The sequence below is a fragment of the Streptomyces sp. NPDC023481 genome, assembly GCF_055560195.1.
The window spans coordinates 313,480-370,687 of sequence record NZ_JBVHJE010000002.1 but is presented as its reverse complement, the minus strand read 5'-3'; the positions used below and the strand labels follow the sequence as shown (position 1 = coordinate 370,687).

The window sequence follows — 57,208 nt, the reverse complement described above, 5'->3', positions numbered from 1 at the left end:
GGGGAGTCCGGGAAGTGCTGCGTCTCCAGGGCGATCCCGGCGCCGGGGGAGAACGGGCCGGACAGGTGGTCGGCGGTGTACAGCTGGAGGCCCGGCTCGGTCGTCGCCACCGTCAGGGTCCGCCCGGACGCGGAGTCGTACAGCTCGGCCACCTCCTCGGCCGCCCCGGTCGGCCCCTTGTCGAGCACGAAGTTGTGGTCGTAACCGGAGCCGACCTTCCGGGCCGTACGGAAATCGAAGCGGGACCCCGTGACGTCCGCCTGCTCCCCGGTGGGGATGAGGTCCGCGTCCACCGGCGTGTACCGGGACGCGGCCAGCCGCAGCGCGTGGCCGCCGGCCGGGCCGGAACCGCTCAGGTTCCAGTACGTGTGGTTCGTCAGGTTCACGACCGTCGGCGCGTCGGTGACCGCCTCGTACGCGATCCGCAGCGCGCCGGACTCCCCGAGCGTGTAGGTGACCGTCACCGCGAGCCGGCCCGGGAAGCCCTCCTCGCCGTGCGGGCTCACCCGGCTCAGCCGCACCCCGTGCGCGACGGGCGTCACCTCCCACACCCGCTTGTCGAAACCGCGCTCGCCGCCGTGCAGCGAGTTCGGGCCGTTGTTCCGCGCCAGCGCGTACGTCCGGTCGTCCAGCGTGAACCGGCCGCCCGCGATCCGGTTCGCGTACCGGCCGACCACGGCACCCAGATACGGCTCCGGATGCGCCAGATAGCCGTCGAGACCGGAGAAGCCCAGCACCACGTCCGTCGTCCGTCCGGCCCCGTCCGGGACCTCGACCGACTGCACGATCCCGCCGTACGACAACACCCGCACCCGCGCGCCGCCGCGCTCCAGCGTCCACCGGTGCACCGGGGTGCCGTCGGGAAGTGTGCCGAAAGGTTCGTTCATGTGGGAAACACTAGGTCACGGCCGGCTCGCCGTGATCCTGCGGTACGCGATCTCCGCCAGCCGCGCCTGACCGTCGGTGCTGGGGTGGAACCAGTCCCAGTGGCTGAGCTGGTCCGTGCCGAACCGGTAGTCGTACACCGCGTTGTCGTCGAAGCGGCAGCGGTGGTCCCTGGCGCAGACCTCCCTCAGCACCTCGTTGTACTCCACCACCCGCTGCTGCACGCTGTCCCGGCGCACCATCGCCGCACGGGACAGATCGTCCGCGTCGGCCAGCATCGAGGGACAGATGCCCAGCTTCCACACCTGCTTGCCCAGCGGGTTCGTCCGGCCCTCGGACCACAGCCGCTTCAGGTTCGGCACACTCGCCACGTACACCTGCGCCTTCGGCAGCGACGCGCGCAGGGTGCCCATCGCCTCCTCGAAGTCCGCGCGGAAGTCGGCCACCGAGGTCATCGCCGACGCCGAGGACCGGCAGGCGTCGTTCGCGCCCACCATCACCGTCACCAGCTGCGGTCCGTGGGCGGCCGCCTGCTCCATCTGCTCCGGCAGGTCGGCCATCCGGGCACCGGTCACCGCGTAGTTCCAGCTGTGCTCCGCCGCCCCCGGCACACCCAGCAACCGCACCGCCAGGCTGTCCACCCTGGCGTCCGCGCCCGTCGCCCACGACACCTGCGGGCAGTCCGACAGCACCGTGCACGCGTCGAAGCCGCGCGTGATGGAGTCGCCCACCGCGGCGATCGAGTCGGGGCTGCGGTCCCACGCGGGTGGCCGGACCGCACGCGCCTTGGTGCCCTTCGGGGCCGGCCCGTGTCCGTCGCCGCCGGCACAGCCGGCCGCGCCCAGCACCACGGCCGCCACGACGGCGAGGCCGGCCCGCACCCGGTGGGTTCGCTTCCGCATCCCTGGTTCCCCTCGCTCGACGGTCGGCACTTCCCTCCCATGACAACGCGCGGGGGTTCCCGGCCCCGCCTCCGGGAACGACGCACCCCCGTACAAGCGTCCCCCTGGGTGAATGGCGGCGGTTTCCTGGCGCCGGGACCGACGGTACGTCACACTCCTTGCGCCGCCGCAGGGTAGCCTCGCCATCAACGCGGCCGTCGTGCCACTGCCGCCCAGCCAGTCCGCAAGATGTCCCGCTCTGCCCGGAGGTTCCGGTGACGACACGTGGAGTTCTGTACGTGCACTCCGCGCCGCGCGCGCTGTGCCCGCACGTCGAGTGGGCCGTCGCCGGGGTGCTCGGCACGCGCGTCAACCTCGACTGGATCCGGCAGCCCGCGGCCCCCGGCACCTGGCGCTCGGAGTTCTCCTGGCAGGCCGAGGCCGGCACCGCCTCCAAGCTCGCCTCCGCGCTGCGCGGCTGGCACCTGCTGCGCTTCGAGGTCACCGCCGAGCCCTGCACCACCGCCGAGGGCGAGCGCTACAGCTGCACCCCCGACCTCGGTATCTTCCACGCCGTCACCGGTATCCACGGCGACATCCTGATCCCCGAGGACCGGCTGCGCGCCGCCCTGACACGCGCTCAGCGGGGTGAGACCGAGCTGGAAGCGGAGATCGCCAAGCTCCTGGGCAAGCCCTGGGACGACGAACTGGAACCGTTCCGCTACGCCGGCGAGGGCGCCCCGGTCCGCTGGCTGCACCAGGTGGTCTGACCTCACCACCTCCCCACCCGAACGGCCGAAGGGCCCCTCACCTGCCGGTGAGGGGCCCTTCGGCGCGTTCTCAGATCGTCCGGAACGCCAGCACCACGTTGTGCCCGCCGAACCCGAACGAGTCGTTCAGCGCGGCGATACGACCCTCGGGCAGGGCCCGCGCCGCACCGACGACGACGTCCGCGTTGACCTCGGGGTCGAGGTTCTCCACGTTGATGGTCGGCGGCGCCATGCGGTTCACCAGCGCCAGGATCGACGCGACGGTCTCGACACCGCCGGCACCGCCGAGCAGGTGACCGGTCATCGACTTGGTCGCGGAGATCGCCATGTGGTCGACGTCGTCGCCGAACACCTTGCGCAGCGCCTTGACCTCGGCGACGTCGCCCTGCGGCGTGGACGTGGCGTGCGCGTTCACGTGCACGACGTCGGCCGGCTTCAGGTCGGTGTTGTCCAGCAGGTTCTGCAGCGCGTGCGCGATGCCGTTGCCGGACGGCTCCGGCTGCGTGATGTGGTGGGCGTCGGCGGAGATGCCCTGCCCGACCGCCTCCACGTAGATCCGGGCGCCGCGGGCCTTGGCGTGCTCCTCGGACTCCAGGATGACCACGCCGGCGCCCTCGCCGAGGACGAAACCGTCCCGGCCGGCGTCGTAGGGACGCGAGGCGCCCTGCGGATCGTCGTTGTTCTTGGACATCGCCATCATGTTGCCGAACGCGGCGATCGGCAGTGGGTGGATGGCGGCCTCGGTGCCACCGGCCACGACCACGTCCGCACGGCCGGTGCGGATCATCTCGATCGCGTACCCGATGGCCTCCGCGCCCGAGGCGCAGGCCGAGACGGGGGTGTGCACACCGGCGCGGGCACCCAGCTCGATCCCGACGTTGGCCGCCGGGGAGTTGGGCATCAGCATCGGCACGGTGTGCGGGGAGACGCGGCGTACGCCCTTCTCCCTCAGGACGTCGTACTGGTCCAGGAGCGTCGTCACGCCACCGATGCCGGAGGCGATGACCGCACCGAGGCGGTCGGGGTTGACGGACGCGTCCTCGCCGGCCCTGGCGGTGAAACCGGCGTCCTTCCAGGCCTCCTGAGCGGCGATCAGCGCGAACTGCGCGGACCGGTCCAGCTTGCGGGCCTGCGGGCGGGGCAGGATCTCGCCCGGCTCGACGGCGATCTGCGCGGCGATACGGACGGGCAGCTGAGCCGCCCACTCCTGCTCCAGGGGGCCGACACCGGACGTGCCGGCGAGCAGGGCCTCCCAGGTCGAGGCTGCGTCGCCACCCAGCGGTGTGGTTGCGCCGATACCGGTGACGACCACGGTGCGATTGGTCGGGCTCACGGGAATTCTTTCTCCAACGGATACGGGAGGACTACCCCCGCGTCAGCGGGGATTACGGCGCCACCGCCGGGTGGCGGGGCCTTGCAGCCTGCGGCCTAGGGGGTGGCTCAGGCCTGGTGCTTGAGGATGTAGTCGGTCGCGTCGCCGACGGTCTTGAGGTTCTTGACGTCCTCGTCCGGGATCTTCACGTCGAAGCGCTCCTCGGCGGCGACGACGACCTCGACCATGGACAGCGAGTCGACGTCCAGGTCGTCGGTGAAGGACTTGTCCAGCTGGACGTCCTCAACCGGGATGCCGGCGATCTCGTTCACGATTTCGGCGAGACCGGCGACGATCTCTTCCTGAGTGGCGGCCATGTCAGGCGCTCCTTCTTAGATGTTCCAGACGGTTTGTGGCAGTTGTCCCCCTGCCGGACCGGATGATCCGGCACGGAGTGCCTAGGGGAGGGTAACGACCGTGGCGGCGTAGACGAGACCCGCCCCGAATCCGATGACGAGCGCGGTGTCACCGCTCTTGGCCTCCCCGGTCGCCAGGAGCCGCTCCATCGCGAGCGGGATCGAGGCGGCCGAGGTGTTGCCGGTGGTGCGGATGTCACGGGCGACCGTGACGTGCTCCGGCAGCTTCAGTGTCTTCGCCATCGAGTCGATGATCCGCACATTGGCCTGGTGCGGGATGAAGACGTCCAGGTCGTCCGCGGTGATTCCGGCCGCGTCCAGCGCCTGCTGGGCGACCTTCGCCATCTCGAACACGGCCCAGCGGAACACCGCCTGGCCCTCCTGCGTGATCGCGGGGAACTTGACGTTGCCCTCGCTGTCCAGGGGCAGCTCCGAGACGTCACCGATGCGGAACCGGTCCCACGGGACGGTCTGCTTGATGGTCTCGGACTTGTCGCCCTCGGAGCCCCACACGGTCGGGCCGATCGCCGGCTCCTGCGAGGGGCCCACGACGACCGCGCCGGCGCCGTCACCGAACAGGAAGGCCGTGGCCCGGTCCTCCAGGTCGGTCAGGTCGCTCAGCCGCTCCACGCCGATCACCAGCACGTGGTCGGCGGAACCTTCCACCACCATGCCCTTGGCGAGCGTCAGGCCGTAGCCGAAGCCCGCGCAGCCGGCCGAGATGTCGAAGGCGGCGGCCTTGTCCGTGCCCAGCCGGGCGGCGATCTCCGTGGCGACGGCCGGGGTCTGGCTGAAGTGCGAGACGGTCGAGACGACCACCGCGCCGATCTGCTCGGCGTCGATGCCGGCGTCCGCGATCGCCTTCCCGGAGGCCTCGATCGCCATCGCGGCCACGGTCTCCTCGGGACCGGCCCAGTGCCGGGTCTCGATGCCGGACCGCGAGCGGATCCACTCGTCGGACGAGTCGATCTTCTCCAGGATCACCTCGTTGGGCACCACCCGGACCGGCCGGTAGCCGCCGACGCCGAGGATGCGCGCATACGGGGCGCCCTTGCCGGGCTTGATCTTCGCCATGTACGGGCTCCTTAGGCGCCGGCGTGCTCTGCGCACAGAGCCCGGGCCGCGTCGAGGTCGTCGGGGGTCTTCAGCGCCAGCGTGGCGACGCCGGGCAGGGCACGCTTGGCCAGGCCGGTCAGCGTGCCGCCCGGGCACACCTCCACGAGCGCGGTCACGCCCAGCTCCTTGAACGTCTCCATGCACAGGTCCCAGCGCACCGGGTTGGCGACCTGGCCGACCAGTCGCTCCAGCACCTCGGCGCCGGACGCGACGGTCCGGCCGTCCTTGTTGGAGACGTACGCCACCTTGGGGTCGGCCGGTGCCAGCTTCGCGGCGGCCGCGGCCAGGGTGTCCACCGCGGGTGCCATGTGGGCGGTGTGGAAGGCACCGGCCACCTTCAGCGGGACGACCTTGCGGACGCCCTCCGGCTTGTCCTCGGCCAGCGCGGCCAGCTGCTCCAGCGTGCCGGCGGCGACGATCTGGCCCGCGCCGTTGATGTTCGCCGGGGTCAGGCCCAGCTTCTCCAGGTGCGGCAGGGTCACCTCGGGGTCCCCGCCGAGCAGCGCCGCCATACCGGTCTCGGTGACCGCGGCGGCGTCGGCCATGGCCAGACCCCGCGTGCGGACCAGGCCGAGGGCGGCCGTGTGGTCCAGCACACCGGCGAAGGCGGCGGCGGTGATCTCACCCACACTGTGGCCCGCGACCGCGCCGGGGGCGATCTCGGACGTGTCACCCAGTGCCGCGGCGGACAGCAGGCCGGCGGCGACGAGCAGCGGCTGGGCCACCGCGGTGTCACGGATGGCGTCGGCATCGGCCTGGGTGCCGTAGTGGACGAGGTCCAGTCCGATGGCGTCCGACCAGGCGGCGACGCGGTCCGCGGCACCGGGCAGTTCGAGCCAGGGGGTCAGGAAGCCGGGCGTCTGAGCGCCCTGGCCGGGAGCGACGAGTACGAGCACTCTCACACTCTCTCTTGGGGACGGGCACGGCCGCCCGTGAGGACAGGGACGAAGAACACGGAGGGCTTTTGTGGGCCCCCGACAAAACCCTATGCCTGGGGTTCACCATCGGCCAGACGCCCCAGGATGAGCGCGATCCGCAGTGTGAACGCGGATCGTACATCCGAGGGCGACCATCCGGTGACATCAGTCACACGTCGGAGCCGGTAGCGCACGGTGTTCGGGTGAACGAAGAGCATCCTCGCCGCGCCTTCCAGACTGCTCGCCTGCTCCAGATAGACACTCAGGGTTTCCAGGAGCGCGGAGCCGGCCTCCTCCAGCGGTCTGTAGATCTCCTCCACCAGCTGCTCGCGGGCGCCCGGATCGCCCGCGATCGCCCGCTCCGGCAGCAGATCGTCCGCGAGCACCGGCCGCGGCGCGTCCTGCCACGCCAGACAGGCCTTCAGACCCGCGGCGGCGGCCTGCGCGGACCGGGTGGCGGCCAGCAGATCGGGTACGACCGGTCCCGCGACCACCGGCCCGGCGGCGAACGGCCCGATCAGCGACTTGGCGACGGCGAGCGGGTTGGCGCTGCCCCCGGCGATGACGACCAGCCGGTCCCCGAGCACCCCCGTGAGCACCTGGAGCTTGGCGTGGCGCGCGGCCCGCCGGATCGCCTCGACCGTCAGCTCGCTGTCCCCGTCGGGCGCGGTCCCGAGCACCACGCACACGTGCTCGGGGGAGTTCCAGCCCAGCGCGGCGGCCCGGCTGACGGCGCCCTCGTCCGCCTCGCCGCTCAGCACGGCGTTCACCACCAGCGACTCCAGCCGCGCGTCCCAGGCACCGCGTGCCTCGGCGGCCTGGGCGTACACCTGGGCGGTGGCGAAGGCGATCTCCCGGGCGTACACCAGCAGCGCCTCGCGCAGCACGCCCTCGTCGCCGGGCGCGGCCACCTCGTCGATGGCGCTCTCCATCACCTCGATGGTGGTGCGCACCATCTCCACGGTCTGCCGCAGCGTGATGGCCCGGGTCAGCTCGCGCGGCGCCGTCCCGAAGACGTCCGTGGAGATCGCCTGGGGCGCGTCCGGCCGCCGGAACCACTCGGTGAAGGCCGCGATGCCGGCCTGGGCGACGAGACCGATCCAGGAGCGGTTCTCCGGGGGCATGGCCCGGTACCACGGCAGGGACTCGTCCATGCGCGCGATCGCCTGCGCGGCGAGCCGCCCCGAGGACTTCTCCAGTCGCTTCAGGGTCGCGGCGTGCGCGTGGACGGCGTGGGCTGTGGGATCACCGCGGTGGGATTCGGGTTCGGGCACGGGGACAAGACTGCCTTATCGGGCCCGGCCCGTGTGCCGCCGGGGTTGTGCTCGACCCGTCGGACGGCTGCCGCCCTCGCCGGATCCCGGGTGCCCGGCCGGGCTACCGTGGTGCCCGTGATCGATGTACGGCGCTCCCGTGAGCGCTACCGCGGAGGGGACCCGGAGGCCGGGATCGAGACCCGGCACGCCTTCTCCTTCGGCCCGCACTTCGACCCGGACAACCTCCGCTTCGGCGCGGTGATCGCCTGCAACGAGGAGCGGCTCGCGCCCGGCGCCGGCTTCGGCGAACACCCGCACAGCCACACCGAGATCGTCACGTGGGTCGTCGAGGGCGAGCTGACCCACCGCGACTCCACGGGCCACGAGAGCAGGGTCCGCCCCGGGGACGTCCAGCACCTGAGCGCGGCGGCGGGCGTACGGCACGTGGAACGCAACGACGGTGACGTGCCGCTGACCTTCGTCCAGATGTGGCTGGCGCCCCGCGAGCCCGGCGGCGACCCCTCGTACGACCTCGTCCCGGGCATCGCCGACTCCACGCCCTACGCGGTGCCGGCGGCCGGCGCGATGCTGCACGTACGGCGCCTGGGGCCCGGCGAGCGGACGGCGCTCCCGGACGCGGACCACGTGTACCTGCACGTCGTACGGGGCGGGATCCGGCTGGCGGGGGAGGAGCTGGGCCCCGGGGACGCGGCCAGGATCACCGGGGCGGAGGGCCTGGAGGCGGTGGCGGCGGCGCCGGCGGAGCTGCTGCTGTGGGAGATGACGGCGTGACCGCGGCCCCTCCGGGACGTGCGTGACCGCGTCCCCTCCGGGAGGTGCGGGACCGCGGCCCGCCAGGACGCCTGGTCAGCCGCGCAGTTCCGCGAGCACCGCGTCCGTGAGGACCGGCCACGCCTCGATCGCCCAGGGCCCGAACGCCCGGTCCGTCAGGGCGACGCCCGCCGCCCCGGCATCCGGGTCGACCCACAGGAACGTACCGGACTGCCCGAAGTGCCCGAACGTGCGAGGTGACGACGAACTCCCCGTCCAGTGCGGGGACTTGCCGTCGCGGATCTCGAAGCCCAGCCCCCAGTCGTTCGGGTTCTGGTGCCCGTACCCCGGCAGCACGCCCTTCGTCCCCGGGTACTGCACCGTCATCGCCGCCGCCACCGTCCGCGCGTCCAGCAGCCTCGGCGCCTGCACCTCGCCCGCGAACCGCAGCAGGTCCGCCACGGTCGACACCCCGTCCTTCGCCGGGGACCCCTCCAGCGACGTCGACGCCATGCCCAGCGGCTCCAGCACCGCCTGCCGCAGGTACTCCGCGAACGGGATGTCCGTCGCCTTGGCGATGTGCTCCCCGAGCTGCTCGAACCCGGCGTTCGAGTACAGCCGCCGCTCCCCGGGCGCGGCCGTCACCCGGTGCTCGTCGAAGGCCAGCCCGGAGGTGTGCGCGAGCAGGTGCCGGACCGTCGACCCGGGCGGACCGGCCGGCTCGTCCAGCTCGATCGCCCCCTCCTCGTACGCGACGAGCGCCGCGTAGGCCGCGAGCGGCTTGGTGACGGAGGCGAGCGGGAAGCGGTGCCCGTCGGGGCCGTGCGTCCCGAGGACGGTCCCGTCGGCTCGTACGACACCCGCGGCCGCGGTGGGGACGGGCCAGTTCTCGATCAGCGTCAGGCTCTGCAACGACATGCGCCCGAGCCTATGCGGCTCACAGCAGCAGCCGCATCGACGGGTCCGGATCCCGCGTGAAGCCCAGGGAGGCGTACAGCGGCTCGGCCTCCGGCGAGGCGTTGAGCAGCACATGTCCGGCGCCCCGCGCGCGGAACCAGGCCAGCAGCTCCTCCATGCACGCGCGCGCGTACCCCCGCCGCCGGGCGTCCGGGTCGGTCGCCACGCTGAAGACGTGCCCGACCCGCCCCCGCGGGTTCCCGGCCCTGCCGATGCGGTACTCCACCGTCCCCGCCGCCAGCGCGGCCAGCGTTCCCGGCCGGCCGGGAGGCGCCACGACGAACGCGGCGAAGTCCCCGTCGTGTGCCGCGAGCCGCTCCCGCAGCGTCGGCAGCGACTCCGCGTGCCACCCGGTCGGCCCGGCACCGCCCGCGCTCCACAGCGCATCGATCATCACCTGGCGCAGCCGCAGCACCTCGGCGGCGTCCCCGGGCCCGGCCCGGCGTGCGAGACTCATGCACGGCACGCTAGCCGCCGGCTTCCGGCCCGGTCGCGCGGATTTCCCGGCGGACCGGCTTGCCTGGAGTGCACTCCAGGGTCATAGCGTGGGGCCATGACGGTGTTGCAGACCACGCCGGCGGCCGCCGAGCCCGCCACCCCCACCGACATCTGCGCCTCCCCGCCCCGGCGCCACCCCCGCCCCGAGGGGCAGGACCGCTACACGATCAGCGAGGTCGTCGCGGTCACCGGCCTGACCGCGCACACGCTGCGCTGGTACGAGCGGATCGGGCTGATGCCGCACATCGACCGCTCGCACACCGGCCAGCGCCGCTACAGCAACCGCGACCTGGACTGGCTGTCCTTCGTGACCAAGCTCCGGCTGACCGGCATGCCGGTGGCCGACATGGTCCGGTACGCGGAACTGGTCCGGCAGGGCGACCACACCTTCGCGGAGCGCCGGCAGCTGCTGGAGTCGACCCGCAGGGACGTCGTGGCCCGGATCGCGGAACTCCACGACACCCTCGGCGTCCTGGACATGAAGATCAGCCACTACGCGGGCGAGCGGTAGCTACAGCTCGGCCAGCAGCTCGGCCTTCTTCGACGAGAACTCCTCGTCGGTGACCAGGCCCGCCTGGTGCAGTTCCCCGAGGTGCCGGATCCGTTCGGCGATGTCCGCGGGGTCGCGCCGGGACACGGCCGGTGCCACCGGCACCGGCCCGCGCGAGCGGACCGCCGCCAGGACCGCCGCGGCGAACGGCAGCGACTCGTGCACCGGCCCGTAGCCCAGGCCGAACACCACCGACGCCGGGTCCTGGTCCGGCTGCGTGGACCGCGCCGAGCCCGCGTCACGGGGCAGCAGCCGCAGATGCCCCTCGAAGATCTCCGGCGACCGCCACTCCACCCCGCACAGCGAGGCCACCGGAAAGCTCTGGTCGCCGGCCTTCCACTTCGCCGAGGACGCCCCCGTCCAGGACCAGCGGAACTGCACGGCCGTCCCGTCGAAGGACGCCTTCCCGTCGTACGCCTTGAAGTGCAGCGGTGCCTCGGGCGCCGCCACCAGGTGCCGCTCGGCCGGCCCCGACTCGGTCAGCAGCCCCTTCAGCTCGTCCGCGTAGTACTCGGCGAGGGTCTCCCGCTCGGCCGGCAGCACCAGCCGGTAGGGGTCCGCGCCCTCCTTCAGCTGGCCGTCGGCCGCCTCCATCAGCGGGTCGGCGCCGGGACGCGGCTCCAGCCGCAGGACCACCGTGCCGCGCTTGCCCGGGGCGAGGGTCACCCCCTCGACCGCCGACAGCGGGATCCGGCGCTCGCCGAGCGCCTGGAACAGCTTCGGTGTCCGAATCCCCCGTTCGTAACGGATGAGCACGGAGTCGGACTCGAACTCCCAGACGGCATGAAAACCCGCCAGTACGTCACCCATGCGGCTCATCGTATGCGGCACGTGCTCCTCCGTCGCCACCCGCGCAGACCGCACTTCCTGCTGTTTCTACGCGCGTCCGGCCGTCGTCGCGCCGGACAGACCGGACCGGCACGCATCGTTCTCCCGTGCGCACGTCACCTCGTCGTACGCGCCCACGCCGATGTCGGCGAGGTTGCGCAGGCTGTCCGTGCCGGGCTGGAAGTAACCGCTGTGGCCCTGGGCGTCCCGGGCCGACAGCACCCGCGCCCCGAACGCCGACGACACCGGGTCGGCGCCGTGGCCGAGGCCGCCCAGCTCCAGGTACGGGACGTCCTGCACCCAGTCGCTGGCGTCCCGCATGGCCCACACCCGGGCCGTGGTGCCCAGCCGGGCGGCCTTGGTGACGCGCATGCCGGGGCTCGCCGCCACGGCTATGTCGGCGACCCGGCGGGGCATGCCGCGCGCGGCGACCCCGCAGACCACCGAGCCGTAGCTGTGACAGAACATCGACACCGGGGCCCGGCCGGGCAGGGCGCCCAGCAGCGCGTTCAGCCGTACGGCGCCCTCCTCGGCGCGCGCACCGGTGGCCGCGTCCACCCCGAGCCCGTCGGGTGAGGTGTAGTCGGCCCAGGCGATCACCGCCGTACGGGCCGTGGGGTCGGCCGTGCGTTCGGCCGCGTACAGGGCCTCGGCCATGCCGACCGGGGCGCTGTACCTGCGGTACGTCCGCTGGAAGGTGAGCAGATCGGTGTCGACCCCGGGGACGACGACCGAGATCCGGTCGGCCTGGTCCAGGTCGCCGAACACCTCGGCGACCCGGCCCGAACCCTCGGGGTCGAAGGCCAGGATGTGCCGGTCCGGGTCCAGCAGGGACGCGTAGCGCTCCCGGCGGCGGGCCGCGTCCTGGTGGCCTGCCGAGCTGAGCCGGCTGTCGTGCATGCGCTGGCGCTCGACCTCGCGGGCCTGGGCCAGCGCGATGCGGTTGGCCTGGTAGCGCAGGGAGACGGGGGCGCCGTTCATGTTGCCGACCGCGAGCGGGTAGCGGTGGGCGAGACGGTTGCGCTCGTGCGGGGTGAGCGAGGCGAAGAAGCGGGCGAGACGGGCCGGGGCGGCCTCGGGGTCCGGCAGGCGCAGACCGTGGACGCTGCCGTGCTCCCACTCGTTGAGCGAGGCCTGCAGCGCCGTCGCCTCACGGTGGGTGCGCAGGGCGGTCCAACCGGTGGTCGCGAGCATCACGAACACGACGCTCAGCGCCAGCAGTGCGCGCCAGACGTTCAAGGGCGGGGAGGTGTCGAAGGAAGTCACTGGGAGGACACACTAGGAGAACGAGACGGTCTCGCGGTAACCGAGTGACAGGGATCACGTTTCGGGAGTAACCGAACACGGAGTCGTTGATCTCCCGGCGATCCGACCGCCTCAGCCGGTGCGCCAGTGTCCCGTGAGGGCCGAACCCACCTGGTCGAGGTAGGTCGCGGTGAGCGTGCGGATGGACTCCAGGCCGAAGTCCTCGCTCATGCACCACCGCCGTTCGCTGACCCGGATCACCCCGCCGAAGACGGCCACCGCCAGCCGGGGCCGCGGGTCGGCGTCCACGTCGACGCCCTCCCGCTCGGCCAGCACCCGCGCGATGGTCTCCTCCGTCGCCTCCGACCGGCGCAGATGGGCCGCGAGCAGCGCGGGCGTGGACTCGATCGTCCGGTACATGCGCAGATACAGCTCGACCGGCACGACCGACTCGACGGTCTCCCGGATCGTGTCCCAGCCCTCCAGGAACGCCTGCCGCAGCGCCTGCATCGGCGCCTCGTGCGGCGGACGCGCACGGACGGCCGCCACGAAGGCCGCCTCCGTCATCTTCTGCACCGCGAAGGCCGCGTCCTCCTTGCCCGCGAAGTAGCGGAAGAAGGTGCGCTGCGAGACGTCGACGGCCTCGGCGATCTCGTCGATGGTGGTCCGCTCGTACCCCTGGCTGGTGAACAGTTCGAGAGCGGCCCGCAGCAGGGACTCCCGAGTGCGCCGCTTCTTGCGCTCCCGCAGCGTCTCCATGGCCTCTCTCCCTGTGTACGTCCGTCCCGCCGGCCCCAGAAGACTATGCGCCGGTGTCGTGTCAGTGACCGACTAGTGAATCCGATTGGCAAGTGTCAGTGGCTGTCACTAACCTGAGTGTATGACTAGTCAGACCACCGTCGACGCGACGGGACCGGGGGACAGCGCACCGGCGGCACCCTCGGGGCCCCGGCCGGCCGGGGCCCTGCGCGGCCACCCGTGGCTCACCCTCATCACCGTCGCCGTAGGGGTCATGATGGTGGCCCTCGACGGCACCATCGTGGCCATCGCCAACCCGGCCATCCGCGACGACCTGAACGCGTCCTTCGCCGACGTGCAGTGGGTCTCGAACGCCTACTTCCTCGCCCTCGCGGTCACCCTGATCACCGCGGGCAAGCTCGGCGACCGCTTCGGCCACCGGCAGACCTTCCTCATCGGCGTCACCGGCTTCGCCGCCGCCTCCGGCGCCATCGGGCTGTCCGGCAGCATCACCGAGGTCATCGTCTTCCGGGTCTTCCAGGGCCTGTTCGGCGCGCTGCTGATGCCGGCCGCGCTCGGCGTGCTGCGGGCCACCTTCCCGGCCGAGAAGCTGAACATGGCGATCGGCGTGTGGGGGATGGTGATCGGCGCGTCCACCGCGGGCGGCCCGATCCTCGGCGGCGTCCTCGTCGAACACGTCAACTGGCAGTCGGTGTTCTTCATCAACGTGCCGGTCGGTGCCCTCGCCCTGCTCCTCGGCACACTGATCCTGCTCGACCACCGCGCCGAGAACGCCCCGCGCTCCTTCGACCTGCCCGGCATCGCCCTGCTGTCCGGCGCGATGTTCTGCCTGGTCTGGGCACTCATCAAGGCCCCGACCTGGGGCTGGGGCGACGGCACGACCTGGCTGTTCATCGCCGGCTCCGTGGTGCTCTTCGCCCTCTTCGCCTTCTGGGAGACGAAGGTCGCCGAACCGCTGATCCCGCTGGGCCTGTTCCGCTCGGTGGCCCTGTCGGCCGGTGTCGTCCTGATGGTCCTCATGGCCATCGCCTTCATGGGCGGCCTGTTCTTCGTCACCTTCTACCTCCAGAAGGTCCACGGGATGAGCCCGGTCAAGGCCGGTGCGCACCTGCTGCCGCTCACCGGCATGATGATCATCGGTTCGCCGCTCGCCGGCGCCGCGATCACCCGGCTCGGCCCGCGCGTCCCGCTGGCCTTCGGCATGGCGGTGACCGCGGGCGCCCTGCTCGGCATGTCGACGCTGAAGGTCGACACCGGCAGCGGGGTGATGTCCCTCTGGTTCGCCCTGATGGGCCTCGGCCTCGCCCCGGTCATGGTCGGCGCGACCGAGGTCATCGTCGGCAACGCCCCGCTGGAACTGTCGGGCGTGGCGGGCGGCCTCCAGCAGGCGGCCATGCAGATCGGCAGCAGCCTCGGTACGGCGGTGCTCGGCGCGGTGATGGCCTCCAAGGTGGACAGCGAACTGCCGGGCAGGTGGGCCGGCGCGGGGCTGCCGAAGCTGACCCCCGACCAGCTGGACAAGGCCTCCGAGGCGGTCCAGGTCGGCGTGGCCCCGGTGGCCAAGGGCATGCCGGCGCCGGTCGTCGCGAAGGTCACCGCGGTCGCCCACGACACCTTCATCTCCGGGATGAGCCTCGCGTCCCTGGTCGCGGCGGGCGTCGCGCTGGCCGCCGTCCTCGTCGCGCTGCTCACCAAGCGGGGCACGAACGCGGAGGCGGGCGCGGGCGTGGGCCACATCTGAGCGGATTTCCCCTATCAGGGTGACTCCGCTAAAGATCCCTCGCCCTCGGCACGCGCCGCAGGTCACAGTGGGTCAAGTCCTCCGCAGGGCATGGGAGGACCGGCGGGCTGCGGCGCGCGCTGCGGAGGGGGCGGCGCGCGCCTTGCCTGCGGCGCTTCGGCGGCTCTTCGGGTGCGGGTGCGTGGACGGCCGGTCGCGCAGTTCCCCGCGCCCCTTGGGGGTAGCGGTGTGTTCTTTCGCGGGCGTAGCTCTTCGGGCAGGGGCGCGGGCGTCTCCAGGGGGCGGAGGAGGTCCGGCGGCTTGCGGCGCCTGCCTTACGCCGGGGGCGCTTGGGCTGCTGCTCGGGTGCGGGTGCGTGGGGGCCGGTCGCGCAGTTCCCCGCGCCCCTTGGGGGGTGTGCGGCCGCAGATGCTCTCCGCGGGCGTGGCCCCCTGGGGGTCAGCGGTGTTGTTCCTCCCGGGTCGCCGACAAGCGGGCCACCTCCGCGCGCAGCAGGCGGACCTCCTCGGCCAGGGCAGCGATCGCCTCCGTCTGGCGGCGTTCCTCCACGTCGTCCTTCTCGAAGCGCGAGATGAACCACGCGGCGATGTTCGCGGTCACCACACCGAGCAGCGCGATCCCGGACAGCATCAGGCCGACCGCGATCATCCGCCCGAGTCCGGTGGTCGGCGCGTGGTCGCCGTACCCGACGGTCGTCATCGTCGTGAACGACCACCACACCGCGTCACCCAGCGTCCGGATGTTCCCGTGCGGCGACTGGCGTTCCACGGACAGCACCGCCAGCGACCCGAACATCAGCAGACCGATCACGGCCCCGACGACATAGGTGGTCAGCCGGATCTGCGGAGCCATCCGCGCCCGCCGGCCCACCAGCATCAGCGTGGACACCAGCCGTAGCAGCCGCAGGGGTTGCAGCAGCGGCAGGACCACCGCGCACAGGTCGGGCCAGTGCCGGCGGACGAATTCCTTCCGGCGCGGGGCGAGGACCAGCCGGACCAGGTAGTCGACGGCGAACGCCCCCCACACCACCCACTCCACCAGGGTGCACACGGCCGTCAGGGAGTAACCGGCGGAGTCGTCCACGATCGGCACGGCGTACGCGACGGCGAACGCCACCGCGAGCCCCAACAACGGCCGCTGCGAATACCGCTCCCACCTGGCCTGCGCCGACAGTTGCTCCATGCCGTCATCGTAAAGAGACAGTAAGCACCCGCGCCCCCGAAGGGGCGCGGGGAACTGCGCGACAAGCCGCCACGGACCGGCACCCGGCACCGGACCGGCAGCCCCGCCCGGCAGCCGGAACGGCCCGGGCCCGGCGCAGCGGCTACGCGTCGCCGCCCGCCACCCCCGGATCCGCCGCCGAGACGTCCAGCAGCCGGTACCGGTCGATGGCCTGCTTCAGCGCCGAACGGTCGACCTTGCCCTCGCGGGCCAGCTCGGTCAGCACCGCGACGACGATCGACTGGGCGTCGATGTGGAAGAAGCGGCGCGCGGCGCCCCGGGTGTCGGCGAAGCCGAAGCCGTCGGCGCCGAGGGACTGGTACGTGCCGGGCACCCAGCGCGCGATCTGGTCCGGAACCGATCGCATCCAGTCGGACACGGCCACGAACGGGCCCTCGGCGCCGCTCAGCTTGCGCGTCACGTAGGGCACCCGCTGCTCCTCCTCCGGATGCAGCAGGTTGTGCTCCTCGCACTCCACGGCCTCGCGGCGCAGCTCGTTCCAGGAGGTCGCGGACCACACGTCCGCCCTGACGTTCCACTCCTCGGCAAGGATCCGCTGGGCCTCCAGGGCCCACGGGACCGCCACGCCCGACGCCATGATCTGGGCCGGGACCGAGCCGGCCGTGCCCTCGCTCAGCTTGTGGACGCCCTTGACGATGCCCTCGACGTCCACGTTCGCCGGCTCGGCCGGGTGCTGGATGGGCTCGTTGTAGACGGTCAGGTAGTAGAAGACGTCCTCGCCGTGCGGGTGCTCGGGCGAGCTGCCGTACATCCGGCGCAGCCCGTCCTGCACGATGTGCGCGATCTCGTAGCCGTACGCCGGGTCGTAGGCGACGCACGCCGGGTTGGTGGAGGCGAGCAGCTGGGAGTGGCCGTCCGCGTGCTGCAGACCCTCACCGGTCAGGGTCGTACGACCCGCGGTCGCGCCCAGGACGAAACCGCGCGCAAGCTGGTCCGCCATCTGCCAGAACTGGTCACCGGTGCGCTGGAAACCGAACATCGAGTAGAAGACGTACACCGGGATCAGCGGCTCGCCGTGCGTGGCGTAGGCCGAGCCCGCGGCGATCAGCGAGGCCGTGCAGCCCGCCTCGGAGATGCCGTCGTGCAGCATCTGGCCGGTCGGCGACTCCTTGTAGGCGAGCAGCAGATCGCGGTCCACCGCCTCGTACTGCTGGCCGAGCGGGTTGTAGATCTTCGCACTCGGGAAGAAGGAGTCCATGCCGAACGTGCGGTACTCGTCCGGCGCGATCAGCACGAACCGCTTGCCGATCTCCTTGTCCCGCATGAGGTCCTTGAGGAGGCGCACAAAGGCCATGGTCGTCGCGATGGACTGCTGGCCCGAGCCCTTCTTCACGGTCGCGTACGCCTTGTCGTCGGGCAGCGCGAGCGGCTGGGAGCGGACGACGCGGGTGGGGACGTAACCGCCGAGGCCCTTGCGGCGGTCGTGCATGTACTGGATCTCCTCCGAGCGGCGGCCCGGGTGGTAGTACGGCGGCAGGCCGGACTCCAGCTCCTTGTCGGAGATCGGCAGGTGCAGCCGGTCGCGGAAGCGCTTGAGGTCGTCGACCGTCAGCTTCTTCATCTGGTGCGTGGCGTTGCGGCCCTCGAAGTTCGGGCCCAGCGTCCAGCCCTTGATCGTCTTGGCCAGGATGACCGTCGGCTGGCCCTTGTGCTCCTTGGCCGCCTTGAAGGCCGCGAAGATCTTGCGGTGGTCGTGGCCGCCGCGGCCCAGGTGCAGGATCTGGGCGTCGGTCATGTTCTCGACCATCGCGCGCAGCCGGTGGTCGTCGCCGAAGAAGTGCTCGCGGATGTAGGCGCCGGTCTCGGTGGCGTACGTCTGGAACTGGCCGTCCGGCGTGATGTTCATCTTGTTGACCAGGATGCCGTCCCGGTCCTGCGCGAGCAGCGGGTCCCAGGTGCGGTCCCAGATCAGCTTGATCACGTTCCAGCCGGCGCCCCGGAAGACCGACTCCAGCTCCTGGATGATCTTGCCGTTGCCGCGCACCGGGCCGTCCAGGCGCTGGAGGTTGCAGTTGACCACGAAGGTCAGGTTGTCCAGGCCCTCCCGGGCGGCGATGGACAGCTGGCCGAGCGACTCCGGCTCGTCCATCTCGCCGTCGCCGAGGAACGCCCACACGTGGGACTTGGAGGTGTCCGCGATCCCGCGCGCCTGCATGTAGCGGTTCATCCGCGCCTGGTAGATCGCGCCGAGCGGGCCGAGGCCCATGGAGACCGTCGGGAACTCCCAGAAGTCCGGCATCGAGCGCGGGTGCGGGTAGCTGGACAGGCCGTTGGGGTACTTCGACTTCTCCTGGCGGAAGCCGTCCAGCTGCTCCTCGGAGAGCCGGTCGAGCAGGTACGCGCGCGCGTAGATGCCGGGGGAGGCGTGGCCCTGGAAGAAGACCTGGTCGCCGCCGTCGCCCTCGTCCTTGCCGCGGAAGAAGTGGTTGAAGCCGACGTCGTAGAGCGAGGCGGAGGAGGCGAAGGTGGCGATGTGGCCGCCCACGCCGATGCCGGGGCGCTGGGCCCGCGAGACCATCACGGCCGCGTTCCAGCGGGTCGCGTTCAGGATCCTGCGCTCGATCTCCTCGTTGCCCGGGAAGAACGGCTCGCTCTTGGTGGGGATCGTGTTGACGTAGTCCGTGCTGCGCATCTCGGGCACGGCGACCCGCTTCTCGCGGGCCCGCTCGATCAGGCGCAGCATGAGATAGCGGGCCCGCTCCCGCCCGCGCTCGTCCACGGCGGCGTCGAGGGAGTCGAGCCACTCCCGGGTTTCCTCGGGATCGAAGTCAGGAACCTGACTCGGAAGGCCGCCAATGATGATCGGGTTGCGATCGGATCCGGAAGCCACGCTGTTCCTTACCTGTCAGAGGGCCAGTTTCTGCCTGCCTACACCGTTCCCCATCGTGTACCTCGGGAAGGCGTACGTCACCCGCACCGTCGTCCGCATCGGTCAACGCATCGGTCAAAACGCAACGATACGCCCGGGGTGTGACGTGCTTGGCAAAGATGTTCGAGCGACGTAACACTGGATGATTCCGAACCGTATAAACCGGGCACATCGGTGTGATGTGGGTTCCGCGGAAACGGGATACGGTGCCAGGGGTCGCACCGACAGGGGCGGGATCGTCACCGTTTCGGCGGTCCCGGAGGCCGGGTACTTGCGCGATCCGCCCCGCCCGTGTGGACTACGGCCAATGCTTCGCGCACGCGCGTGGCTGAGATACTCACCAAGACATGATCAGGAGGCACCCCGTGAGCGCGACCGCGGACCACGCGGAGGAGCGGACGAACCCTGCCGCCAGGCTGGGGTTCCAGCCCGGGCAGGTGGTCCAGGAGATCGGCTACGACGACGACGTCGATCAGGAGCTCCGCGAGGCCATCGAGGAAACCATCGCAGGCGACCTCATGGACGAGGACTACGACGACGTGGCCGACGCCGTTGTGCTGTGGTTCCGTGACGACGACGGCGACCTGACGGATGCGCTGGTGGATGCCACCACGTACATCGAAGAGGGCGGCGCGATCCTGCTCCTGACGCCGAAGACCGGCCGTTCGGGGTACGTGGAACCGAGCGACATCCAGGACGCCGCCACGACGGCCGGCCTGACCGCCTCGAAGAGCGTCAGCGTCGGCAAGGACTGGAGCGGCAGCCGGCTGGCGACGCCGAAGGCGGCCAAGTCCAAGAAGTGACCGTCTTAGTCCTCCGGGCGGGCCGAGCAGGCTCGGCCCGCCCGGAGCCCCCGGTGCCCGCTGCGTAGGGTGGACCCCGAGCGTCCGTACGCTCCCACCCGAACAGCCCACCGAAGGGATACGACGATGGCGATCCAGGTCGGCGACAAGGCGCCCGACTTCGAGCTGAAGGACAACCACGGCCGGACCGTGAGGCTCTCCGACCTCCGCGGCGAGAAGAACGTGGTCCTTCTCTTCTACCCCTTCGCTTTCACCGGTGTGTGCACCGGCGAGCTGTGCGAGCTGCGCGACAACCTCCCGAGGTTCGCCGACCGCGACACCCAGCTGCTCGCCGTCTCCAACGACTCCATCCACACCCTGCGCGTCTTCGCCGAGCAGGAGGGCCTCGAATACCCCCTGCTGAGCGATTTCTGGCCGCACGGCAACGTCTCGCGCGCGTACGGCGTCTTCGACGAGGACAAGGGCTGCGCCGTCCGGGGCACCTTCATCATCGACAAGGAGGGCGTCGTGCGGTGGACCGTCGTCAACGGCCTGCCGGACGCCCGCGACCTCGAGGACTACGTGAAGGCGCTCGACACCCTGTGAGCCGGCCCGCGGGCCGACACCTGTGAATCTTCGGCTTCAGGGACGGCGGAGGGCGGGAACCCGTCACTAGGATCGGCACGTTGATCCCATATCCGAAGCACGACGGGGCTCCCGGCCCCGGAACACCACATGGAGGACCCGTGGGAGTCAGCCTCAGCAAGGGCGGCAACGTATCGCTGACGAAGGAGGCCCCGGGCCTGACCGCCGTCATCGTCGGCCTGGGGTGGGACGTGCGCACGACGACCGGCACGGACTTCGACCTCGACGCGAGCGCGCTGCTGCTGAACAACTCCGGCAAGGTCGCGAGCGACCAGCACTTCGTCTTCTTCAACAACCTCAAGAGCCCCGACGGCTCGGTCGAGCACACCGGCGACAACCTCACCGGTGAGGGCGAGGGCGACGACGAACAGATCAAGGTCAACCTGGCCGGCGTCCCGGCCGACATCGAGAAGATCGTGTTCCCCGTGTCGATCTACGACGCGGAGAACCGCCAGCAGTCCTTCGGCCAGGTCCGCAACGCGTTCATCCGCGTCGTCAACCAGGCCGGCGGACAGGAGATCGCGCGCTACGACCTGAGCGAGGACGCCTCCACCGAGACGGCCATGGTCTTCGGCGAGCTGTACCGGCACGGCGCGGAGTGGAAGTTCCGCGCCATCGGCCAGGGATACGCCTCGGGGCTGCGCGGCATCGCGCAGGACTTCGGCGTCAACGTCTGATCCCGGCACAGTCACGACACCCGCACATCCGGCGCCGCACCGTTTACGGGCGGCGCCGGACGCGCAGGACAACCAGGGAAGCACCACCAGGGGAGGACCAGCAGCATGGGCGTCACACTCGCCAAGGGAGGCAACGTCTCCCTCTCCAAGGCGGCACCGAACCTCACGAACGTCATGATCGGGCTCGGCTGGGACGCCCGGTCCACCACCGGCGCCCCCTTCGACCTGGACGCCAGCGCCCTGCTGTGCGGTGCCGGCAACCGGGTGCTGGGCGACGAGTGGTTCGTGTTCTACAACCAGCTCACCAGCCCCGACGGCTCCGTGGAGCACACCGGCGACAACCTCACCGGTGAGGGCGAGGGCGACGACGAGTCGATCCTGGTCGACCTCGCCCGGGTGCCCCAGCAGTGCGAGAAGATCATCTTCCCGGTCTCCATCCACATGGCCGACGAGCGCGGCCAGACCTTCGGCCAGGTGTCCAACGCCTTCATCCGCGTCGTCAACCAGGCCGACGGCCAGGAACTGGCGCGCTACGACCTGAGCGAGGACGCCTCCACCGAGACCGCGATGATCTTCGGTGAGCTGTACCGGTACCAGGGCGAGTGGAAGTTCCGTGCAGTGGGTCAGGGGTACGCGTCGGGCCTGAGGGGCATCGCCCTAGACTTCGGAGTCAACGTTTCGTAAAACTCGGTACGGCCCGGGGGAGATCCTCCCCCAGACTTCGTCTGGGAGGTGCCCCCCACACACGATGGGGTAGCCAGTGCTTCTGAAAACCTTCGGCTGGTCGTTCGCGATCACCGCGCTCGGCCTGGTCGCGGCGGTGTTCTACGGGGGGTGGACCGCCTTCGGACTCGTGGCGATCCTCGCCGTCCTGGAGATCTCGCTGTCCTTCGACAACGCGGTCGTCAACGCCGGCATCCTGAAGAAGATGAACGCCTTCTGGCAGAAGATCTTCCTGACGGTCGGCGTCCTCATCGCCGTCTTCGGCATGCGGCTGGTCTTCCCCGTCGTCATCGTCGCGATCAGCGCCAAGATGGGTCCCATAGAGGCCGTCGACCTCGCGCTCAACAACAAGGACCGCTACCAGCAGCTGGTCACCGACGCCCACCCGGCGATCGCCGCCTTCGGTGGCATGTTCCTGCTGATGATCTTCCTCGACTTCATCTTCGAGGACCGGGACATCCAGTGGCTGCGCTGGATCGAGCGGCCCCTGGCCAAGCTCGGCAAGGTCGACATGCTGTCGGTCTGCATCGCCCTGATCGTCCTGCTGATCACGTCCTTCACCTTCGCCACCCACGCCCACCAGCACGGCGGCGCCCACGTCGACAAGGCGCAGACGGTCCTGATCGCCGGGATCGCCGGCCTGATCACCTACCTGGTCGTCGGCGGCCTCTCCGGCTACTTCGAGGACAAGCTCGAGGAAGACGAGGAGCGCGAACACGAGGAGGAGGAAGAGGCCGCCCGCAGCGGAAAGCAACGCTCGGCGGTCGTCCTGGCCGGCCAGGCCGCGTTCTTCATGTTCCTCTACCTGGAGGTCCTGGACGCGTCCTTCTCCTTCGACGGTGTGATCGGCGCCTTCGCCATCACCAACGACATCGTCCTGATGGCCCTCGGCCTCGGCATCGGCGCGATGTACGTCCGGTCGCTCACCGTCTACCTGGTCCGCCAGGGCACCCTCGACGACTACGTCTACCTGGAGCACGGCGCCCACTACGCCATCGGCGCCCTCGCCGTGATCCTCATGGTCACCATCCAGCACGAGATCAACGAGGTCGTCACCGGTCTCGTCGGTGTCGTCCTGATCGCCTGGTCCTTCCTCTCCTCCGTCCGCCGCAACCGCGCACTGGCCGCGGCGGGGGAAGAGGGCACCGACGAGAAGGCCGAGGTCTCCTCCGGGGTGTGACGGCCCGGACGGTGAGGAACGCTTCGAACGGGGCGGCCGGCACGGCCGGCCGCCCCATCGGCGTCACAACGGGTACCTGGGGGCGGGAATGGGTTTCTTCGACGGACTGCTGGGCGGGCGCGCCACCGACTTCGACTCGGGCAACGCGTCGACCAACGCCATCGAACTGACCAAGCGGCACCAGACGGTGTCCCTCACCAAGCAGGAAGCGGCCACCGGCCACCTGCGCGTGAACCTCTCCTGGCGGATGCGGACCTCCGACTTCGACGCCACCCAGCGCACCAGCCTGTTCCGGCACCCCTTCAGGGCCCTGAAGCCGCCGGAGGTCCTCGGCCACGGCCAGAGCATGGTCAACGTCGACCTCGACCTCGGCTGCCTGTACGAACTGACCGACGGCACCAAGGGCGTCGTACAGCCCCTCGGCGGCTATCTCGGCGACGTCAACGCACCGCCGTACATCAAACTCAGCGGGGATGACCGGTTCGGCTCGGCGTCCGGCGAGACGATGTACGTCAACCTCGACCACCGCGACGCCCTGAAGCGGATGCTGGTCTTCGTCTACATCTACGACCAGACCCCGGCCTTCGACCGTACCCACGCCGTCGTCACCCTCTACCCCAGCAACGGTCCCCGGATCGAGATAGGGCTCGACGAACGCCACCCGCAGGCCCGCTCCTGCGCCGTCGTCATGATCGAGAACGTCAGGGGCGAACTGATCGTCCGCCGCGAGGTCAAGTTCGTCTACGGCTTCCAGGGCGAACTCGACCGCCTCTACGGCTGGGGCCTGCAGTGGGGCAGGGGCTACAAGACGAAGGCCGACAGATGACCACCCCGAGCCGCCGGCGGACGCCCTACCGCCCGATGAACTGCGGTCCCTGCGGCGGCAGCCGGAAGTAGGCGTCCCCCGGCACGGCCACCGGCGCCTGCATGGGCTGCGGATAGCCGTAGGCGGGCGGATGCGCCGGCACCGATGCCGTCGGCGGCTCACCGGGCGCCGGCACCGAGGCCGTCGGCAGCTCCGGCGGCAACGGCCCGGACGGCGTCGGCTCGGCCGCGGGCTCCGCCCCCTCGGCCCCCTCCGCGCCCTCCGACTCGTCCACCGAGATACCGAAGTCCGTGGCGAGCCCCTTCAGCCCGTTCGAGTAGCCCTCGCCCAGGGCGCGGAACTTCCAGCCCTCCCCGCGCCGGTACAGCTCACCGCAGATCAGCGCCGTCTCCGCGCCGGTCTCCGGCCTGATCTCGAACCGGGCCAGCGGCTCCCCGGCGGCGACCGCCGCGTCGTACAGCAGGATGCACAGCGCCGGCACCCTGTCGAAGGGCATCCCGTCCGCGGAGGCCACCAGCAGGATCCGGCCGACCCCCGGCTCGACACCGGAGAGGTCTGACTGGATCGCGTCGGTCAGCCCCTCGGCGATCCGCTTCTTGCCCAGCCGCCACACCGTCCCGGAGGGGTGCCGGGGCTGGTTGTAGAAGACGAAGTCCTCGTCGGAGCGCACACGGCCGTCGGGCCCCAGCAGCAGTGCCGACACGTCCACGTCCGGGACGTCCTGCCCGGGCGTCCAGCGCAGCACGGCGCGCACCGTGGTGGCCTCCAGCGGGACGTTCGACCCCTTCAGCATCGCGTGCGTCATGCGGCCATCCTGCCCTCTCGGTCCTGGTCACGACAATGCGGGGGGTTGACGCCGACATGGGCGGGTTACCGGAAATTCATGTGCGCAGGGAACTCCGGACAGGGATCCCTACGTACTATTACCGGCCACCCTTTACCGAATCCAGAGGATCGGCTCGCGCTCCTAGGGAGTCCTATGCGTCATTTCGGGCACCTCGCCCCCGAGGTGCGACAGCACCTCTTCCACCAGGAGCCGTGCGCCTTCACCGCCGACTCCCCGGCCCGGCTGCTCTCCGCGGCCCTGGGCGCCACGCTCTACAGCCCGGCCACCCGGCCCCGGCTCGCCGACGACATCGTCAGACAGGCGGCGGGCGGCGTGGTCTCGATGGTGCTGTGCCTGGAGGACTCGATCGACGACGCGGACGTCGGGGCCGGCGAGGACAACCTCGTCCGGCAGTTCGCCGACCTCGCCGGCCGGCCCGGGGTGGAGCCGCCGCTGCTGTTCATCCGGGTCCGCACCCCCGAGCAGATACCGGACCTGGTCCACCGGCTCGGCCCGGCCGTGCGCCTGCTGTCCGGATTCGTGCTGCCCAAGTTCGGCGAGGAACGCGGCATCCCCTTCCTGGAAGCCCTCACCGCCGCCGAGAAGGCCTGCGGCCGGCGGCTCTTCGCCATGCCCGTGCTGGAGACCCCCGAGCTGCTCTACCGCGAGTCGCGGGTGGAGACCCTGGAGGGCATCTCCCGCGCGGTCGACAAGTACCGTGAGCGGGTGCTGGCCCTCCGCCTCGGCGTGACCGACTTCTGCTCCTCCTACGGCCTGCGCCGCGCCCCCGACATGACCGCGTACGACGTCCAGATCGTCGCCTCCGTGATCGCCGACGTCGTGAACATGCTCGGCCGGGCCGACGGCACCGGCTTCACCGTCACCGGCCCGGTCTGGGAGTACTTCCGGGTACCCGAGCGGATGTTCAAGCCGCAGCTCCGGCAGAGCCCGTTCGTCCAGATACAGGCTGCCGAGCTGCGCGAGAAGCTGATCGAACACGCCATGGACGGGCTGCTGAGGGAGATCTCCCTCGACCAGGCCAACGGTCTGCTCGGCAAGACCTGCATCCACCCCTCCCACGTCCTGCCCGTGCACGCGCTCTCGGTGGTCAGCCACGAGGAGTTCAGCGACGCCCAGGACATCCTGCGGCCGGAACGCGGCGGCGGGGGTGTACTGCGGTCGGCGTACACGAACAAGATGAACGAGGTGAAACCGCACCGCGCCTGGGCGGAGCGGACCCTGCTGCGCGCCGAGGTGTTCGGCGTCGCCAACGAGGACGTCGGCTTCGTGGAACTCCTCGCCGCCGGCATACCCGGCTGAACCCTGATCGCCACCTCTCCAAGGAACGCATGAACAACGCAGTGAACGACGGGGTCTGGTCCGGCAGCTGGGTCGCCGAGCGACTCGGGGTCGGGCTCGTGGGCGACGACACCCTGCCGGGGCTGCTCGGGCTCGCCCTGCGCCGCAACCCCAAGCGGGCCCACCTGCTGGTCTCGAACGTCCTCGGCAAGCACGTGCCGCAGTCCCCGGCCGTGGTCTACGACCACGGGGTGCGGCTGGGCCGCCGGGTCGCCGCCCTGCTCGGCGAGGCCCGGACGGCGGCCGCCGTCGTCCTCGGCTACGCGGAGACCGCGACGGGACTGGGGCACGCGGTGGCCGACGGCCTCGGCGCGGCGCCGTACCTGCACTCCACGCGGCGGCCGGTGCCCGGGGTCGCCCCCGCCGGCGGGTTCGAGGAGTCGCACTCCCACGCCACGTCCCACCTGCTGCTCCCCGAGGATCCCGGGCTGCTGGCCGGGGACGGGCCGCTCGTGCTGGTGGACGACGAGTTCTCCACCGGCAACACCGTGCTCAACACCATCCGCGCCCTGCACGAGCGGTACCCGCGCGAGCGGTACGTGGTGGTGGCGCTGGTCGACATGCGGTCGGCCGAGGACGCCGGCCGGCTGGAACGGTTCGCGCGGGAGATCGGCGCGCGGGTGGATCTCGTCGCCGCCGCCTGTGGGACCGTACGGCTGCCCGAGGGGGTGCTGGAGAAGGGGCGGGAACTGGTGGCCCGCCACGAGTCCGCCGGGACCGAACCGGCCGGGGACGCGCACGCGCGAGCCCGCCGGGTCGACCTGCGCTGGCCGCCCGGGCTGCCCGACGGCGGCCGGCACGGCTTCACCCCCGCCCACCGGGCCCGCCTCGAAGCGGCCCTGCCCGCCATGGCCGGGCGGCTGCGCGACGCCCTGCCCGCCGGCGCCCGCCGCGTCCTCGTCCTCGGCTTCGAGGAGCTGATGTACGCCCCGCTGCGGCTCGCCCGCGAGCTGGAGCGGGACACGGACGCCGAGGTGCGGTTCTCCACCACCACCCGCTCGCCGGTCCTCGCGGTGGACGACCCCGGCTACGCGATCCGCACCCGCCTGGTCTTCCCCGCCCACGACGACCCGGCCGACGGCCCCGGCGAGCGGTACGCGTACAACGTGGCCGGCGCCGGCTTCGACGCCGTCGTCGCCGTGGTCGACTCCGTCGCCGACACCCCCGCCCTGCACGCGCCCGACGGCCTGCTGGCCCGCCTCGCCGCGCACGTCCCGCACGTCCTGCTCGCGGTCGTACCCTCGTACGTCCCGGGCACTGTCGAAAGGCCGGTCATGCCGCCCGAGCCCCTCCGTGGCCCCGCGTTCTCCTCGTACGCCCCGCAGGAGGTCGGCTGGCTGCTCCAGGACCTGTCCGACGTGCCCCTGGAGGCGCCGACCGAGGAGCGGGAGGAGGCCGTCCAGAGCGGCGGCGCGCACTACGCCGAGTCGCTGCCGGTGGAGTACCAGCCCAGCGAGCGCTACCAGGAGCTGTTCCACACGGCGCTCGACGCGTCGGCCGCCCGGCTCGCCCAGGCCGTCGGCGTGGTCACCGAGACCGTCATCGCCGAGCGGTCGCCCCGCCCGGTGCTGGTCTCCCTGGCCCGCGCGGGCACCCCGGTGGGGATCCTGATGCGCCGCTGGGCGCAGTTCCGGCACGGACTGGAGCTCGACCACTACGCCGTGTCGATCGTGCGCGGCCGGGGCATCGACGCCAACGCGCTGCGCTGGCTCGCCGCCCACCACGACCCCCGGGACGTCGTCTTCGTCGACGGCTGGACCGGCAAGGGCGCGATCAGCCGCGAACTCGCCGAGGCCGTCGAGCAGTTCGAGACCGCCGAGGGCGTCACCGGGTTCGACCCGGAGATCGCCGTCCTCGCCGACCCCGGCTCCTGCGTGCGCACCTACGGCACCCGCGAGGACTTCCTCATCCCCTCCGCCTGCCTCAACTCCACCGTCTCCGGCCTGATCTCGCGCACGGTCCTGCGCGCCGACCTGGTCGGCCCGCGCGACTTCCACGGCGCCAAGTTCTACCGCGAACTCGCCGGCGCGGACGTCTCCGTGGCCTTCCTCGACGCCGTCTCCGCCCGCTTCCCGGAGGTCGCCGACGCCGTGGACGGCGCGGTGAAGGAGCTGCTCGCCACGGACCGCACCCCGACCTGGGCCGGCTGGCGGGCGGTCGAGCGGATCAGCGAGGAGTACGGCATCCACGACGTCAACCTGGTCAAGCCGGGCGTCGGCGAGACCACCCGGGTGCTGCTGCGCCGGGTGCCGTGGAAGATCCTGGCGCGGGCGGGGGCCGGCGCCGACCTGGACCACGTGCGGCTGCTCGCCGAGCAGCGCGGGGTGCCGGTCGAGGAGGTCGGCGACCTGCCGTACTCCTGCGTCGGCCTGATCCACCCCCGCTACACCCGGGGCGCCACGGGCGCCGACGGCAGGGCGGTGAACGTCTGATGCCGGTGCTGGTGGCGAGCGACCTCGACCGTACGCTGATCTACTCCTCGGCGGCCCTCGCGCTGACCATGCCCGACGCACGGGCGCCCCGGCTGCTGTGCGTGGAGGTGCACGAGTCCAGGCCGCTGTCCTACATGACGGAGACCGCGGCCCGGCTGCTGACCGACCTCGGGGACGCGGCCGTGTTCGTGCCGACGACGACCCGGACGCGCAAGCAGTACCAGCGCATCAACCTGCCGGGCCCGCCGCCTGCCTACGCGATCTGCGCCAACGGCGGGCACCTGCTGGTCGACGGGGTCACCGACGCCGACTGGCACGCGCGCGTGCAGGCGCGGCTCGCCGCCGAGTGCGCGCCGCTGGCGGAGGTCGGCGAGCACCTGCTGCGCTCCGCCGACCCCGTGTGGGTGCGCAAGCACCGGACCGCCGAGGACCTGTTCGCCTACCTGGTGGTCGAGCGCGAGCTGCTGCCCGCTGACTGGGTGAAGGAGCTGGCGGTGTGGGCGGAGAACCGCGGCTGGACGGTGTCCCTGCAGGGCCGCAAGCTCTACGCCGTACCGAAGCCGCTCACCAAGAGCGCGGCCGTCCGCGAGGTCGCCCGGCGCACCGGCGCGGAACTGACGCTGGCCGCCGGCGACTCCCTGCTCGACGCCGACCTGCTGCTCGCCGCCGATCGCGGCTGGCGCCCGGCCCACGGCGAACTGGCCGACGCCGGCTGGACGGCCCCGGGCATCGGCGCGCTGCCGGAGCGGGGCGTCCTGGCGGGCGAGCGGATCCTGCGGGAGTTCCTGACCGCGGCCCGGCAGCCGGCCTAGGTCCGTTCTTTCGGATCAGGCCGGCTCGGGGCGACGGCGTTACCCGCAGCACCCCCCGCCGCAGCAGCCGCCCCCGCCGCCCGCGCCGGCCCTCGGCGCGGGCGCGGACGTGGTGTTCGACACGCCGCCCACGGCCACGGTCGACAGCAGCTTCACCGTGTCGTCGTGGCCGGCGGGGCAACTCGCGGGGGCGGCGGACTGAGCCATCGGACGGCTGAGTTCGAAGGTGTCGCCGCAGGTCCGGCAGCGGTACTCGTAGCGAGGCATGCGCCCAGGTTAGCCGCCGCGGCCCGGCCGGCGGCGTCTCAATGTTTCATGAGTGTTGCTTTCCATCCGGCACATGTGCAGGGCATTCGAAAACGTTACTGATAATTTGTGAACGCCGTTGCGAGGATGCTCAGCTCACCCGCGCGAGCGAGATCTAGTGCGGAGGGAGACGCAGGCGTGACGAATGCGTCGCAGGGGGAGGACGGCTCCATGGGGGGTGGCCGGAGCGAGAAGCCTTCGGGCGCCGACGAGACCCTGCATCTGAGAGTCGACGCCCTCAGGGCGGACGAGACCATGCAGCTGCGCGTCCCACCGCCACCGGAGCCGGCCGCTCCGGGCGGCAGCCGGGCCGAGCGCCGGCGCAGCGCGCGCTCCGCCGGACGGGAGCAGACCGCGAGCGCGGCCGCGCAGGCGGTCGGCCGCCTGCTGGGCCCACTGGCGCCCTACGCGCGCCGTGCGGCCCCGTACGCGCGCCGCCTGAAGCCGGTCTACCCGCGCCCCGGCCGCGCCGGCTGGCGCCGCTGGATACCCTCCTGGCGCCAGTGGATCGGCGCCGTCCTGACCTCCGTCGGCCTGGTGAGCGCGTTCCTCGTCACCGCGTACGCCATGACCGACATACCGGACAACCTCAACTCGTACGCCACCCAGCAGGACAACGTCTACTTCTGGTCCGACGGCACGCCCATGGCCCGGACCGGCTGGGTGCAACGGCAGGCGATGCCGCTGAAGGACATACCCCCGGACGTCCGCTGGGCGGTGCTCGCGGCCGAGAACGAGAGCTTCTACTCGGACCCGGGCATATCCGCCAAGGGCATCACCCGCGCGGTGTTCCGCACCCTCGGCCAGGGGGACACCGAGGGCGGATCGACCATCACCCAGCAATACGTGAAAAACGTTTATCTCACCCAGAACCAGACGATCAGCCGCAAATTCACCGAAGCGATGATCTCCCTCAAGCTCGACAACAAAATGAGCAAGGACCAGATCCTCGAGGGCTATCTCAACACCAGCTGGTTCGGCCGCGGCAGCTACGGCATCCAGCGCGCCGCCCAGGCCTACTACGGCAAGGACGTCGGCAAGCTCAACGCCTCCGAGGCGGCCATGCTCGCCGGACTCCTCAAGGGCGCGGGCCTGTACGACCCCACCCTCGGCAAGGCCAACCACGCGCGGGCCGTCGAACGCTGGTCGTGGATCCTCGACCGCATGGTCAAGATCGGCAAGCTGTCGCCGCAGGAACGGGCCAAGTACACCAGGTTCCCCGAGCCGCTGAAGAGCAACCCGCTGTACAACACCGGCGCGCAGAGCGACTACCTGGTGGAGCTGGCCGCCCAGTACGCCAAGAAGTCCGGGCACCTGACGGACAAGCAGTTCGACCTCGGCGGCTACCAGATCTACACGACCTTCGACCGCAAACGAGAGAAGGCGCTCACCGACGCCGTCACCAAGGCCCGCAAACAGGCCGGCCGGGACAACCCGGCGGCGGCCCGTGACGGCCACTACGGCGCCGCCTCCGTGACCCCGGACGGCAGGATCCTCGCCGTCTACGGCGGCCCCGACCACCGCAAGCAGGGCTACAACGAGTCCAACGCGACCACCGTCCCGGCCGGCACCGCGTTCACCCCGTTCGTCTACGCCGCCGGACTCGAACACGGCGTCCACAAGACCCGCGGCGGACCCGCCACCCCCGTCACCCCGGACAGCGTCTACGACGGCGACGACGGCGTGCCCGTCACCACGCCCGAGGGGCCGTACTGGGACCGCAGCGGCAAGAAGGTCGCCGCGCACAACGACGGCGGGAAGTCGTACGGGCAGATCACCCTGCGCGAGGCGCTCGCCAGGTCGGTGAACACGCCGTTCATGCAACTCGGCATGGACACCGGCCTGGAGAAGGTGCGCCAGACCGCCGAGGCGTCCGGACTGCTGTCCTCCAGCATCGGCCCCCAGGTACCGGCCCTGTCCCTGGGCAACTCCACGCCCAGCGCGATCCGCATGGCCAGCGGCTACGCCACCTTCGCCGCCGGCGGCACCCACACCGAGCCGTACTCGGTGCGCCGGATCACCCGCAACGGCTCCCCCGTCCCGCTGGCCACCCCGCGCCCCAAGCGCGCGATCGGCCAGAAGGTGGCCGAGGAGGTCACCGACGCGCTCACCGACTCCTACCGCACCGCCCACCCGGAAGCGGCCGGCCGGACGGGGGTGTCCGGCAAGGCCGGCACCACCGACAAGGACACCGCCGCCTGGTACGTCGGCACGGCCGACTCCGTCTCCACCGCGATCGTCGTCTACCGGATCGACCTGACCAGCTCCCTGGAGCCACTGCCGCTCAAGGGCCTGGCCGGCACATCCGCCCACAGCGTCCCGTATGCCCTCTGGTCGGCAGCGACGGGCCTCGGCTGAGCCCGTGAACCCTCCCCTCCCGCAGAATGAGCCGCGCATGCCCAGCAAGATCTCGTCCTCGGGCCGCCGTCGAGCCCCCCGCCGCAGTGCGCCCCGTGCCACCCGGCCACAGGTCCTGACGCTGGCCGCCCTCCTCGTCGTGGCCTCGCTGGTGGCCGGGTTCCTGGCGCTGTCCGGCACGGACAGCAGCGGCACCCCGGCCGCCGCCGCCGGCAAGAAGCCCACCACCGCGCCCAGCACCAGCCCCACCCCGCAGTGGGACGGCAGGACCCAGGTCCTCGGCGACGGCTCCACCTCCTACACGGGCCCCCAGAAAAGCCAGTTGAAGCCCGTCCCGCTCAAGCCCGGTGAGAAGCCACCCCAGTTCGTGGTCTTCTCCTGGGACGGCGCCCTGGAGGGCAGCGACCACCTCTTCTCGCACTACCGGGAGCTGGCCGAGCAGTACAACGCCCACATGACCTTCTTCCTCACCGGCATCTACCTGCTGCCCAAGAGCAAGAAGTCCATGTACCACGGCCCCATGCACTCCCCGGGCGACGCCGCGATCGACTACGCCACCGACGACCACATCCGCACCACCCTGGAACAGCTCGGCAAGGCCTACGAGGACGGCAACGAGGTCGGCACCCACTTCAACGGCCACTTCTGCGGCGCCAAGGGCGGCGGCGACTGGAGCGTCGAGGAGTGGAAGAGCGAGATCGACCAGTTCTACTCCTTCGTGGAGCACTGGAAGACCAACACCGGCTTCCGGGACATCCCGCCGCTGCCCTTCGACTTCAAGAAGGAGGTCACCGGCGGCCGGGCACCCTGCCTGGAGGGCCAGCCGAACCTGCTGAAGGCCATCAAGAGCTACGGCTGGCGCTACGACGCCAGCTCCCCGGGCGACTTCCAGATATGGCCCGCCAAGAAGAACGGCATATGGGACTTCCCGTTGCAGATGCTGCCGTACGAGAGCGGCAAGTACCAGGGCCTGTCCATGGACTTCAACTTCCTGTACAACCAGTCCGGCGGCGAGACCCAGGGCGACCCGGCCAAGTTCCCGCAGTGGGAACAGCAGACCGTCGACTCCTACATGGCCGGCTTCAACCGCGTCTACTACGGCAGCCGGGCCCCGCTGTTCATCGGCAACCACTTCGAGGACTGGAACGGCGGCATCTACATGAAGTCCATCGACCAGGTGGTGAAGAACGTCTGCACCAAGAAGGGCGTCAAGTGCGTGTCCTTCAGGGAACTCGCCGACTGGCTCGACGTGCAGAAACCGCAGACCCTCGCCGCCCTGCGCAGCCTCGACCCCGCCCAGTCGCCCGACTGGTCCACCGTCGTCAAGTGACCCGTGGACCGGCCCGTCACCCCGCGCGCGGTCCCCGCGTCAAGTACGCGGCGGAGGTTCCACTTGTGCAACCCCCTTCACATCCGACGCTCCCGCCGTGGCAAGATGCCCTCGCCCGGTAGGTGTACCGGCGTAGAGGGGATCATCATTGAAATCTAGAAGACTGAGCCGTGGGCGCCGCCGTACGGCCATAGTGACCGCCGCGGCCGCCTCGGTGGTCGCCGGCGTGGCCCTGGTGCCCAACTGGAGCGCGGGCGCCGCCGTCACCGACGACCCGACGGTGGACGCGGCCACCAAGGCCACCTTCCAGCGGCTGGCCGACGCGGTCTTCACCGACCGCACGCAGGCCCTCGTGAACGGCGCCGACGCGGCCGACACCCGCCACGCGTCCGGCTTCTCCGGCTCCGTGCGGCTGTCCGGCGGGCAGACCCGCGAGGAGAAGTCCGCCCTGGACACGCTCCGCCAGCGCCGCAGCCGGCTCGCCCGGCTCGGCGAGACCTACGGCGCGGGCAGCACCAAGGTCACGCTCGACGCCACCCGGGTCACGGGCCGCAGCGCCAAGGTCGACGTCACCGAGACGACGACGCTGGCCTACGCCAAGGCCCCCACCAAGGGCCCGAAGTCCACCGGCTTCCAGGCCCACCACGAGCTGACCTTCAAGGCCGACCGCCACGGCACCTGGCAGCTCACCGGGATCCAGGACACCGACGACGGCTACCTCGCGGTCAACCAGGTCGCCAAGCCCGCCGTCGCGTCGGTCAAGACCCCCGCGGACGACGGCCCGCCGTCGGCGGCCCGCTCCGCCACCACCTGGCCCGCGCCCGCCAACGCCAAGAACTTCTCCGCGACCGGCTACGACTACAACGCCATGGTCGCCTACGCGCAGAAGTACTGGAACAACTACAACAAGGACTACCCGGACTTCAACGGGCAGGGCGCGGGCGGCGACTGCACCAACTTCGTCAGCCAGGTCCTGAAGGCCGGCGGCTGGAAGCACGTCCCCGGCTACACGAACGACTTCCACAAGTGGTTCGGCAACGCGGACATCCAGTCCGACTCCTTCGTCGGCGTCAACGAGTTCTCCTGGTTCGCCCTGTCCTCCAAGCGGGTCACCAGCCTGGCCAACGTCTACCAGATGGACATCGGTGACGTGCTCCAGATGGACTTCAACAAGGACGGGTCCAAGGACCACTCGATGATCGTCACCGCCCGGGACCGCCGGGGCGTGCCGTACGTCAGCTACCACTCGACCAACACCTTCAACAGGTCGGTGGCCAGCCTCGTCGCCTCGTACCCGAACGCGGCGTTCTACGCCTACAGGACCTGACCCGGTCCCGGCTGCCGCGGGCCCTGCCGCCTCTCGACCTCCCGCTGCTCCTGTCGCACCGGCTCCTCCGGCCGCGTGCGCTGCTCCTGCGGGGTGACCTCGGGGTGGCGGGCCCGCCAGTACGGGTTGTCGTGCGGCAGGGCATGGCCGACCCGGCCGTACATGCCGAACGTCATCAGCAGCAGACCCACGATGAAGCTGAAGAACACGTTCTGGATTTTGAACGCGAGGAAGTTGCTCGTCGTGTCCAGCAGGCCGAGGAACAGGAAGCCGTTCAGCAGGAACAGCACGCCCAGGACCATGTTCAGGGTCGACGCGAAGTTCCCGCCGATCACCATGCCGGCCAGCAGCACCACGCCGATGCAGATCGACAGCACACTCAGCGCGCCGTTGCTGTTCAGCCCGGCCACCGTGTCACCGCCGATGCTGAAGAAACCGATGTGGTTGATCAGCCCCAGGATGCCGAAGACCACCAGGAACGCGCCTATCAGACCCGCGCCGATCCGGTAGACCAGGTTCAGCCGGTGGTCGACGGGCAGGTGGTCGTCCAGCCGCATCCGTGGCCGGTCGTTCCTCGAACGCACTGCGTGTGTGGCCATGTCCGCCTCCTCGGGCGCTAGCGGAGGCCATCCGTCCTCTTAATATCCGCTGCCCCGCACCACCCGGCAACACGCACGTCAGTGCCCGCCGCCGCGCTCCTCGCGGATCTGCGCCACCACCCGCGCCACGGCCCCGCGCACCCCTTCCGTCTCGGTCAGGAAGTGCCAGAAGTCCGGGTGCCGCCCCTCCAGCGCGCCGATCGCCCGCTCCAGCCGGGCGACCGCCTCGTCCAGCGGCCGGGCATGCCGCGGATCGGGCGTCGTACGGCCCGTCATGGCCAGCCGCTGGGCGTCCCGGATCGCGAACCGGGTCCGCTCGATCTCGGCCTGCGGATCCTTCTGCACCGCGTTCAGCCTGCTCAGCCGGTCACCCGCGGCCGACACCGCCTCGTCCGTCGCGTTCAGCAGCGCCCGCACCGTCGACAGCAGCGAGGTCGCGTCCGCCCACCGCTGGGCCTCCCGCGCCGCCTGCGCCTCGCGCAGCTTCACCCCGGCCTGCCGCACGTTCTCCCCGGCCTGCGCGGGCACCTGCTGCAGATCCTGCCAGCACGCGGCGGCGAACCGGCGGCGCAGCTCGCTCAGCACCGGCTCCACCTGCCCGGCCCGCGTGGTCAGCGCCTCCGCCCGGGTACGCAGGCTGACCAGCCGGTGGTCGATCTCGGCCGCCCGCTCCGGCAACCGCTCCGCCTCGGCCGCGATCGCCCCGGCCTCCCGCTGCACCCGCTCGGCCCGCTCCAGCGTCGCCTGCACCCCGTGCCGCCCGGCACCCTGGTTCAGCTTCGTCAGCTCCGGCGACAGGGCCGCCAGCCGCGCGGCCAGCTCATCGGCCCGCAGCCGCTTCTCCCGTACGGCGTCCAGGGCGTTGCTCGCCGCCAGCAGCGCCTGCCGGGCCCGCTCCACGGCGGGCGCCAGCCGGGCCAGCTGCGTCTCCGCCTTGCCCAGCAGCGGCCCCAGCGAGTCACCGAACCGCTCCAGCTCCCGCCGGACCGCCACCAACTCGTCCCTGGCCGCGGTCAGCTCCGCCCGCGCCCGGCCGGCGGCACCGGCCTCCAGGTCGTCCCGGTCCAGGTCATGGGCGTCGACGGCCTGGATGTACCGCCGGCTGGCCTCGTCGATCCGGCCGCCCAGCGCCTCGAAGTCGGACACGGCACGCCGGGCGGCGGGGGAGTCGTCCACCGCCGCGATGGTCTCGACGGAGATCCGCAGCTCCCGCTGCGCGGTGTCCAGTTCGTAGAACGCCGAAGCCGCCGCGTCCTTCGCCGCCTGCGCCTCGGCCCGCTGCCCCTCCGCCCGGCCACCGAACCAGCGCCGGGTCCCACCCCCGGCGAACGCGCCGGGCAGCACCAGCACGGCCAGCAGGGGCAGCCCGACCAGGGTCAGCACGTCCCGCAACGGCGCACCCCCACGCCGCCCCCGCACGGCGGACGACGACGGATCCAGCTGCATCACTGACGTGCCCGGTGTCGCCGCCACATCCCTCTCCCGTGCCCTGGTCCACGCTGGGTGGTGCCATTCTCCCACCCGGTGAAGACGAGGACACGGGGTGGTCAGTTCGGTGGGAGGGGGCGTGACTTTCCGCCCGCGGCACCGGTGACCTCGGTCCCCGCCGTTCTCCGGCGCTTTTACGGTTTGCAGCACAGCCGCCCGGGCAAGGTAGGCTGTCGACCTGTTCCGGGTGCGTAGCTCAGGGGTAGAGCGCCTGCCTTACAAGCAGGATGTCGGCGGTTCGAAACCGTCCGCGCCCACCGGGTCGGCCCCTCGGAGATGTCTCCGGGGGGCCTTTTCCGTGTGCTCAGGCCTGGTCCGGGTCGTGGGCGTGTTTCAGGCGGGTGCGGGCGTCCACGCGGTCCGCCGTCGCCACCTCGGCCCAGAAGCGGTGGGTCGTGACGAACACCGCGAGTTCGTGCTCGCGGCGCCGCAGCTTCTCCACCTCGGCCTGTTCGTCCTCCGTCCAGCCCGGGGACGCGGGCCGCTCCACCTTGCGCCAGCCGGTGTCGTCGCTGAATCCGTCCATCGGCTCGACCGACCAGGGCAGCCGCTTCAGCAGGGCCGACAGCTCGGCCCGGACCTGATGCAGCTCCTCCTGACCGGCGAGGAGGTCACTGGGGAATTCATAGGTCGTAGCCACGCGGCAATGCTACGCCTGTTCGATTTTAGGTGGCGAGTGTGGACGGCTGTGGCGCCGGATTCGCGGGCCGTTTTCCGCAACGTAGGCCCGCTCCCCTCGCCTCCTGCCCGAGACCTCCCGGCGGGCGCCGGCCCGGCCGGGGTTCAGCCGGACGGACGGCCGGCCGCCCGCAGCTCCCGTACCAGCCGCTCCGTCACGGGTGCCGCCACCCCGTGCCGCTCGGCCGCGCGCAGCAACGCCCCGCCGATCGCGTCGAGTTCGAGGGGGCGGCCCGCCTCGGCGTCCCGCTGCATGGAGGACTTGGCGGCGTCCGGGAAGGCGTCGTACCGCGCCAGGGCCTGGGCGGGGTCCGCGGGGGCGCCGCAGGCCCGGCTGACCGCGGCGGTCTCGGCGACCATGGCCTCCAGCTCGCCCCGGTACCGGGTGCGGGCCGTGCCGATCGGGACGCCGTACCGGGTGGTGACCAGGGCGAACGGTGCGAGGAAGGCCATCTTGGCCCACAGGACCGCCGTCTCGTCCCCGGCCGCGCGGGCGGTCGTACCGGATGCCGAGAGGTGACCGGCCAGCGCGTCGAGGCGGGCGCGGGGTACGGCGTCCCCGGCCAGGTCGATCTCGGTGAACGGGCTGCCGTGTTCGATCACGCCCGGGGCGACCCGGGTGGACTCCGCGCGGATCACGGCCGGGGCGACCCGGTCGGGACGGTAGCGGGCGCGGAGGGCCGCGGGGTGTTCGACACCGTTCAGGAGCGGGACGAGCAGCGCGTCGCCGAGGGCGGCGGCCGGGACCCGGGTGAGCGCGGCGTCGAGCGCGGTGTGCTTCACGGTGACCAGGCAGGCGTCCACCGGTTCGCGCAGCTCGGTGTCCGCGTCGACGGCCGCCGTGAAGTCGCCGAACTGCCGGCTGCGGACCGTGATGCCGCCACGGCGCAGGGTGCCGGCCGCGTCCTCGCCGGCCAGGCAGATCACGCGGTGACCGGAGCGGGACAGCAGGGCGGCGAGCAGGCCGCCGATGCCGCCGGGGCCGAGGACGGCCACGGTGAGCGGGTGTGTCATGGAGTTGTTCCCCTCGATGGTCGGCCCCGGCTGTCGGTGGCCGCCTGGGCAGCGATCTTCGCAGGGCGCGACGGGCTGCGCCAGACTGGGCACATGTGCCGAAGCATCAAGACGCTGCGCCCGCCCGTCCTGCCCGGTGAGGCCACGGACGAGGACATCCACGCGGCCGCGTTGCAGTACGTACGCAAGGTTTCGGGCTTCCGTGCCCCCGCCGCCCACAACCGCGAGGCCTTCGACCGGGCGGTGGCCGCGGTGGCCGAGGCCACGGCGGAGCTGCTCGGGGGGCTGGAGGTGCGCGGGCGGTCGGTCAGGGGGGCGGAGTAGGCGACTGCCGGGGCGCGGGACCGCCCTGGACCTGCGTCAGCTGTATGTTGAACTTGCAAGCATTGATTAGGTTCCCCTAACCTGGGTCTCCGTTCGGTACCGCCGCCCCCACGACCGGCCTGTCCCCGGCCGGCCCGACCGACACCGAAGAGGAGACCTCCTCCATGTCCGCACGTCTCAACTCCGCTCAGCCGTACGCGATCGGGCTCTTCCGCATAGTCTTCGGCCTGCTCTTCGCCGTGCACGGCACCGCCTCCCTGTTCGGCGCCCCGGGCACCGAGAGCGGCACCGTCTCCGCCGGCACCTGGCCCGGCTGGTACGCGGCCGTGATCCAGCTCGTCGCCGGCGTCCTGGTGCTGCTCGGCCTCGGCACCCGCGGGGCCGCGCTGATCGCGTCCGGCTCGATGGCGTACGCCTACTTCGACGTCCACCAGCAGGCCGCCCTGTGGCCCATCCAGAACGGCGGCGAGCTGTCCGTGCTGTTCTGCTGGGGCTTCCTCCTCCTGGTCTTCACCGGCTCCGGCGCCTTCGGCGTGGACCGGCTCCTCGGCCGGCGCGCCGCGGCCGACGGCGAGCCCGCGGCGGAGCGCGACCCGCTGACGGTCTGACCCGCGGTCCGCGGGAGCGGGACGCCACCGTGTGAACCCCCTGTGATCGCCCCGCGAACCCCCCGCGAAACTCCTGTCACACCCCCGGCGTACGCTGTATGGCTGTCTACGGGGGAGTGACAGGAGTCGTGGTGTTGGAAAGCGTGGGGTCGCTGACGGCCGGGCCATGGATCTATGCCGTGGTGGGCCTGTCGGTCCTGCTCGACGTGTTCCTGCCGGTGCTCCCGAGCGGTGTCCTCGTCATCACGGCCGCCATGGCGGCGGCGGCCGGCACCGGTGCGGCGGCGGGCGGGGTCCCGCACGGGGTGCCGGACATCCTGGCCCTGATCCTGTCCGCGGCGACCGCCTCCGTCCTCGGCGACCTGGTGGCCTACCGGCTCGCCTGGCGCGCCGGGGAACGCCTGGACCGGGCGATAGCCCGCTCCAGGCGCCTCACCACCGCGCAGGAACGTCTCGGCGAGGCCCTCGCCCGGGGCGGCGGCGCGCTGGTGGTCCTCGCCCGCTTCGCCCCCGCCGGCCGCTCGGTCGTGTCTTTCTGCGCGGGCGCCGCCCACCGCCGCGCCCGCGACTTCGTGCCCTGGTCGGCCCTGGCCGGCCTGTCCTGGGCCGCCTACAGCACGGCCCTCGGCTACTACGGCGCCCAGTGGCTCGGCGCCACCTGGCTGTCCACGGGCGTCTCCCTGGCCGCACTGGTCGGCGCGGGAGCGGCGGCGGGCTTCCTGGTGCGCCGGCGCCCGGTCGCCTGAACGGCCGGGGACGAGCACGGGGCCGGTCCGCGGCGCCGGAGGATCCGGAGGAGAGGGCCCGGCCCGATCACTCAGCAGCTCGCCAGGTCCTTCGTCAGCGCGCTCTTCTCGGCCGAGTCGACCGACAGGTTGTAGTAGTACTTCACCTGCACCCACGCCCGTACGTACGTGCACAGGTACGCCGACCGCGACGGCACCCAGGTCGCCGGGTCCTGGTCGCCCTTGGCCTGGTTGACGTTGTCGGTGACGGCGATCAGCTGCGGCCGGGTCAGGTCGTTGGCGAAGGCCTGCCGCTGCGCGGTGGTCCACTTGCTCGCCCCGGAGTCCCAGGCCTCGGCCAGCGGGACGAGGTGGTCGATGTCGAGGTCGGACGCGGCGGTCCAGGTGGCGCCGTCGTAGGGGGAGTACCAGCTGCCGCTGGTCGCGGCGCAGGAGGAGTCGGTGACGACGTTGGAGCCGTCCCGCTTGAGGACCGTCTCGCGGGTGTTGCAGGCGCCGCTGATGGTGATCCAGTGCGGGAAGAGGCTGCGGTCGTAGCCGGTGCGGTCCTCGGTGGCCACGGTGAGCTGGGAGAGGTAGCCGCGGGCGGTGGCGCCGCTGACCGGCGTGGGGAGGGCGGCGGAGGCGCTCGGGGAGTTGAACAGGGCGACGGAGGCGATGAGGCCGGTGAGGGCCGCGAGTATGCCGGTCCGTCGACGCGCGTAGAACCTGGGCATGCGTGAACTCCCTTGTGGGGTCGGGGTGTTGGAGCGCGAGCGAGGGAATGCTCGCGGTGCCGGGTTGCCGGGGGATGAGCGCTCGGTAAGAAGTTAGTGATGTGCGCATGTCACGACAAGGTTGACGGCGGAACTTTCACATCCCGTACGATGGGAGGCGCAGAAGGGGAGTAGCTCTTCGCCGGACCGTCGACATACTGCTCAGCGAGCCTGAGCCGGCGCCCGGAGGCGGACCGCGTTCCAGCGGGGCCCGCCAGCGAGACCTTCGGCAAGCAGTGCACGCCCGTGCCCCCCGCACGGGCGCCCAGTGCGCTGCCGTGCCGAGGTGTCATCGCGTGACGTACCACACTCTCGGCGGGCAGCCCCGACCGATTGAGGGACCTTGATCAGCATTACCGTGACGGCGCTCGTCTTCGGCGTCATCTTCCTCGCCGAACTGCCGGACAAGACCGCGCTCGCCGGCCTCGTCCTCGGCACCCGCTACCGCGCCTCGTACGTCTTCGCGGGCGTCGCCGCCGCCTTCCTGCTGCACGCCGTGCTCGCCGTCGCGGCCGGCAGTGTGCTGACCCTGCTCCCGCAGCAGATCGTGCACGCCCTCACCGGTGTCCTCTTCCTCGGCGGTGCCGCGGTGCTGCTGCTGAAGAAGGACGAGGACGAGGACGAGATCAGGAAGCCCGCCGACCAGTCCTTCTGGAAGGTCGCCGGTACGGGCTTCATGCTCATCCTGGTCGCCGAGTTCGGCGATCTCACCCAGATCATGACGGCCAACCTGGCCGCCCGCTACGACGACCCGATCTCCGTCGGCCTCGGCGCGGTGCTGGGCCTGTGGGCCGTGGCCGGTCTCGGCATCGTCGGCGGAAAGGCCCTGATGAAGCGGGTGCCGCTGCGGCTGATCACGCAGATCGCGGCACTGCTGATGCTGGGGCTCGGCGTGTGGAGCCTGTGGGAGGCCGTGGCCGGCTGAGCGTCGGGCCGAGCTGCCGCCCGAGCTCCCGGCCCGCCTTCCCGTCGAGCTGAACGTCAGGTGAATGCCGGCCAGGGGTGGTGGCGGGAGCCCGGCAGGTTTTGTACCGTGGAGGAACAAAGTGGCTCCCGCCCGTTTTCCCTGACCGGCGGGCGGGGCCGCCTTGTCCCTCCCCGTACAGGGCCCTGTTTCCCTCCTGGAGCTGCCGATGCCGGCCACCGCCACGCCCACCGTCCTCACCGCCCGCGCCCTGCTGCTCGACATGGACGGCACCCTCGTCAACTCGGACGCCGTGGTCGAGCGCATCTGGCGGCGCTGGGCCGACCGGCACGGGCTGGACGGCGACGAGGTGATGAAGGTCGTGCACGGGCGCCAGGGCCACGCCTCCATGGCCGTACTGCTGCCCGACCGGCCCGTGGAGCAGAACCTCGCCGACAACGCCCGCATGCTCGCCGAGGAGACCGCCGACACCGACGGCGTCGTCCGGATCCCCGGCGCCGACACGTTCCTCGCCGCGCTGGACGGACTCCCTCACGCCCTGGTGACCTCGGCCGACGCCGCCCTGGCCACCGCCCGCATGAACGCCGCGGGGCTGCCGCTGCCGGCCGTGCGCATCACCGCCGAGTCGGTCGGCGCGAGCAAGCCGGACCCCGAGGGCTTCCTCAAGGGCGCCGCCGAACTCGGCGTCGACCCCGCCGACTGCGTGGTCTTCGAGGACTCCGGCGCGGGCATCGCGGCGGGGCGCTCCGCCGGGATGACCGTGGTGGGCGTGGGACCGCGCGCGGTGTCCCACGAGCCGGACGTGACGGTACGGGACCTCACGCAGATCACGGTCGAGGCCCTGGCGAACGGCACGATCCGGCTGCGGGTGGGCTGAGGCGGCGCGGGCGGGGATGTGCACGGGGGCGGGGGGCCTCTGCTGCCGGTGGTCACCGAAGCCGACGCCGGGGCTCGATGTGACCGCCACCGGGGCCGAATCCGTATGAGCCGGGATTTGCCGCCCCCGATCACCGGCTTTCCGAACCATCGGCTGTCACGTCATCCTCCGACAAGTCGGCTCACTGCGTGAGTATCCGGAGGGCCGAGAGTGCGTCGTGTCCCGCAGCTGAGGCCGAGGGGCATTCAGGGTGAGGGGAATCCGCCGCTGTGCCCGGTGGCCTCCTATGTGGCAACAGAGAACCTCGTAGAGCACCAGTAGGGATCAGGGCTTTATATGGCCTGTTCCGAGTGGTCGAGAATGCATTCGCATCGTTGGCCGTCCGACACGGAATGGCGATTCTGTGGCCCACGTCACTGGTGGATCTGACTCTCTTTGGCTTTTCCAGGGCGTGATGTCCCTTTCTTCACTCCTAGACCTTTCCTTGGGTTGCTGTTTACCGTCGTCTGCACGATCCGTAAGAAGTCGGTCACGCGGGGGCAGGGTCTGGGGAGGTCCTGCGGGGAGGGTGTGTCATGTCTGTGAGGAGACGATGGTGCACTGCCGGCGCAGTGGTGTGCGCCGCGGTGACGCTGGGCCTTCTTCCGTCAACGAATGCGTCGGGGGCCGACCGCAGTGGCGCAACGGCCGGCCGCGTGTCGAACGCATCGGCCGCCGCGGATACCGAGTCGGCTGCCGCTGCCACCGAGGCTGAGGCGATGATCCGGGCCAAGAGCTCGGGCCGGCCCGTTGAGATCCTCTCCCTCAAGGGTGAGAGCAGCGAGGTCTTCGCGAACCCGGACGGCCGACTCATGGCTCGCGAGCACCTTCGGCCCGTGCGAATGCGTGTGGACGGTGTATGGAAGCCCATCGACACCGACCTCGCCCGGACGGCTGACGGGATGGTGGCACCGAAAACCGCGACCATCGGCCTCGAGTTTTCCGGCGGCGGTGATGTCCCCATGGTGAGGATGTCGAAGGCGGGGCGTGAATTGGCCCTGTCGTGGCCGGGGAAGCTGCCGGCCCCGCAGCTCCAGGGTGATACCGCGACCTACTCGGACGTCCTGCCAGGCGTCGACCTGCGACTGGGCGCGCAGCAGGACGGATTCACCCAACTGCTGGTCGTGAAGTCGGCCGATGCCGCTTCGAGTAACGACCTCGCCGAGCTGCGCCTGAAACTGGACGCCGATGGCATGGACGTGAAGGAGACCGGCGCCGGTGGCCTCCAGGCCGTGGACCAGGGCGCCGGCAGTGCCGTTTTCGAGGCGGCACAGCCGCTGATGTGGGACTCCAGTGCGGGTGCCCCGACCCAGAAGACGGCGCATCCACAGTCCTTGGCGGCACCGAAGGCGATGTGGACCTCCGGTGACAGGGACCGGACTGCGGCGGAGTCGGGCAAACTGGCGCCAGTCGGCGTCGACGTGCCCGCCGGCCAGGACGAGTTGGTGCTGACGCCGGATGCCGAGGTCCTGCACGGTAAGGACACCGTGTATCCGGTGTTCATCGACCCGAAGTGGGACACGCCCAAGGCCACGGCCTGGACGGTGGCGTCGAAGTACTGGGCGTCCTCTCCCCAGTGGAAGTTCAACGGTGACCCGGACGCCGGCATGGGCTACTGCGGCTGGTACTACTGCAAGCCCTACGACACGAAGCGCCTCTTCTACCAGCTCCCGGTCTCCAAGTACGCGGGCACCGACGTCCTCTCCGCGGAGTTCGTCGTCCGCAACACATGGTCGGCCTCCTGCAGCGCGCGCGGCGTGCAGCTGTGGCGGACGAAAGGCATCTCGTCATCGACGACTTGGAACTCCCAGAACGAGTCGGGCTTCTGGGTCGACCACCTGGCGACCGATTCGTTCGCCTACGGCTTCGAGGGGTGCGCCGCCAAGGACGCCGAGTTCAATGTGAAGTCGGCCGTGCAGCAGGCCGCCGACAAGAACTGGCCGACGATGACGTTCGGCCTCCGAGCGAGCGACGAGTCCGACGAGTACGGCTGGAAGAGGTTCTCGGACGACGCCTATCTGCGAGTGACGTACAACCGGCCGCCCTCACAGATCAGGATGGCGCAGCTGGAGATGCAGTACGGCGGTACGTGCAAGAAGCCGTCGGACACACCACGGGTGCGCAGTCTGGGCCAGATCTACGCGCACGAAGTCACCGACCCCGACGGTGAGCAGGTCGCCGTTCAGTTCCAGGCGAAGTGGGATGCCGGCGACGGCAAGGGATTGATCGCCCGCTGGAAGCCGCCCTTGACGAAGTTCAAGAAATCGGGTTCCGACTTCACGGTCTCGTTGCCCTCGTCCATCCCGGCCGGTAAAACCGTGAACTGGTACGCCCGTTCCTACGACGGAGCTCAGTACTCGCCCTGGTCGTACACCGGAGGTGCGACCGGCTGCTACTTCGTCTACGACACCTCGGTACCCAAGGCACCGGTGATCTCGTCCGGCGAATACCCGGCCTCCGACCCCGAGAACGCGGGTGATCCGTGGTTCGACGGGGTGGGCAAGTACGGGACATTCGAGCTCAAGGGCGCCAACAGCGACGTGGTCAAGTACTCCTTCGGCGTCAACGAAGACCCTTCGTCGAAGAACATCCTCACCACGTCGGGTGGGGCAGCGAAGACTGCGAAGATCCTTCCTTCCAAGCCGGGGCTGAACTTCGTGACCGCCAAGGCGTTCGACGCCGCGGGCAACGCCAGTGAGATCCGCACCTATCGTTTCCGGGTCAAGTCGGGGCAGCCGGAGCGTGGGATGTGGCAACTGGACGACGCCGCCGGTGCGTCGGCCGGGCAGGGGACGGCCCCGCCGCGGGCGGTGGAGCTGGGCGGCGGTGCCACACCGCATGTGGCCGGGGTCAAGGGTACGGCGGTGTCGTTCGACGGCATGGACGACTATGCGGCCACTGACATCCCCGTCATCGACACCGCCGGCAGCTTCTCCGTCTCGGCGTGGGTAAAGCTCGCCTCCGTCCCCGACCACGCGGCCGTGGCGGTGACCCAGCCGGGCAACAACTCGCCTGGATTCGAGATCTACTACTCGGCCGGCTACGACCGGTGGGTGTTCAGCCAGCACACCTCCGACACACCGGATGCGAGCAGTGTCAAGGCCATGCCCGCTGCCGGGGGTGGTGTGAAAGCCGGCGAATGGACCCACCTCGTGGGTACCTACAGCTCCGGAAGCGATGAACTCAAGCTGTACGTCGACAGCCAACTCGTGGGCACCGCCACCTACAGCTCCCCATGGGACGCACGGCGTGGTCTGCAGTTCGGTGCGGCAAGCCTCAACGGGAGCAGGACCAACTTTCTCCCCGGCGCGATCGACGAGGTGCAGATCTTCGACAAGCCGCTGTCGGCAGCAGAGGTGACCCAGCTGTACGGCAAGTCGTCCCTTATCGCGGGCCGTCCCGCACGAGCGGTGTTCCCGATGGACGAGCCGGCCGACGCCACCCGGCTGACCGGCACGGCGGAGGTACCGGACGCCACCCTCATGAACGGAGCCAAGCCCGGGCAGCCCGGAATCGCCGGCAAGGCGTTGACGCTGGACGGAGTCGACGACTACGCCACCACAGGCCGACCCGTCCTGAACAACCAGAGCAGCTTCGCCATCTCGGCCTGGGCCAGACTGCCCAGGACCAAACCGGACCACGCGGCCGTCGTCGCCACCCAGGCAGGCGCCCACCGCGCGGGCCTGGAACTGTACTACTCCAAGGCGTTCGACCGGTGGGTGGTCAGCGAGTACTCGGCCGATTCCTCGGAAGCCAGCCCGATCCGCGCCATGCAGGCCGAAGGGCAGACCGCCTATGGCGACACGTGGACGCACCTGGTCGGGGTGCACGACACGATCGCCAACAAGCTGATCCTGTACGTCAACGGCACCAAGGCCGGCGAGACCGACCTGCAGGCCAACTGGTACGCAGGCGGCGCGGTACAACTTGGCGCAGGCTCCTACGACGGGCAGCCCGGCTCCTTCTTCCCCGGCCAGATAGACGACGTGCGGCTCTTCGACCGGCCCACCTCAGCCCAGGAGGTCCAGCAGCTGTTCAGGCAGCGGCCGCTGGTGAAGGGGCGCTGGACGTTCGCGGAGGCATCCGGATCGCCGCTCGTGACTCCTGACGCCTCCGCCTGGTCCAACGACATGACCCTGGGCGGTGGTGCCCGGCTCGATGCGGGGTGGGTCGACGGCGGTGTGAGCCTCGACGGCGTCAACGACTACGCAGTGACCTCCGCCGTTCCGGTGGACACCGGCAGCAGCTTCACCGTGACCGCGTGGGCCCAGGCGGCAGCGATCCCCAACAAAGGGGTGACCCTGCTCAGCGTGCCCGGAAGCGCGAAGAGCGCCTTCACGGTCCGCTACGAACCCAGCAGCACGCCGGGATCCGACCCCGGCCGATGGCGGATCGCCATGGCCTCGGCCGACAGCGCCAGTGCCACCGTCACGCAGGTCGACAACAGCCAGTTCCACAGCCCCACGGAATGGACACACCTGGCCCTCGTCTACGACGGCTTCTCCAAACATCTGACCCTGTACGTCAACGGGGAACCGGAAGTGGTCGCCTGCAAGGACGATGACAGTGACGGTAACGCGGACGACCCCGCCTGCACGGACAAGTTCTCCTGGGCGGACGACGTCCTGGCCTTCAAGGCAGCGCAGCCCATGCAACTCGGCCGGGCCAAGACCGGAGCGAGTACCTGGGGAGAGTACTGGCCGGGCGCCGTCTCCGACGTGTGGGCCTTCCAGGGCGCGTTGACGGACGCGCAGATCGAGGTGCTGGCCACCGGACAGCCCGGGATGGCAACCGACGTTCCCGGCGCCGACTGATCAGTCCAGCGGACCCCATCCGCAAGGCTCGCCACGCTCTCTTCCCGGCTTGGCATCAACACTTCCGCCCCACCGTGCGCCCGGCACACACGCGGGTCACCGCAGCGAAGGACGAAGGACACGATGAACGGCAGATCGAGCAGGCGCTTCGCGGGACTCCGGCGACGCCTCGCACTGGCCTCGGCCACGGTCATGGTCGGCACACTCCTGCAGGGAGTGACGCAGCCGGCTCTCGCGGCGGACAGCGGCAAGGGGCGGCCCGCCCTGCCCGGTTCCGAGCGACCGGTCGCCACCACGACCGTCAGGGTCAAGCCCCGCACTCTCATGAAGGGGCCGCGGACCCCGAAGGCAGTGCCCGAGACGGCTTGGCCCAAGGCAGCGACCACGGTGCTGCACGTTCCCCCCTCCGACGCGAAGCGACCCACGGCATCCGTACGGGCCAAGGGCCTGCCGCTGATACTCGACACCCAGGGCGCGGCGCGGAAGAAGCCGTTCCGCGGAGACGTCGAGGCCCGCCTGCTCAGCCACAACGCGGCACAGAAGGCAGGCATCGACGGCCTGCTGTTCACTCTGAGGAGCAAGAACACGGCGAAGGAGGGGCAGGCAGGTCATGTACAGGCCCACCTCGACTACTCCGGCTTCGCTGACGCCTACGGCGGCGGGTACGCCTCCCGCCTCACCATGGTCGAGCTGCCTGCCTGCGCACTCACCACACCGGACAGGGCCGCTTGCCGTTCCGGTAAGCCAGTCGCAGCAGTCAACGACGCCGAGAAGAAGACACTGACTGCTCGTAACGTGAGCCTGAAGGCCGACTCCGCCGCGGTGCTCGCAGCCGTATCGGGTGCGCAAAGTGCCCAGAGCGACTACAAGGCGACGTCTCTCTCTCCTTCGGCAACGTGGAGCACGAACCTCAACACCGGTGACTTCACCTGGTCCTATGACATGCCGACTCCCGAGGTACCCGGCGGGTTGGCTCCCAAGGTGGGCCTTTCCTATTCCTCCGGATCCATCGACGGACGTACCGCCAACACCAACAACCAGGCCTCCTGGGCAGGAGACGGCTTCGAGCTGTGGTCCGGCTACATCGAACGCCGCTACAAGCCATGCTCCGACGACGGCGTCAAGCACGCGGACGGCAGCAAGCCGGGTGACCTGTGCTGGGGCTACGACAACGCCTTCATGACCTTCAACGGCAAAGGCGGCGAACTCGTCCCCGCCGGCAAGGATTCCTGGAAGCTCAAGAACGACGACGGTACGAAGGTCGACCACCTGACGTCTAGCGACCGCGCGAACAACGACAACGACAACGAGTACTGGCGGGTCACCACACCGGACGGCACCAGGTACTACTTCGGTTACAACCGCCTGCCCGGCTGGGCCGACGGCAAGGAAACCACCGACTCCACCTGGACCGTTCCCGTCTTCGGAGACGACACCGACGAGCCCTGCCACGCTGCTGCCTTCGCCGACTCCTACTGCCAACAGGCCTGGCGGTGGAACCTCGACTACGTGGTCGACGTGCACGGCAACGCCATCGCCTACTACTACGACAAGGAGTCGAACTCCTACGGCCGCAACCTGGAGGCCAAGGACAACACTCCCTACGTGCGCGGCGGCACTCTGGACCGCATCGAATACGGCCTGAAGTCCTCCTCCGTGTACGGCACGAAGGCCCTGGCCAAGGTCGACTTCACCAGCGGTGAGCGCTGCCTGCCGGATACCCACACCAAGTGCTCGGACATCTCCACCGATGCCTTCTACTGGTACGACACGCCCTGGGACCTGAACTGCGAATCCGGCAAGGACTGTGACGAGGGCCGCTTCGTTCCGGTGTTCTTCACCCGCAAGCGGCTCACCGACGTCACCACTCAGATCTGGGACGGCAGCTCCTACCATGCCGTCGACTCCTGGAAGCTGGACCACCGCTGGGGGATGTCCGACACGGACTACCAGCTCCTGCTCGACTCCGTTCAGCACACCGGGCGTACAGCCGAACCGGCGATCACCTTGCCGAAGACCACCTTCGCCTACACCCAGCTGGCCAATCGGCTGGACAAGACGGGCGACGGCTACCCGCCCTTCGTCAAGGACCGCCTGTCGACGGTGGCCGACGAGTTCGGTGGCCAGATCGACGTCAACTACTCGGCGCCTGCCTGCGACTGGGACTCGCTGCCGACACCCGAGAAGAACACCACCCGCTGCTACCCGCAGTACATCGGCGGCAGCTCGACTGATGATCCTGAGCGGAAGTGGTTCAACAAGTACGTCGTCACCTCCGTCACCGGTACCGACCGCACAGGCGGTGCCCCCGACCAGGTCACCAGCTACGACTACCTCGACGGTGCCGCCTGGCACTACGACGATGACGACGGGCTGACCAAGGAGAAGGCCAAGACCTGGTCCCAGTGGCGCGGCTACGGGCATGTGCGGGTACGCACCGGCGGCCAGGGCGACGCCTCCGCGATGAAGAGCCAGCAGGACAGCTACTTCCTGCGCGGCATGGACGGAGACCGGAAGGACACCAGCGGCGGCACCAAGACCGTCACCGTCACACTCGACGACGACGAGGGTGACCCGATCACCGACGAGCAATCGGCGGTCGGTTTCATGTACAAGACGGTCACCTACTCCGGCCCCGGCGGCAAGATCCTTGCCAAGACCGTGAGCAGGCCTTGGCACCACGAGACCGCGAAGAAGGTGAGGGACTGGGGAACCGCCACTGCCAACTTCATAGGCACGGCCGGCTCCAAGACCTGGACGTCCTTGGACAACGGCGTCGGCACCTCCTGGCGCACCACGGCCACGGCTACGAGCTACGACACCGTTGCCGGACGTGCCACTCAGGTGGACGACCTGGGAGACAGCACCACCAGGAACGACGACACTTGCACCCGCACGACGTACGCCACCAACGCCACGGCCAACATCCTCACCCTCCCCGCCCGCGTCGAGACGGTGGCCAAGTCCTGCTCCGACGCGGTCAGCCGGCCGGACGACGTGATCTCCGACGTACGGACGGCCTACGACGGCGCGGCCTACGACGCAGCTCCGACCAAGGGGGACGCGACCAACACCGCGGTGCTCAAGCAGTACGAGGGCGCAACGGCCGTCTACCTGGAGTCCGGCACCACGTACGACGACTACGGCCGCCAGCGCACGAGCACCGACCTGACGGCAGACGTCAAGGTCAGCGCCGCCGGGACCCTCACGCGCACCACGCGCTCCGACGGCCGGACCACCACCACCGCACCGGACCCCACCAGCGGCTTCGCGACCAAGGTCAGCATCACCACCCCGCCGGCCAAAACGGGGGACACGACCACCGCTCAGACCACGAGCGTCACGTACGACGTCCTGCGCAATCTGCCGAAGACGCAGACCGACGCCAACGGAAAGGTGACCGCCTTCGCCTACGACGCCCTTGGCCGCTCCACCAAGGTCTGGCTCGCCGACCGACTCACAGGCCAGACACCCAGTTACGAGTTCACGTACACCATCGGTGACGGCAAGCCGGTTGCGACCGCCACCAGGACACTCGGCAACAAGGGCGAGCAGCGAACCTCCTACGCCTTCTACGACGGCTTCCTCCGCCCGCGCCAGACCCAGGACCCCGGCCCGAACGGCGGCAGCCTCCTGACCGACACCTTCTACGACGAACGCGGGCAAGTCGTCAAGGAATTCGGGACGTACTACTCGGCCAAGCCACCGACGAGCGTCCTGGCCAAACCGGAAGACGCACTCGACGTCGAGACCCAGAACCGCTACGCCTACGACGGCCTCGGCCGGCGAACCGAAGCCACTCAGATCGCCGGCAACGGCGACGGCGGAACCGCGCTGTCCACGACCAGGACCATCTACAACGGTGACCGCACCACCGTGATCCCGCCCGAGGGCGGCACCGCGACCACCACCGTCGTCGACGCACGAGGCCGCAACACGGCACTGCGGCAGCTCCATGCCCGCAACGTCGAGGCCGCCTACGACACCACCATCTACGACTACACACCTCGCGGCGAACTGAAGAAGGTCACCGACCCAGCGGGCAACAACTGGACGTACACCTACGACCTGCTCGGCCGCCAGATCAAAACGACCGACCCCGACAAGGGCACCACCCTCAGCACCTACGACGACCGCGGCCAGCTGACCACCACCGACGACGCCCGCCCCGACGCCCCCGACGACAACCGCCCGGACACGCCCAGCCTGTGGTACGGCTACGACAACCTCGGCCGCAAGACCGAGGTGAGAGAGAAGTCCTCCACCGGCACCCTGCGCGCCAAGTGGGTGTACGACACCGTCACCAACGCCAAGGGCCAGCTCGCCGAGGCCACCCGCTACGACGGCACCAACGCCTACACCAGCAAGGTCGTCGCCTACGACAACCTCTACCGGCCGCTGCGCACCTCGATCACCATCCCGGCCGCCGAGAAGGAGCTGGCCGGCACATACCTCTCGACGACCTCCTACAAGACCTCGGGGCTCACTGCCGGCATCGGCTATCCCAAAGCCGGCGCCCTGCCGGCGGCCACCGCCGTCTACACCTACGACGACGCCACCCTGCGCCCCACCGTCCTCGACGGCAGTCAGGGCATCAAGGCGACCACCAGCTACAGCCTCACCGGCAAGCCCCTCCAGTACGAACTGTCCAACAGCGGTGGCAGGAAGACCTGGGCCACCAACACCTACGAATGGGGCACCCAGCGCCTGGCCACCTCCCGCGTGGACCGCGAGAACATCGCCGGCGTCGACCAGAGCAACACCTACCACTACGACGAAACGGGCAACGTCCTGTCCGTCTCGGACGTCTCCCGCGACGGCACCGACACCCAGTGCTTCACCTACGACTACCTGCGCCGCCTGACCGAAGCCTGGGCCCAGAACACCACCACCTGCGCCACCACCCCCAGCGCCGGCGTCCTAGGCGGCCCCGGTCCCTACTGGCAGTCCTACACCTACGACCTGACCGGCAACCGCCGCACCGAGACGCTCCACAACCCCACGGGCGACGCCACCAAGGACACCAAGCGGACCTACGCCTACCCCGATCCCGGCAAGGCCCTGCCGCACGCCCTGTCCTCGGTGACGACCACCGGCCCCACCAGCACCGTCCAGGACACCTTCACCTACGACGAAACAGGCAACACCACCACCCGCACCCTCAACGGGGACAGCCAGGTCCTTACGTGGGACCCGGAGGGTCACCTCGCCAAGGTGACCGCCGGCGGCAAGACCACCGCGTACCTGTACGACCCGGACGGCAACCGGCTCATCGCCCGCACACCCACCGAGACCACCCTCTACCTCGGCGCCACGGAAATCACCCTGCCCAGGGGCACCACCACACCCAAGGTCACGCGCTACTTCGACCTGGGCGGAGGCAACCAGGCCGTCCAGCAGGACGACGGCACCATCTCCTTCACCCTCGCCGACCACCACGGCACCGCCCAGCTCGCCGTCGCGGCGGACACACAAAATCTCACCCAGCGTCGCACCTTGCCCTTCGGCGGCATCCGAGGCACCAAGCCGACCGCCTGGCCCGGCACCAAGGGCTTCGTCGGAGGAACCGACGACACGAAGGACACCGGCCTGACCCATCTCGGCGCCCGCGAATACGACCAGGCGACCGGCCGTTTCGTCAGCGTCGACCCGATCATTTCCCCGGCCGAGCCACAAAGTCTGAACGCCTACGCCTATGCCAATAACAACCCCGCCACCCTGAGCGATCCCACGGGCCTCTGCCACCCCGACCAGTGCGGCATCGGCGTACCTCGAGGGAATGTGGTGGGCGGTGACAGCGGAACCATCACCAAGGCGCCACCGGGAGCCGGCGGGGTAGGCGTTCCCGGGTCCAGCGGGGCGGGATACCCGGGACCCCTGCCGGCCGAAGCCAACGGCGACTCAAACAAAATGGTGAAGCTGAAGGGCGAGTGGCACGTCAAGTTCTACCCCGGAGTCTACTTCCCGGCTGACAACCCTCATCTGAGTGAAGCCGCCAGAAGATTCAACCATCGGGTCAATTACGTGTGTGGCCCGTATAACTATGACTGCATGGTAGGGGACGGAATCCCCGAATTCTGGCGGACCCAGTCAAAGATGTTCTCCTGCGATGCGGACTGGGACTGCGGTAAAGACTGGTTCAACCCCATCGACTTGATGAGGGCTGGAGTGAGTGCAGGCCTGGTTGGAGGTAACGGTCAAGCAGGCCGGGTGGCCGGCCGTGGGGCCCGACGAGGAGCCTCCGCCGAAGGCGGTCCGTGCAGTTTCGATCCAGATACCCCCGTCCTCCTCCCGGATGGCACATCCAAGCCCATCGTCAAGGTGAAGCCGGGTGACCGGGTCGAGAGCGGCGACCCCGAAAATGGAAAGCACAAGGGCTCACGCGAAGTTACCGCCGCCTTCGTCCACCGTGACGACGACTTGATCGACGTCCAAGTGCAGGACCCCGCCGGGAAGACCCGGACGCTCCGCACGACCTCTCTTCACCCCTTCTGGGACGACACCACCAGCACCTGGGTGCAGGCCGGTGAGCTCAAGCCCGGCCACATGCTCAACACCGCCGCCGACAAGCATGTGCGGATCACCGCCGTGAAGGCGCGCGCCGGCTCCGCGGACATGTACAACCTCACTGTCGGCGACCTCCACACGTACTATGTGCTGGCGGGTGAGACTCCGGTACTGGTCCACAATTCCAACTGCCCGATTACTGGCGGGTTCAAGGTGGGTGTCAGTGCAGACGAGATCGCCGATATCAACCGCGGATTCGGTGGGGAAACACTGCTGAGTGGCTCGCCTGCGAACACCTTGGCTAACGCCAGTCGCTATAACAGCTTCTGGGATAAGTCGGCAGTTGTGATCCGGGATATCGCGGGAAGTCATATGTTCAACAATGGAAACAAGCGAACTGCTCAGGCTACCGTTGAGCAGTTGATGCAACGGAACGGCGTAACGAGTGGCCCCACTTCTGCTGACCTCCGAAGCGTCATCGACAGAGTAGGTAAAGGTCAGCTGCATGATGTCAGCGACATCTCGGCAGCCTTGAGGGGCTATTGATGGGAGCGCGAGTGATGGATATCGAGCAGCTCATGGATAAGTTGGGCCGCTCTGGTGTCACCGTCATCCTTAAGATGGATGATGAGCGGATGGCGGAAGGCGGAGAGCCCTGGACATTGGTAATGTCCGGGCCTGGTCTAGGTGAACAGGGATTCATCCGTACCGAATCTTCCACGCTCAATGACTGTCTGGAGCAAGGGTTTACAAGATTGCGCGCCAGGCCCGGCGACTGGGAATGGCTGACTGAAATCTAGCTGACACCAAAATGAGGCCCTCCCGAGAATCCTGGGAGGGCCTCATGCCATTTGACGGCAACGGTGACGGCAACGTCAGCGGACGACGGCAGCGGTGGGCGGGTCGTCTGGGGCGTCGCCGCCCGGTGTGAGGGCGTTGCCGAGGGTGTCGATGGCCTGGCGCTGGAGGCGGAGCCGGACGTGGGCGTAGACGCCGGCGGTGACGCCGATGTGGGCGTGTCCGAGGAGTTTCTTGATGACGACAAGGTCGACGCCCTGTTCCAGGAGCAGGGTGGCGGTCGAGTGGCGGAGGTCGTGGAAGCGGATCGTCCGGAGCCCGGCCTTGTGGAGGAGGCGGCGGAAGAGGCGGGTGAGGTTGCCGGGGTCGAGCGGCCTGACCTTCGGGGTGGTGAAGACGAGCCCGCTGTCCGTCCAGCTGGGTCCGGCTGCCTGACGCTCTTCCTGCTGCTGTTCTTGGTGGATCTTGAGGGAGTTGATGCACTCGGTGGGCAGGGCGATGCGGCGTTCGGAGGCGAGCGTCTTGGTGTTCAGGACGGTCAGGCCCTGGGTGCGGGTGCGCTGGAGGGAGCGGCGGATGGTGGCGGTGCCGCCGTCGAGGTCGAGGTCTTCCCAGTGGAGGCCGTTCGCCTTTGCGGAGTCCGGTGCGCAGGGCGAGTTCGTACAGGGCGTGAAGCCGGTCGTCGGCGGCGGTCCGTAGGAACTGCCGGGCTTCGGCGGCGGTGAGCGGCTGGAAGCGCCGGGGGCGGGGCGTGGTCGTCTGCGGAGCCTGTCGAGGAAGGTGCGCACGTCGCGGGTGGTGAGCCGGGCGAGCTTCCTGGTGCCGAGGCCGGGGTTGAGGTGGAGGCGGATGGAGGCGGCGTAGCGGGTGTGGATGTTCTCCCGCAGGTGGTGCACGGCGACGCCGTCCAGCCAGTACGCGAGGTAGGCGCTTACGGTGCTGTCGGCCGCCGCGACGATGCGGGCGGCGTCGGTGTCGGAGACGTAGGGGGTGCGGATGCGGGTGAAGCCGGGGCGGCCCTGCATCGCCATCACCGCGACCCCGACATAGGCGGGGTCCTGCAAGGTGACCGGGCTGGCGTCGGGCCAGTTGCGGATGTCGTCGCCCCGCGCGGCCACCGCAGCTTCCACCGTCTTCTGCGCGAAGGACAGCCCGACCGGGCACACGTCGCGGATGAAGGTCGGGATGGCGTCGCCGGTGGTCTTCTGGCTGATCAGGATGGTCAGGATGCCGACGCTGCGGCCCTTCTTGACCAGGTCCTCCACCAGCCGGGTGTTCTCCGCCGTCAGCGCGGCCCGGTGACGCCCACGTGTGCGTAGCCGGCGCGGTCGGTGCGCTACGGCTTCGTCGTCTCGGCCTCCAGGCTCTTCCGGGTCGTCGGTCCGTACTCGCCCAGGGGATCGGCCGTGATTCCGCGTGCCAGTTGGTAGTTGCGTACCGCGTCCTCCACGGGGCGGGTGAAGACACCGTCGATCCGGTCGCCGTAGAGGTTCAGTTGGCGCAGTCGCTGCTGGAGTTCGGTGACCTGGGGGCCGGTGTCGCCGCTTCGCAGGACCGGGGCCGCGGCGGGCGTCGTGGACGGGGTGACGGACGCCGTCGTGGGGGTCGTAGAGGGCGTCGGTGTGGGAGTGGGGGACGGCGAGGCCGACGAGGGGGTCGGGGTCGGGGTGGGCGTTGCCGTGGCGGACGGTGCCGGAAGGCGGGGTGTCGGTGCGGGGGCCGGGGCCTTCGCCGACGTGGGCGACCGGGTCGGGACCGTCGGGATGCGTTCCCTGATCTCCTGAGCCCCTCCGTCGTGGGCCGGTGTGTGGTACGAGAGCAGCGCGAACGCGGTGACCGCGACGATCGCCGCGCCCGCGCCCCCGGCGGCCACCAGCAGGGTGCGCCGGGAGCGTCCCCGGCGCGGGGCGGCCCCGGGGGCGATGAGGGGCAGCGGTTCGGTGGGGGTGTCCGGTGGGGCGGTGGTGGAATGCGGTGCCTGCCCGCCCGTGGGAGTGAGCGAAGCGTCGCCCGTTGGGGTGGGCGAGGGGCCCGCTGAGCCGGGTGGGGCCGTGTTCGGGACACCGTTCGTGGTGGTGGGTGAAGACCGCGGTGGGCCGGGCCGTGCCGCGTCCAGGACACTTCCCGTAGTGGTGGGCGAGAGGCCCGCCGGGCCGGCCTGCGCCGGGTCCGGGGCGCCGCCCGTGGTGGTGGCCGGGGGGCCCGCTGGTCCGGGCAGTGCCGGGTCCGGGGTGCCGCCCGTAGTGGTGGGCGAGAGGCCCGCCGGGCCGGCCTGCGCCGGGTCCGGGGCGCCGCCCGTGGTGGTGGCCGGGAGGCCCGCTGGTCCGGGCGGGGCCGTGTGCGAGGCGCCGCCCGTGGTGGTGGCCGGGGGGCCCGCTGGTCCGGGCAGTGCCGGGTCCGGGGTGCCGCCCGTAGTGGTGGGCGAGAGGCCCGCCGGGCC

General features: G+C 70.4%; 46 protein-coding genes, 1 tRNA gene and 2 pseudogenes (1 of these 49 cut by a window edge). 25 read left to right on the top strand and 24 right to left on the bottom strand.

Features of this window, described 5'->3' with window-relative positions:
• Both ACZ3ZD_RS05885 and ACZ3ZD_RS05880 read right to left on the bottom strand, forming a co-directional pair.
• A protein-coding gene (locus ACZ3ZD_RS05885) for an aldose epimerase family protein (protein ID WP_467393951.1) crosses the window boundary here: on the bottom strand, nt 1–887 show its 5' portion. The gene continues 85 nt to the left of window position 1, outside the view; 887 of the gene's 972 nt are visible here — the first part of the coding sequence; the start codon lies at nt 885–887; the stop codon falls past the left edge of the window.
• Between the two features lie 15 nt (nt 888–902).
• A complete protein-coding gene (locus ACZ3ZD_RS05880) occupies nt 903–1,787 on the bottom strand; it encodes an SGNH/GDSL hydrolase family protein (RefSeq protein ID WP_467393949.1) in 885 nt (294 codons plus the stop codon).
• Nucleotides 1,788–2,041: 254 nt separating this feature from the next.
• On the opposite strand from ACZ3ZD_RS05880, the gene ACZ3ZD_RS05875 reads away from it, so the two are divergent.
• Entirely contained in the window at nt 2,042–2,536 is a 495-nt protein-coding gene (locus tag ACZ3ZD_RS05875) for a DUF3145 domain-containing protein (protein ID WP_467393947.1), read from the top strand.
• A 70-nt stretch (nt 2,537–2,606) separates the two neighbouring features.
• On the opposite strand, the gene fabF is transcribed toward ACZ3ZD_RS05875, so the two are convergent.
• The 5 genes from fabF to ACZ3ZD_RS05850 all read right to left on the bottom strand — a co-directional run bounded on the left by fabF (nt 2,607) and on the right by ACZ3ZD_RS05850 (nt 7,571).
• Nucleotides 2,607–3,869 carry a beta-ketoacyl-ACP synthase II gene (gene fabF / locus ACZ3ZD_RS05870; protein ID WP_467393945.1) on the bottom strand — a complete coding sequence of 421 codons (1,263 nt, stop codon included), beginning with the start codon at nt 3,867–3,869 and terminating at the stop codon, nt 2,607–2,609.
• A 107-nt stretch (nt 3,870–3,976) separates the two neighbouring features.
• Entirely contained in the window at nt 3,977–4,225 is a 249-nt protein-coding gene (locus ACZ3ZD_RS05865; RefSeq protein WP_030341284.1) for an acyl carrier protein, read from the bottom strand.
• Between the two features lie 81 nt (nt 4,226–4,306).
• Nucleotides 4,307–5,338: a beta-ketoacyl-ACP synthase 3 gene (locus ACZ3ZD_RS05860; RefSeq protein WP_467393943.1), complete on the bottom strand. Its 1,032-nt coding sequence runs from the start codon at nt 5,336–5,338 to the stop codon at nt 4,307–4,309.
• A gap of 11 nt (nt 5,339–5,349) precedes the next feature.
• Nucleotides 5,350–6,276: an ACP S-malonyltransferase gene (locus ACZ3ZD_RS05855; RefSeq protein WP_467393941.1), complete on the bottom strand. Its 927-nt coding sequence runs from the start codon at nt 6,274–6,276 to the stop codon at nt 5,350–5,352.
• An 89-nt stretch (nt 6,277–6,365) separates the two neighbouring features.
• Nucleotides 6,366–7,571 carry a PucR family transcriptional regulator gene (locus tag ACZ3ZD_RS05850; protein WP_467393939.1) on the bottom strand — a complete coding sequence of 402 codons (1,206 nt, stop codon included), beginning with the start codon at nt 7,569–7,571 and terminating at the stop codon, nt 6,366–6,368.
• 117 nt (nt 7,572–7,688) lie between these two features.
• Here ACZ3ZD_RS05850 and ACZ3ZD_RS05845 point away from each other — a divergent pair, with 117 nt between their 5' ends.
• A complete protein-coding gene (locus tag ACZ3ZD_RS05845) occupies nt 7,689–8,345 on the top strand; it encodes a pirin family protein (RefSeq protein ID WP_467393937.1) in 657 nt (218 codons plus the stop codon).
• 75 nt (nt 8,346–8,420) lie between these two features.
• Here ACZ3ZD_RS05845 and ACZ3ZD_RS05840 read toward each other — a convergent pair whose 3' ends face one another.
• Together ACZ3ZD_RS05840 and ACZ3ZD_RS05835 are read right to left on the bottom strand one after the other, a co-directional pair.
• On the bottom strand, nt 8,421–9,242 hold the full coding sequence (locus tag ACZ3ZD_RS05840) for a serine hydrolase domain-containing protein (protein WP_467393935.1): 822 nt from the start codon (nt 9,240–9,242) through the stop codon (nt 8,421–8,423).
• A 19-nt stretch (nt 9,243–9,261) separates the two neighbouring features.
• A complete protein-coding gene (locus ACZ3ZD_RS05835) occupies nt 9,262–9,738 on the bottom strand; it encodes a GNAT family N-acetyltransferase (RefSeq protein WP_467393933.1) in 477 nt (158 codons plus the stop codon).
• Between the two features lie 96 nt (nt 9,739–9,834).
• Between ACZ3ZD_RS05835 and ACZ3ZD_RS05830 the strand changes: the two genes are divergently transcribed.
• Nucleotides 9,835–10,290 carry a MerR family transcriptional regulator gene (locus tag ACZ3ZD_RS05830; RefSeq protein ID WP_467393931.1) on the top strand — a complete coding sequence of 152 codons (456 nt, stop codon included), beginning with the start codon at nt 9,835–9,837 and terminating at the stop codon, nt 10,288–10,290.
• Here ACZ3ZD_RS05830 and ACZ3ZD_RS05825 read toward each other — a convergent pair whose 3' ends face one another.
• The 3 genes from ACZ3ZD_RS05825 to ACZ3ZD_RS05815 all read right to left on the bottom strand — a co-directional run bounded on the left by ACZ3ZD_RS05825 (nt 10,291) and on the right by ACZ3ZD_RS05815 (nt 13,161).
• The gene (locus ACZ3ZD_RS05825; RefSeq protein WP_467393929.1) at nt 10,291–11,139 is read right to left on the bottom strand and encodes a DUF4429 domain-containing protein; all 849 of its coding nucleotides are present in this window, start codon (nt 11,137–11,139) and stop codon (nt 10,291–10,293) included.
• Nucleotides 11,140–11,205: 66 nt separating this feature from the next.
• Complete coding sequence (locus ACZ3ZD_RS05820; protein WP_467393927.1) at nt 11,206–12,423, bottom strand: alpha/beta hydrolase; 1,218 nt, start codon at nt 12,421–12,423, stop codon at nt 11,206–11,208.
• Nucleotides 12,424–12,534: 111 nt separating this feature from the next.
• Entirely contained in the window at nt 12,535–13,161 is a 627-nt protein-coding gene (locus ACZ3ZD_RS05815; RefSeq protein WP_467393925.1) for a TetR family transcriptional regulator, read from the bottom strand.
• A 121-nt stretch (nt 13,162–13,282) separates the two neighbouring features.
• Between ACZ3ZD_RS05815 and ACZ3ZD_RS05810 the strand changes: the two genes are divergently transcribed.
• A complete protein-coding gene (locus tag ACZ3ZD_RS05810; RefSeq protein WP_467393922.1) occupies nt 13,283–14,902 on the top strand; it encodes an MFS transporter in 1,620 nt (539 codons plus the stop codon).
• 438 nt (nt 14,903–15,340) lie between these two features.
• On the opposite strand, the gene ACZ3ZD_RS05805 is transcribed toward ACZ3ZD_RS05810, so the two are convergent.
• Entirely contained in the window at nt 15,341–16,084 is a 744-nt protein-coding gene (locus ACZ3ZD_RS05805) for a potassium channel family protein (protein WP_467393920.1), read from the bottom strand.
• Nucleotides 16,085–16,226: 142 nt separating this feature from the next.
• Entirely contained in the window at nt 16,227–18,974 is a 2,748-nt protein-coding gene (gene aceE / locus ACZ3ZD_RS05800; protein WP_467393918.1) for a pyruvate dehydrogenase (acetyl-transferring), homodimeric type, read from the bottom strand.
• Nucleotides 18,975–19,378: 404 nt separating this feature from the next.
• Here aceE and ACZ3ZD_RS05795 point away from each other — a divergent pair, with 404 nt between their 5' ends.
• The 6 genes from ACZ3ZD_RS05795 (at nt 19,379) to ACZ3ZD_RS05770 (ending at nt 23,846) form a co-directional block, all read left to right on the top strand.
• Complete coding sequence (locus ACZ3ZD_RS05795; RefSeq protein ID WP_467393916.1) at nt 19,379–19,816, top strand: DUF3052 domain-containing protein; 438 nt, start codon at nt 19,379–19,381, stop codon at nt 19,814–19,816.
• Between the two features lie 126 nt (nt 19,817–19,942).
• Complete coding sequence (locus ACZ3ZD_RS05790; RefSeq protein WP_467393914.1) at nt 19,943–20,401, top strand: peroxiredoxin; 459 nt, start codon at nt 19,943–19,945, stop codon at nt 20,399–20,401.
• Nucleotides 20,402–20,541: 140 nt separating this feature from the next.
• Nucleotides 20,542–21,117 carry a calcium homeostasis/redox stress adaptation protein gene (locus ACZ3ZD_RS05785; RefSeq protein ID WP_132783663.1) on the top strand — a complete coding sequence of 192 codons (576 nt, stop codon included), beginning with the start codon at nt 20,542–20,544 and terminating at the stop codon, nt 21,115–21,117.
• Nucleotides 21,118–21,222: 105 nt separating this feature from the next.
• On the top strand, nt 21,223–21,801 hold the full coding sequence (locus ACZ3ZD_RS05780) for a TerD family protein (RefSeq protein WP_467393912.1): 579 nt from the start codon (nt 21,223–21,225) through the stop codon (nt 21,799–21,801).
• A gap of 76 nt (nt 21,802–21,877) precedes the next feature.
• Entirely contained in the window at nt 21,878–23,020 is a 1,143-nt protein-coding gene (locus ACZ3ZD_RS05775; protein WP_467393910.1) for a DUF475 domain-containing protein, read from the top strand.
• A gap of 88 nt (nt 23,021–23,108) precedes the next feature.
• The gene (locus tag ACZ3ZD_RS05770) at nt 23,109–23,846 is read left to right on the top strand and encodes a TerD family protein (RefSeq protein WP_467393908.1); all 738 of its coding nucleotides are present in this window, start codon (nt 23,109–23,111) and stop codon (nt 23,844–23,846) included.
• 25 nt (nt 23,847–23,871) lie between these two features.
• Here ACZ3ZD_RS05770 and ACZ3ZD_RS05765 read toward each other — a convergent pair whose 3' ends face one another.
• The gene (locus tag ACZ3ZD_RS05765) at nt 23,872–24,651 is read right to left on the bottom strand and encodes a TerD family protein (RefSeq protein WP_467393906.1); all 780 of its coding nucleotides are present in this window, start codon (nt 24,649–24,651) and stop codon (nt 23,872–23,874) included.
• A gap of 174 nt (nt 24,652–24,825) precedes the next feature.
• Here ACZ3ZD_RS05765 and ACZ3ZD_RS05760 point away from each other — a divergent pair, with 174 nt between their 5' ends.
• From ACZ3ZD_RS05760 to ACZ3ZD_RS05750, 3 genes are read left to right on the top strand one after another with little or no spacing between them, the layout of a single operon-like run.
• Nucleotides 24,826–25,992, top strand: a complete 1,167-nt coding sequence (locus ACZ3ZD_RS05760; protein WP_467393904.1) for an HpcH/HpaI aldolase/citrate lyase family protein — start codon at nt 24,826–24,828, stop codon at nt 25,990–25,992.
• 29 nt (nt 25,993–26,021) lie between these two features.
• Nucleotides 26,022–28,463, top strand: a complete 2,442-nt coding sequence (locus ACZ3ZD_RS05755; protein ID WP_467393902.1) for a phosphoribosyltransferase — start codon at nt 26,022–26,024, stop codon at nt 28,461–28,463.
• The gene (locus tag ACZ3ZD_RS05750; protein ID WP_467393900.1) at nt 28,463–29,275 is read left to right on the top strand and encodes an HAD family hydrolase; all 813 of its coding nucleotides are present in this window, start codon (nt 28,463–28,465) and stop codon (nt 29,273–29,275) included. Before ACZ3ZD_RS05755 ends, ACZ3ZD_RS05750 begins: the two co-directional genes overlap by 1 nt.
• 39 nt (nt 29,276–29,314) lie before the next feature.
• Here the strand turns inward: ACZ3ZD_RS05750 and ACZ3ZD_RS05745 are convergent, their stop codons facing one another.
• Nucleotides 29,315–29,542, bottom strand: a complete 228-nt coding sequence (locus tag ACZ3ZD_RS05745; protein ID WP_467393898.1) for an FmdB family zinc ribbon protein — start codon at nt 29,540–29,542, stop codon at nt 29,315–29,317.
• Between the two features lie 177 nt (nt 29,543–29,719).
• Here ACZ3ZD_RS05745 and ACZ3ZD_RS05740 point away from each other — a divergent pair, with 177 nt between their 5' ends.
• The 3 genes from ACZ3ZD_RS05740 to ACZ3ZD_RS05730 all read left to right on the top strand — a co-directional run bounded on the left by ACZ3ZD_RS05740 (nt 29,720) and on the right by ACZ3ZD_RS05730 (nt 34,596).
• Nucleotides 29,720–31,939 carry a transglycosylase domain-containing protein gene (locus ACZ3ZD_RS05740; RefSeq protein WP_467393896.1) on the top strand — a complete coding sequence of 740 codons (2,220 nt, stop codon included), beginning with the start codon at nt 29,720–29,722 and terminating at the stop codon, nt 31,937–31,939.
• 37 nt (nt 31,940–31,976) lie between these two features.
• Complete coding sequence (locus ACZ3ZD_RS05735; protein WP_467393894.1) at nt 31,977–33,269, top strand: polysaccharide deacetylase family protein; 1,293 nt, start codon at nt 31,977–31,979, stop codon at nt 33,267–33,269.
• Nucleotides 33,270–33,495: 226 nt separating this feature from the next.
• Nucleotides 33,496–34,596 (top strand): amidase domain-containing protein, encoded by a 1,101-nt coding sequence (locus ACZ3ZD_RS05730; protein ID WP_467394551.1) that lies wholly within the window; start codon nt 33,496–33,498, stop codon nt 34,594–34,596.
• On the opposite strand, the gene ACZ3ZD_RS05725 is transcribed toward ACZ3ZD_RS05730, so the two are convergent.
• Both ACZ3ZD_RS05725 and ACZ3ZD_RS05720 read right to left on the bottom strand, forming a co-directional pair.
• The gene (locus ACZ3ZD_RS05725) at nt 34,584–35,195 is read right to left on the bottom strand and encodes a DUF4383 domain-containing protein (protein WP_467393892.1); all 612 of its coding nucleotides are present in this window, start codon (nt 35,193–35,195) and stop codon (nt 34,584–34,586) included. The two genes, ACZ3ZD_RS05730 and ACZ3ZD_RS05725, sit on opposite strands and share 13 nt — an antisense overlap.
• A 78-nt stretch (nt 35,196–35,273) precedes the next feature.
• Nucleotides 35,274–36,641, bottom strand: coding sequence for a hypothetical protein (locus ACZ3ZD_RS05720; protein ID WP_467394549.1), 1,368 nt, complete (start codon nt 36,639–36,641; stop codon nt 35,274–35,276).
• Between the two features lie 227 nt (nt 36,642–36,868).
• On the opposite strand from ACZ3ZD_RS05720, the gene ACZ3ZD_RS05715 reads away from it, so the two are divergent.
• A tRNA-Val gene (locus ACZ3ZD_RS05715) sits at nt 36,869–36,940 on the top strand.
• A gap of 47 nt (nt 36,941–36,987) precedes the next feature.
• On the opposite strand, the gene ACZ3ZD_RS05710 is transcribed toward ACZ3ZD_RS05715, so the two are convergent.
• Nucleotides 36,988–37,323, bottom strand: coding sequence for a hypothetical protein (locus ACZ3ZD_RS05710; protein WP_467393890.1), 336 nt, complete (start codon nt 37,321–37,323; stop codon nt 36,988–36,990).
• A 143-nt stretch (nt 37,324–37,466) separates the two neighbouring features.
• A complete protein-coding gene (locus ACZ3ZD_RS05705) occupies nt 37,467–38,375 on the bottom strand; it encodes a ketopantoate reductase family protein (protein ID WP_467393888.1) in 909 nt (302 codons plus the stop codon).
• 93 nt (nt 38,376–38,468) lie between these two features.
• Between ACZ3ZD_RS05705 and ACZ3ZD_RS05700 the strand changes: the two genes are divergently transcribed.
• The 3 genes from ACZ3ZD_RS05700 to ACZ3ZD_RS05690 all read left to right on the top strand — a co-directional run bounded on the left by ACZ3ZD_RS05700 (nt 38,469) and on the right by ACZ3ZD_RS05690 (nt 40,053).
• Entirely contained in the window at nt 38,469–38,699 is a 231-nt protein-coding gene (locus ACZ3ZD_RS05700) for a DUF2277 domain-containing protein (RefSeq protein WP_467393886.1), read from the top strand.
• 164 nt (nt 38,700–38,863) lie between these two features.
• Nucleotides 38,864–39,307 (top strand): DoxX family protein, encoded by a 444-nt coding sequence (locus ACZ3ZD_RS05695; protein ID WP_467393884.1) that lies wholly within the window; start codon nt 38,864–38,866, stop codon nt 39,305–39,307.
• Nucleotides 39,308–39,438: 131 nt separating this feature from the next.
• Entirely contained in the window at nt 39,439–40,053 is a 615-nt protein-coding gene (locus tag ACZ3ZD_RS05690) for a DedA family protein (RefSeq protein WP_467393882.1), read from the top strand.
• Between the two features lie 71 nt (nt 40,054–40,124).
• Here ACZ3ZD_RS05690 and ACZ3ZD_RS05685 read toward each other — a convergent pair whose 3' ends face one another.
• Nucleotides 40,125–40,769 carry an HNH endonuclease family protein gene (locus ACZ3ZD_RS05685; RefSeq protein ID WP_467393879.1) on the bottom strand — a complete coding sequence of 215 codons (645 nt, stop codon included), beginning with the start codon at nt 40,767–40,769 and terminating at the stop codon, nt 40,125–40,127.
• Between the two features lie 382 nt (nt 40,770–41,151).
• Between ACZ3ZD_RS05685 and ACZ3ZD_RS05680 the strand changes: the two genes are divergently transcribed.
• The 5 genes from ACZ3ZD_RS05680 to ACZ3ZD_RS05660 all read left to right on the top strand — a co-directional run bounded on the left by ACZ3ZD_RS05680 (nt 41,152) and on the right by ACZ3ZD_RS05660 (nt 54,770).
• Complete coding sequence (locus tag ACZ3ZD_RS05680) at nt 41,152–41,733, top strand: TMEM165/GDT1 family protein (RefSeq protein ID WP_467393877.1); 582 nt, start codon at nt 41,152–41,154, stop codon at nt 41,731–41,733.
• Nucleotides 41,734–41,941: 208 nt separating this feature from the next.
• The gene (locus tag ACZ3ZD_RS05675; RefSeq protein ID WP_467393875.1) at nt 41,942–42,610 is read left to right on the top strand and encodes an HAD family hydrolase; all 669 of its coding nucleotides are present in this window, start codon (nt 41,942–41,944) and stop codon (nt 42,608–42,610) included.
• 758 nt (nt 42,611–43,368) lie between these two features.
• Nucleotides 43,369–47,463 (top strand): LamG-like jellyroll fold domain-containing protein, encoded by a 4,095-nt coding sequence (locus tag ACZ3ZD_RS05670; protein WP_467394547.1) that lies wholly within the window; start codon nt 43,369–43,371, stop codon nt 47,461–47,463.
• A 123-nt stretch (nt 47,464–47,586) separates the two neighbouring features.
• Nucleotides 47,587–54,516 carry a polymorphic toxin-type HINT domain-containing protein gene (locus tag ACZ3ZD_RS05665; RefSeq protein WP_467393873.1) on the top strand — a complete coding sequence of 2,310 codons (6,930 nt, stop codon included), beginning with the start codon at nt 47,587–47,589 and terminating at the stop codon, nt 54,514–54,516.
• Between the two features lie 14 nt (nt 54,517–54,530).
• Nucleotides 54,531–54,770, top strand: a complete 240-nt coding sequence (locus ACZ3ZD_RS05660) for a hypothetical protein (protein WP_467393871.1) — start codon at nt 54,531–54,533, stop codon at nt 54,768–54,770.
• A gap of 75 nt (nt 54,771–54,845) precedes the next feature.
• Here ACZ3ZD_RS05660 and ACZ3ZD_RS05655 read toward each other — a convergent pair.
• The 3 genes and pseudogenes from ACZ3ZD_RS05655 to ACZ3ZD_RS05645 all read right to left on the bottom strand — a co-directional run.
• Nucleotides 54,846–55,724: pseudogene (locus ACZ3ZD_RS05655) on the bottom strand (tyrosine-type recombinase/integrase); the annotation flags it as partial.
• Nucleotides 55,719–56,063, bottom strand: a pseudogene (locus ACZ3ZD_RS05650) (FtsK/SpoIIIE domain-containing protein); the annotation flags it as partial. The pseudogenes ACZ3ZD_RS05655 and ACZ3ZD_RS05650, both read right to left, overlap by 6 nt.
• A 41-nt stretch (nt 56,064–56,104) precedes the next feature.
• Nucleotides 56,105–57,208, bottom strand: a 1,104-nt coding sequence (locus ACZ3ZD_RS05645; protein WP_467394545.1) for a peptidoglycan-binding domain-containing protein, incomplete at its 5' end; no start/stop codon positions are given.

What these genes read in the sequence shown, in the direction of transcription:
- ACZ3ZD_RS05880 (WP_467393949.1), bottom strand. Translation starts at nt 1,787, where the DNA reads ATGCGGAAGCGAACCCACCGGGTGCGGGCCGGCCTCGCCGTCGTGGCG.
- ACZ3ZD_RS05865 (WP_030341284.1), bottom strand. Translation starts at nt 4,225, where the DNA reads ATGGCCGCCACTCAGGAAGAGATCGTCGCCGGTCTCGCCGAAATCGTG.
- ACZ3ZD_RS05860 (WP_467393943.1), bottom strand. Translation starts at nt 5,338, where the DNA reads ATGGCGAAGATCAAGCCCGGCAAGGGCGCCCCGTATGCGCGCATCCTC.
- ACZ3ZD_RS05840 (WP_467393935.1), bottom strand. Translation starts at nt 9,242, where the DNA reads ATGTCGTTGCAGAGCCTGACGCTGATCGAGAACTGGCCCGTCCCCACC.
- ACZ3ZD_RS05835 (WP_467393933.1), bottom strand. Translation starts at nt 9,738, where the DNA reads ATGAGTCTCGCACGCCGGGCCGGGCCCGGGGACGCCGCCGAGGTGCTG.
- ACZ3ZD_RS05830 (WP_467393931.1), top strand. Translation starts at nt 9,835, where the DNA reads ATGACGGTGTTGCAGACCACGCCGGCGGCCGCCGAGCCCGCCACCCCC.
- ACZ3ZD_RS05825 (WP_467393929.1), bottom strand. Translation starts at nt 11,139, where the DNA reads ATGGGTGACGTACTGGCGGGTTTTCATGCCGTCTGGGAGTTCGAGTCC.
- ACZ3ZD_RS05815 (WP_467393925.1), bottom strand. Translation starts at nt 13,161, where the DNA reads ATGGAGACGCTGCGGGAGCGCAAGAAGCGGCGCACTCGGGAGTCCCTG.
- ACZ3ZD_RS05810 (WP_467393922.1), top strand. Translation starts at nt 13,283, where the DNA reads ATGACTAGTCAGACCACCGTCGACGCGACGGGACCGGGGGACAGCGCA.
- ACZ3ZD_RS05805 (WP_467393920.1), bottom strand. Translation starts at nt 16,084, where the DNA reads ATGGAGCAACTGTCGGCGCAGGCCAGGTGGGAGCGGTATTCGCAGCGG.
- ACZ3ZD_RS05790 (WP_467393914.1), top strand. Translation starts at nt 19,943, where the DNA reads ATGGCGATCCAGGTCGGCGACAAGGCGCCCGACTTCGAGCTGAAGGAC.
- ACZ3ZD_RS05780 (WP_467393912.1), top strand. Translation starts at nt 21,223, where the DNA reads ATGGGCGTCACACTCGCCAAGGGAGGCAACGTCTCCCTCTCCAAGGCG.
- ACZ3ZD_RS05770 (WP_467393908.1), top strand. Translation starts at nt 23,109, where the DNA reads ATGGGTTTCTTCGACGGACTGCTGGGCGGGCGCGCCACCGACTTCGAC.
- ACZ3ZD_RS05765 (WP_467393906.1), bottom strand. Translation starts at nt 24,651, where the DNA reads ATGACGCACGCGATGCTGAAGGGGTCGAACGTCCCGCTGGAGGCCACC.
- ACZ3ZD_RS05760 (WP_467393904.1), top strand. Translation starts at nt 24,826, where the DNA reads ATGCGTCATTTCGGGCACCTCGCCCCCGAGGTGCGACAGCACCTCTTC.
- ACZ3ZD_RS05755 (WP_467393902.1), top strand. Translation starts at nt 26,022, where the DNA reads ATGAACAACGCAGTGAACGACGGGGTCTGGTCCGGCAGCTGGGTCGCC.
- ACZ3ZD_RS05750 (WP_467393900.1), top strand. Translation starts at nt 28,463, where the DNA reads ATGCCGGTGCTGGTGGCGAGCGACCTCGACCGTACGCTGATCTACTCC.
- ACZ3ZD_RS05745 (WP_467393898.1), bottom strand. Translation starts at nt 29,542, where the DNA reads ATGCCTCGCTACGAGTACCGCTGCCGGACCTGCGGCGACACCTTCGAA.
- ACZ3ZD_RS05735 (WP_467393894.1), top strand. Translation starts at nt 31,977, where the DNA reads ATGCCCAGCAAGATCTCGTCCTCGGGCCGCCGTCGAGCCCCCCGCCGC.
- ACZ3ZD_RS05725 (WP_467393892.1), bottom strand. Translation starts at nt 35,195, where the DNA reads ATGGCCACACACGCAGTGCGTTCGAGGAACGACCGGCCACGGATGCGG.
- ACZ3ZD_RS05720 (WP_467394549.1), bottom strand. Translation starts at nt 36,641, where the DNA reads ATGCAGCTGGATCCGTCGTCGTCCGCCGTGCGGGGGCGGCGTGGGGGT.
- ACZ3ZD_RS05705 (WP_467393888.1), bottom strand. Translation starts at nt 38,375, where the DNA reads ATGACACACCCGCTCACCGTGGCCGTCCTCGGCCCCGGCGGCATCGGC.
- ACZ3ZD_RS05700 (WP_467393886.1), top strand. Translation starts at nt 38,469, where the DNA reads ATGTGCCGAAGCATCAAGACGCTGCGCCCGCCCGTCCTGCCCGGTGAG.
- ACZ3ZD_RS05695 (WP_467393884.1), top strand. Translation starts at nt 38,864, where the DNA reads ATGTCCGCACGTCTCAACTCCGCTCAGCCGTACGCGATCGGGCTCTTC.
- ACZ3ZD_RS05685 (WP_467393879.1), bottom strand. Translation starts at nt 40,769, where the DNA reads ATGCCCAGGTTCTACGCGCGTCGACGGACCGGCATACTCGCGGCCCTC.
- ACZ3ZD_RS05675 (WP_467393875.1), top strand. Translation starts at nt 41,942, where the DNA reads ATGCCGGCCACCGCCACGCCCACCGTCCTCACCGCCCGCGCCCTGCTG.
- ACZ3ZD_RS05670 (WP_467394547.1), top strand. Translation starts at nt 43,369, where the DNA reads ATGATCCGGGCCAAGAGCTCGGGCCGGCCCGTTGAGATCCTCTCCCTC.
- ACZ3ZD_RS05665 (WP_467393873.1), top strand. Translation starts at nt 47,587, where the DNA reads ATGAACGGCAGATCGAGCAGGCGCTTCGCGGGACTCCGGCGACGCCTC.
- ACZ3ZD_RS05660 (WP_467393871.1), top strand. Translation starts at nt 54,531, where the DNA reads ATGGATATCGAGCAGCTCATGGATAAGTTGGGCCGCTCTGGTGTCACC.